Below are 50019 nucleotides of genomic sequence, written 5' to 3'. Positions count from 1 at the left end.
CAGACTGCTGACAAACCTCTGGCGTCAGCCGGAGGTTTTTGATTCAATGGGACATGCTGAAGAAACCTGCTCCCGAACAGACGGCTCTCGAGATGGTGACGCTCGACAGTCTTGTGCCGAAGGATCACCTTCTGCGCCGAATAGACGCGGTGATCGACTTCTCGTTCATCCACGATCGCGTTGCCGGCTTGTACTGCGCCGACAATGGCCGCCCGCCGCTTGATCCGACGCTGATGTTCAAGGCGCTGTTCATCGGCTACCTCTACGGCATTCGCTCCGAGCGGCAGCTGGTGCGCGAGATCGAGGTCAATGTCGCCTATCGCTGGTTTCTCAGGATGAAGCTGACGGATGGCGTGTTCGATGCGTCGACCCTGTCGCAGAACCGCCGCCGACGCTTCAACGATACGTCGGTGGCCCAGGATATCTTCGACCACATCGTTGAACAGGCGGTTTCCCACGGGCTGGTGGACGGCACGGTACTCTATACGGACAGTACCCATCTGAAGGCCAATGCCAACAAGGGCAAATACGATCTGGCCATGATCGAGAAATCGCGTGCCGACTACTGGGCCGACCTCGACCGGGCGATCGACGCGGAGCGCAAGCTGCATGGCCAGAAGCCGCTGAAGGACGGGGAGCGCCAGGCCGAGATCAAGGAGACCAAGGTGTCGCGCACCGATCCCCAGAGCGGCTACATGGTGCGTGACGGCAAGCCGAAGGGCTTCTTCTATCTCGATCATCGCACGGTGGACGGCCGACATGCGATCATCACCGATACCCATGTGACGCCGGCCAACGTGCATGACAGCATCGTCTATCTCGGCAGGCTCGACCGGCAGTGCCAACGCTTCGGCTTCGATGTGAAGGCTGTCGGGCTGGATGCCGGCTATGCCACCTCAGGCATCGCCCAAGGCCTGGAGGACCGCGCCATCCTCGGTGTCACCGGCTATCGCAATCCGACCCCGCCCAAAGCCGGCATGATGCGCAAGAACAGCTTCGTCTACGATCAGCGAGCCGATGGCTATCGCTGTCCGCAAGGCCAGCTTCTCACCTACGCCACCACCGACCGCAACGGCTACAAGCATTACACATCCGATCCTGCCATCTGCGGCACCTGCCCGCTTCTGGCGTCGTGCACGTCCAACGGCAAGGCCATCCGCACCATCACCCGGCACGTTTGGGCCGATGCCCGCGAGCGCACCGACGGTCACCGTCTCACATCCTGGGGCAAGGCGATCTACAAAAGACGCAAGGAGACGGTCGAGCGTTCCTTTGCCGATGCCAAGCAGCTGCACGGCCATCGCTACGCCCGCTTCCGAAGTCTCATCAAAGTCCGATGCCAGTGCCTGATGGCCGCCGCAGCCCAGAACATCAAGAAGATCGCGATGGCGCTCACAAAGACACCCAAACCGAGCCTCGCATGAATCACAGGAGCAGGACCGATCTCCCTTCAATGCCGCAACCCAGGAAACAAACACACCAGAAATACAAAACCCCGCCAAAATTTGACGGGGTTTGTCAGCAGTCTGAGCGCCGCTCGGAAGCGGCGCTTTGGTTTTTCGTCATATGAGGTCAGTGGCCGATCGCCAGTCAGTCGGCGGTGCAGAAGTGACGCATGCCGTCATAGCCGACATAGGTGCCGGAGCGGCCGTCAAAGCTTCTATAGCGGTCGTAGCAATAGCGCATCCAGGCGGAGGACCAAGGGCGCAGGCCGGAAACCGGCGGCGCGTAGTAGCTCACATCCCGCTCGACATAAACGCGGCGCGGAGGAGGACGATAATAGTAAGCCGGGGGAGGCGCGTCGTAACCGGGCTCGACATAGGCCGGTGCAGGCTCGACATAGCGTGGCTGGCTGGCGATGGCGGAGCCGACGATCAGGCCGGTGGCTAGCCCGGCAGCGCCGAGCGCCCAACCGTCGCGGTTGTGATGACGCCAGTATTCATCAGCGGACGCGGCGCTCATGGACGTTACCGTCAGTGCCGCGGCGACGGCGGACATGACAAGCGTTTTGCCGAGTATGGTCATTGGCCTATCCTCTAAGGAAGCGGGAGGACTTTCATTCCCGCTCTTTCATGGCAGGCAGACTATACGCGGCAAACTGAATGCAGACTGAATGACAAAACCCGGCATCGCTGCCGGGCCTCAACTCGAATTGATAGCCGTAAAGGCGTCTCAGCCGGCAATCTGCAGATTGACGGCCTTCGGTCCCTTGCCGCGGCGATCCGGTTCCGTGTCGAAGCTTACCTTCTGGTTTTCCGACAATCCAGCCAGACCAGAAGCCTGAACTGCAGAAATGTGTACAAAGATGTCCGCGCCACCCTTGTCAGGTTTGATGAAACCGAAGCCCTTATCGGTATTGAAAAATTTTACAGTGCCAGTCTCGGCCATGCCTCAGGTCCTTTTCTCTCTGCCCACCATCCACACGGGCAGCATTACTTCTTTGCCCTTGCGGGCGCTTGCAGGCAGTTCTCGAATTGTGAAGGAAAAGGTCCCCGTAACTCGGCATGATCTCGATGCGATGTTTGCCACCCCGCTTCTCGATCAAGCTGACCGGAATATTAGCGTTTCCGGCGCGCAATTCTATTAGGACTTCCCATGCTCTAAAAATGCCCGAACACCGTTGAGAGTGCTGTGTTTATGGCAAATTGGCAAGCAAAAGTTTTTTAACGTGTCGCAAGAGGCACACTAGCGTAATGCGATTGTGTTATTGCGATTCGCAAATTTTCCCTCTTTGAAACAAGTTTCCAAGGTTTTTCCATCGCTCGCGATATAGTTTTGATGAAATTTTCCCAAATCGACGGGTGTGAGCGCTCATTTTCGATTGTTCCGAAAAATTTCAGCAAAGTCTGCTGAAAGCCGACGGAAGCACGCATTCCAGGGCTTTTTTACGCCGTAGCATGGCGACGACGGGTTAATTCCGGCACGAGTTCGACTGCAAGCATCGCGGTAAACATGAGGGCACAGCCGACATAGCCGAGCGGACCCATGGTTTCGCCCAGCAGCAAGGCGCCGAGCGAAGCACCGAACAATGCCTCCGAAGACAGGAAGATCGCAGCCTGGGGGGCGGTGGTGTAACGCTGGCCGATGATCTGCAACGCAAAGGCCAGGCCGGATGAAAAGATGCCGACATACAGGATCTCGCCAAGCGCTGCCCTTATATCGGCGATGCTGATCGGTTCGACGGCGACCGCGACGGCCAGGGCGAGAACGGCGGTGACGGCAAACTGCGTTGCGGAAATACCAAGTGGCCGGCCGGTTTCATTGACGGCCGAGCCGGCAAGGGTAATTTGCGCCGCCCAGAAGAGCGCGCAGATGACGGTCAGGAAATCGCCTGTTGTCAGGCGTGAGAAGGAGCCGCCCGACAGCAGATAGATGCCGCAGAGCGCCATCAAAGCCGCCGGCCAGATGATCCAATGCGGCGGCCGGCGCAGGAAAATAACGGCAATCAGCGGTACGAAGACCACGTAAAGACCGGTTATGAAGCTCGAATTCGTCACTGTCGTCGTCAGAAGCCCGATCTGCTGGGTCGCGGCACCTCCGAAAAGCGTGACGCCGATCAGCAAAAAGGAGAGCCAGTTGCGAGGCGTCAGCGGCTTTGCGGCCTTCCTTTTTTCCATCCAAACGAAAGGCAGGACGACCATGGTGGCAACGGCGAATCTGAGGCCGATGAACCAGAACGGACCAATCGCCTTCATGGCTGTCGATTGCGCAACGAAACCGCCGCCCCAGATTGCGGCGGCAAGCAACAACAACAAATTCGCCTGTATGCGAGACATCTGCATCCTGCGTGAAGGGGAGGAAGGGAGAAAGGAGTAAGGCGACCGTTAGCAGCTGCTTTTGCGCCGGACAAGGGCGAATGGTGTTAAATGCGGAGCGCTTGGAATTACCCTGCAGCCCTCGAAACCCTCAGGAGCGCACCATCCTCTTCATCGGTGGTGATCAACAGGGCGCCATCGGGTGCGACCGTGATATCGCGCAGGCGGCCGAATTTGCCATCGAACATGCGTTCTCGCTCGCCAATCCTGCCCTTGCCGTCCTGGCTCAGCCGTGAGAGCAGCTCGAACTTCAGGGCCGTGACGAGGAAATCGCCGTTCCATTCGGGAAACATCTTGCCGCGATAGACGGCGATGGCGCCGGGCGCGATCGAAGGATCCCAATAGAAGCGGGGTTGCTCCATGCCGGCCTTTGCGGTGCCGACGCCGATTTTTGTGCCGGAATAATTGACACCGTAGGAGATGACTGGCCAGCCGTAGTTCTTGCCGGCTTCGGGCGTGTTGATCTCATCGCCGCCCCTTGCGCCGTGCTCTGCCGTATAGAGCCTGTTCGTCTGGCTGTCGAACGCGATGCCCTGCGGATTGCGATGGCCTTTGGACCAGATTTCCGGCAAGGCACGCCTGCCGTCCTTGAACGGATTGTCGGCGGGGATGCTGCCGTCGGCCTCGATATGGATGATGGAGCCGGCGTCGTCCTGAAAATCCTGGGCGCGGTCCTGTTGGCCACGGTCGCCGAGGCTGACGAAGAGGCTGCCGTCGCGGGCAATCGCGATACGCGAGCCATACTGGATATTGCCGCGCGAGAGCTTGTTCATCAGGAAAATACGCTTCACATCGGTCACCTGTTTTTCGTCCTGCGACAGCCGGGCACGAAAGACGGCCGTGCCGCTCCCGCCGTCGCCCGCCACCGAGGCGGTAAAATAGAGGGTGCGGTTGCTGGCGAATTTCGGGTCGAGCGCGACATCAAGCAGGCCGCCTTGACCGCGCGCATAGACCTCGGGCAGGCCTGATAGGGGAGTGGAGATCTTGCCATCGCGGATAAGGCGCATGCGGCCAGGGCGTTCGGTGACCAGATAGGCGCCATCCGGCAGCACTTCGACCGCCCAGGGGTGTTCGAGCCCTGTGGCGATTGCTTCGACCTTCACGTCTATCTTTTGCGTCTTGATGGTCTCCGCAGGTTCGGCATGCGCCGACGTTGCCGTCAGCAGGGCGCAGGCCATCAAGGTGATCGAAAATCCCGTTCCGGCAGTGCGCATGTGTTTGACCTCCCCATAGGCTCGCTTTTGCAAGGTGGGACCGTTCGACTGCCATTCAAGCCTGACCGCGGAACCGATAACGTCTTTGTGTTCCTGCTTCCGGCGAAAGGACGCTTTTTGGATCTGCCGATCCTGTCTGCAGGCGGAGGTATTTCCCGTGCAAGAGGCGCCGGACGAGCGGCGGGAGAAGCCAATGTCGAAGAAGTAGCTGATCTATATTGGAAATTTCCGCCGTCTTCAGAGTTTGATTCGGGTGCTTCGCGTGATGATTCAAGGTCGGACAGTTTGGCGATGCCTGGCTGCGGTCGATGCTACCCGAGCAAAAGTGAGGCGTGCTCTCTCGACCATGCCTCTAGCTGGGTAAGAAAAGGGTGCGCGGACGGCCCTGGACGCCATGAAATAAAGCCACTGTGACGCCTTTGTGCTTGAAACGGCGGTCCATATTCGACATAGAGCTTAGCGCAGAAAACTGGTCCGCAGGCTTTCTGCCATTTTCAACCGAATAGGACCGATCACCATGGCCTTTCTTGCCGACGCTCTTTCCCGTGTAAAGCCTTCTGCCACCATCGCCGTTTCCCAGAAAGCGCGCGAGCTGAAAGCAAAAGGACGCGACGTGATCGGCCTCGGCGCCGGTGAGCCGGATTTCGATACGCCAGATAATATCAAGCAGGCCGCCATCGACGCGATCAACCGCGGCGAGACGAAGTACACGCCGATCTCCGGCATCCCGGAACTGCGCAAGGCGATCGCCGCCAAGTTCAAGCGCGAGAACAATCTCGATTACACCTGGGAGCAGACCATCGTCGGCACGGGTGGCAAGCAGATCCTGTTCAACGCCTTCATGGCGACGCTGAACCCGGGCGACGAAGTCATCATCCCGACGCCTTATTGGGTTTCCTACCCGGAAATGGTGTCGCTGTGCGGCGGTACGCCGGTTTTCGTCGCCACGACGCAGGCCAACAACTTCAAGCTTCAGCCGGCCGACCTCGAAAAGGCGATCACGCCGAAGACCAAGTGGTTCATGTTCAACTCGCCGTCCAACCCGTCGGGCGCTGCCTATTCGTATGCCGAGTTGAAGGCGCTGACGGACGTGCTGGTCAAGCATCCGCATGTCTGGATCCTGACCGACGATATGTACGAGCACCTGACCTATGGCGATTTCAAATTCGCCACGCCGGTCGAAGTCGAGCCGAGCCTCTATGACCGCACGCTGACGATGAACGGCGTCTCGAAGGCCTATGCCATGACCGGCTGGCGTATTGGCTATGCCGCCGGCCCGCTGCAGCTCATCAAGGCGATGGACATGATCCAGGGTCAGCAGACCTCGGGGGCCACCTCGATTGCCCAGTGGGCAGCTGTCGAGGCATTGAACGGCACGCAGGACTTCATTCCGCGCAACAAGAAGATCTTCGAAGGTCGCCGTGATCTCGTCGTATCGATGCTGAACCAGGCGAAAGGTATTTCGTGCCCGGTTCCGGAAGGCGCCTTTTACGTCTATCCGTCCTGCGCCGGCCTGATCGGCAAGACGGCTCCGAGCGGCAAAGTCATCGAGACGGACGAGGACTTCGTGTCCGAGCTGCTGGAATCGGAAGGTGTGGCCGTCGTGCACGGTTCGGCTTTCGGCCTGGGTCCGAACTTCCGCATCTCCTATGCGACCTCGGAAGAGCTGCTCGAGGAAGCCTGCCGCCGCATCCAGCGCTTCTGCGGCGCCTGCAAGTAAGCGGTCCAAAATCGTTCAATTGAAAAGCCCGCCAGAGATGGCGGGCTTTTTGCATTCAGCTTGTCGGTTTCGTCTTCATCAACTGATTCAAGGGCTTCGCAAATTGAATCCCGCTACCGACGTAAGTCGTTGAAATCCGAATCAAAGTCCGAGCGCTGTCAGCATGATAAAAGTGGCGAAGAGAATGAAATGGGTCATGCCCTCGATGGCGTTGGTTTCGCCATCGTTGAGGTTGATGGCGGCGGCGATCAGCGTGATCATCACCATGACCGTCTGCACCGGCGCCATGGCCATGATAAAGGGCTGGCCGGTATAAAGCGCAATCGCCTCCATGACGGGCACCGTCAGGATGACCGTCGATAGCGAGGCGCCCATCGCGATATTGACCGTTGCCTGCATGCGATTGCGCAGGGCTGCCCGCAATGCCGTCAGGATTTCTGGAGCTGCCGAAATCGCCGCGACGACGATGGCCGCGATGGCGGGCGGTGCTCCCGTGCCCTTGAGGCCGGTATCCATGAAGGCCGACATGAATTCCGCCAGCAAGCCGATCAGCACGACGCCGATCAGGATGGTGGCGATCGAGGTGGCGGTGGATTCCTCGTCGTGATCTTCTTCGGCTGCCGCATGCTTCTTCTCGGTGCGTGGATAGCTGTAGCTGAAGAAATAGCTGTGCTTGCCGACCTGCATGCGCAGGAACAGCGCATAGAGTGCAATCATCGCGACGATGGTGAAGGCGGAATAATAATGCCATTTCGCATCGGGAATGAATTCCGGCACGATCATCGAAATGCCCATGGCTGTCAGGATCATCACGCCATAGGTCTTGCTGGAATCGTCATTGTAGGGCTGTTCGCCATGTTTCAGGCCGCCAAGAAGAGCGGCGAGGCCGAGGATGCCATTGATATCGAGCATGACGGCAGCGTAGATCGTGTCGCGCACCAGAGTCGGCGAGCTTTCCCCGCTCATCATGATGGCGAGGATGATGACTTCGACGGCGACAGCCGACAGGGTGAGGATCATCGTGCCATAGGGGTCGCCGACCTTGACGGCAAGGGTTTCGGCATGATGAGCGACGCGCATGGAAGCCAGCACAATCGTTGCGATCAATGCCGCCGCCGCGATCATCGATGCAGCTTGTCCCATTTCGAGCACGGAATGCTCGCCGACATAGGCAATGACGGCAATTGCCAATGCGACCAACAGGGCTTTTTCCTGCCTAAGCCATTTTGCTGCGACCACTTTCCCGACCTTTGTCCCAACCTTTGCGCCGATTCACGGTTGCACTCTAAAGCAATGATTTCGCACATCAAGCGCCTAAGCAGGAGCCGAAATTTGCAGTTGGCGCGGTTTAATGGAATACTGCACGAATAGGTCTGCCCAACCAAAATGCCGCGGCATCCTCGAAACCCGTCTCAGATGCACGCGATCCTGCCGGCAACGTCCGGATTCAGAGGTCTTGGCAGATGAGAAGGAGGTTTGAATGGTCAAGGTCGTTTACGAAATCGTGCCGCATGACGGTGGGTGGGCCTATCGCTTCCGCGATGTGTATTCGGAGGCGTTTCCCACGCATTCCGAAGCTGTGGAGGCCGCGCGGATCGTTGCGGCTGAACAGCAAGTCGGCGGCGACTCGGCCGAAATCAGCTGGCAGGACGAAAGCGGCAAATGGCATGAGGAATATGCCGACGGCGGCGACCGTCCGGAAACGGAGGTTCTCGACGGCCAGAGGCATTTTCCGCCGATCGATACGGCGCCTGGTGCCTAGCGCGGTTCAGCGCTTCACGGATTCACCAAACCGTCCTGGCTCTTTGCTCTTCCGCAATTGCGGACGGAAAACCGCTGCGCTGCTATCCTAGGCTTGGCGTTCGGCAACTGCCTTTTCGATGATCGCTTCGACGAAGTGACGCTTCTCGGCAGTATAGCGGTCACCATCGTGCCGGTAGGTTTTGGCGAGTTCCAGCTTCAGTTTCTCATAGGCGGCTGCTTCCGCCGGGTGTCCCCGAAGATAATCCCGAAAGATCATCCTGCGTTCATGCGTCCGGTTGTTTGGCGGACAAAGATAGACGCGCTCCGGCGGCATGCCGTCGCGCCGCATGAACGCCCAGACTTCATCGTCATAGCGGTTACCGCGCGGCTCGTAACCTTGGTTCAGCAGAATCTGCGTCGCGGCGGGAACGTCGGCGGAGCCGCGCAGGATGATGTCGATATCGATAAGCGGTTTTGCCGCGAGGCCGGGAATGGATGTGCTGCCGATATGCGTGATCGTCACGGCATAGGGTGCCAGCAACCGTTGGAGCTGCTCTCGGATGCGCTCGAAATCATCCGGCCAGTTCGGGTCATATGGCACCAGCTCCACCGCCGCTCCAACAGTCAAGACGGTTCCTCCGCGTTGTTACCTTTGATGTAAGTAAGCAAACCCGCGACCAGCGCGTCAAATGTCACGCGGCAGCGCGGCGATGTCTTCAGGTTTTCGTGCATGACGACCCAGGTGTCGAGCGACAATTCGATTTCGGGCAGCAGGTGCACCAGGCTTGCGTCGCGTCTTGCCAAGGGCATCTGATAGAAGCCGATGCCGATACCGGCGCGCAAAGCATTATGCAATGCGATGCTATGGTCGGATCGAAAGCTGAAAGAGACACCGTCGAGCATCGAATAGCGTTTCCGCATCATCCGTATGTAGGCAGTCTGGCGATCGAAGCCGATCAGCTTGTGCCGGCGCAGAGCCTCACGGGTTTCAGGTTTGCCATGTCGCTCAATATAGCTGCGATGAGCGAAAAGGCCGAGGGTGATGGTGCCGATATGGCGCGAGAGCAACGCCTCCTGCGCCGGCGCGACCATGCGCACGGCAATATCGGCTTCACGCTGCAGCAGGTCTTCCACCGTGTCGGAAGCGGACAGCTCGACAATGAGGTCGGGATATTTTGCCTGCAGTTCGGCAAGGATCGCTGGCAACACTTCCGTTCCGATGACCTCGCTGGCGCTGATGCGCACCGTGCCGCTGACCTTGTCTTTCGAACCGGAGGCGGCTCGCAGCAAGGCGGCAGCCGTATTGGCCAGCGTCTCGGCATAAGGTTTCAGGGCAAGAGCGGCATCGGTCGGCAACAAGCCCTGCTGTGAACGCGTGAACAGTTCGGCGCCGACCGCCTTTTCCAATGCATCGATATGACGGCCGACCGTCGGCTGTGTCAGGCCGAGATCGCGAGCAGCCGCCGAAAGCGAACCGTGCTGCAGCACGGCAAGGAAGGTGCGATAGAAATCCCAGCTTGGTTCAGAGGGTGATTCCATACATTTACGTATATCATCTGCATATTTTTCCGCAATTTCGTTTATCGTCGATACCAAGCATAGTCAGTCCATCGAAACAGATGGAGATGACGATGAGCAACCATAAGGAAAGCACGAAGACGGCCCTGATACTCGGCGCGACCGGCGGTATTGGCGGTGCAGTCGCGGAAGGGCTTGCCCTTCGCGGCTGGCGCATTCGGGCGCTGAACCGCAATGCAGCCGAGGCGGCCCGCCGCCAGCCGGAGTTCGACTGGTTTCAGGGCGATGCCATGCAGGCGGATGATGTTCTGAAGGCGGCGCAGGGTGCTGACGTCATCGTGCATGCCGTCAACCCACCGGGTTATCGCAATTGGGGCAAAGTCGTCCTGCCGATGCTCGATAACACTATTGCCGCCGCCAAGGCTATCGGTGCGCGGATCGTGCTGCCCGGTACGGTTTACAATTTCGGTCCCGATGTGTTCCCCCATGTTACGGAGGACAGCGCGCAGCGGCCGAAGACCCGCAAAGGCGCCATTCGCGTTGAAATGGAGCGGCGCCTGGAGGCGGCGGCAGAGCGGGGCGATACGCCTGTCATCATTGTTCGCGCCGGCGATTTCTTTGGCGGATCTCGTGCCAATAGCTGGTTCTCGCAGGCCATGGTGACACCGGGCAAGCCGGTCAGCTCCATCACCTATCCGGGCAGGGCCGGTCTCGGGCATCAATGGGCCTATCTGCCCGATGTCGCCGAGACGATGATCCGGCTGATCGAAAAGGGGGGTGAACTGCCTGCTTTCGCGGTTTACCACATGCGGGGCCATTGGGATGGCGATGGCAGACAGATGATCGATGCCGTGCGGCGTGTGCTCGGGCATGCGGTGAAGGTCAAGGCATTTCCCTGGATAATAGTGCCGCTGGCCGCACCCTTCGTGCCCTTCATGCGGGAGCTGCGTGAAATGAGCTACCTGTGGAAGGTGCCGCTGCAGATGAGGAATGACAAGCTGCTGGCCGTGCTCGGCGAAGAGCCGCATACACCGATCGACGAGGCGGTGAAGGCAACACTTGCAGCGATCGGCTGCCTGCCTGCGGCATGAGCCGGCCGTCAGGCGTTGAGTTCGGAGAAGGCGATGCTAGCGACGGTTAAATCCGAATCCGCATTCTTGGTATCGCCATCGCTCAAGAACCACGTCGCCGAAAGCCCCGCATAGGCGATGATCCATTGCAGAAGGCGTTTCGGTTCGAGGCCCGCCTCGGCACAGACGATCGGCAATTGCCGTTGCAGGCGGCCCGGCTTCGTAACAATAGGCAGTTCGGGATTGCAGAAGATATTGGCGAAATCGAAACCGCGCTCGCCATGGACCCGCTTGGGGTCGATAGCGAGCCAGCCGCGGGGGCCGAAATCGAGAATGTTTTCGTGGTGAATGTCGCCGTGCAATATGGTCTGGTCGCGTTGATCCGCCAGAAGTCGTGCGGCCACATCGGCACAGGCGGCGAGCATGCCGCCATGGATGCGTGCCGCCGGTTCAAGCTCCCGAAACCAGCGATCCAGCGGCACCAGATCCGACGGTAGCGGCTTTGCCTTGCCTGCATGCAGCCTCGCCGCTGTGCGACACATGATCCGGCTCGCCTCGTCATCTTCTTCCTGCATTGCCATGGTGAGCAGCGAGCCTGCGCCGGTTGCTCGTTCAATGAGGGCGGCGTCATCGTCATGTTCGTAGACAAAGGCGGCGCCTTCGCCATCCCACCAGCGCAGCACGCGATTGCCGAACTTCTCGTCGACATTTTGCGCAACCTTGATCATGGCGGGCTTATCCCGCCAGATGACCGGAAGAAGGTGGCTCGAATGGGTGATGATGGGATCGCCGTCCGGCGTCAGCGACCAACGGTCTATGTAGCGTTCAAACATATATCGGCTTTGCTAGGTGGGTATCATGATCTTGCGATCGGCACGCCTGCTTAGCTCGGTTGTGCAACGCCTGTTTTCAAGCGCCGAAATAGAAAAGCCCTCGCAACGGTTCGTCGCGAGGGCACTTTTTGGGCGTTAAGCACAGTTCGTCAGGCTGGCCACGGGCGAAGGCGCTGCCTGCGAGATGGATCGCTACTTAAGCCGCTTCGTCCAGGGCCGGATAGTCGTCGTAGCCCTTGGCGCCGCCGCCGTAGAGCGTTGCCTGGTCCCATTGGGCGAGCGGTGCGTTTTCCTTCAGGCGGCGGACGAGATCCGGATTGGAGATGAACGGCTTGCCGAAGGCAACGACATCGGCCTTGCCGTTGTCGACGGCTTCGATCGCCATCTCGCGCGTATAGGCATTGTTGACCATCCAGCCGGCCTTGCCGCCTGCGGCCTGATAGGCTGCATGCAGGGCATCGTAATCGAAGGGGAGGGAGTCGCGCTTACCGCCGGTCTGGCCTTCGATGACATGGATATAGGCGAGGCCGTACTTCGCCAGGCCTTCGACGACATAGGTGAAGAGCTGCTGCGGGGCCGGGTCGCTGGCATCGCCGGATGAGGTGACGGGCGAAATGCGGACCGCGGTGCGGCCCGCACCGACTTCCTTGGTGACGGCATCGACCACTTCGAACAGGAAGCGGGCACGGTTTTCGATCGAGCCGCCATATTGGTCGGTGCGGTCATTGACGTTGCCGCGCAGGAACTGGTCGATCAGGTAGCCGTTGGCGCCATGGATCTCGACGCCGTCGAAACCGGCATCGATCGCAGCGCGGGCAGCCTTGCGATAGTCTTCGACAATGCCCGGGATTTCCGAGGTTTCGAGCGCACGCGGTTCGGAAACGTCGGTAAAGCCGCCGGTGCCGTCGCTGTTGACCAGATAGGTCTTCGAATTTTCAGCACGCCTGGAAGTGGAGGAGACCGGCTTGCCGCCATTCGGCTGCAGGGTCGTATGGGAGATACGACCGACATGCCACATCTGCACGACGATCTTGCCGCCATTGGCATGCACGGCATCCGTTACCTTCTTCCAGCCGTCGAGCGCTTCCTTGCTGTAGAGGCCGGGAACGTTGGCGTAGCCCTGACCCTGATGGGTGATCGCCGTTGCTTCGGTGATGATCAGGCCGGCGGTCGCGCGCTGGGCATAATATTTGACGTTCAGCTCGTTCGGCACGGCATTCGGCGAGCGATTGCGCGTGAGCGGCGCCATGACGATGCGGTTGGCGATGGAGATGTCGCCGAGCTTGGTTGGTTCGAACAGTTTGGTCATTGAGTAGGTCCTTTTTACTGGGGGAGGATGAAGGGGAAGGGAAAATATCAGGACGAAGCGAGGGCTTCGCCCTTGGGACGCAAGGCGGCAAAGGTCAGCAGGACTGTCACAAAGCCGAGAATTGCCATGGCCGAGCCGGCGAGCGGCACCTGAGCCAGGGAAAAGCCCTCGTCGATGACAACACCGCCGATCCAGGCGCCGAGCGCGTTACCGGTGTTGAAGGCGCCGATATTGATGGTCGATACGAGGTTCGGGGCATCCTTGCCGAAGTTGACGACATTGATCTGCAATGCCGGCACGGCAGCGAAAGCGGCCGCAGCCCACAGGAAGAGGGTGATTTCGGCGCCGACGAGGGAGTGGATGGTGACGCTGAAGATCGTCGATGTCACCGCGATCGCCAGGAAGACACCGGCAAGCGTGGTGCCGAGGCGCCAGTCCGCGAGCTTGCCGCCGATGAGGTTGCCGATGGTCAGACCGACACCGATCGAGAGCAGAGTCCAGGTCACCGTTTCGGGCGAAACGCCCGTGACATCGCGCAGCATCGGGGCGATGTAGGTGAAAAGCGCGAACATGGCGGCCGAGAAGAAAACGGTCGTCAGCAGCGCCAGCCAGAGGCCGAGACCACGCAAGGCTGCTATTTCGCGGCCAAGGCTGCCCTGGCGTGCTTTTTCGTTCTTCGGCAGCACGGCAACAAGTCCAGCGATCGAGGCGACGCCGAGCAGCGTGACGATCCAGAACGGCGCGCGCCAGCCGAAAGCCTGGCCAAATGCCGTGCCGAGAGGAACGCCAAGCACGTTGGCAAGCGTCAGGCCGGTAAACATCAAAGCGACGGCGCGGGCCTTGCGGTCTTCCGGCACCAGGCTGGCCGCGACGACCGAACCGATGCCGAAGAAGGCGCCGTGGCAAAGGGCGGTGACGATACGGGCGATCATCAAAATCCAATAGTTCGGGGCGATGGCGCAGAGAAGATTGCCGAGGATGAAGAAGCCCATCAGCATGATCAGCGCCGACCGCCGGCGCAGATGGGCGGTCGAGACAGCCATGATCGGCGCACCGATGGCGACGGCCAGCGCATAGCCGGTGACCAACCAACCGGCCTGTGGAATGGTGACCGCGAGATCCGAGGCAACCTCCGGCAGCAGTCCCATGATGACGAATTCCGTCGTGCCGATGGCAAAGGAGCTGAGCGCGAGAACGAGGAGTGCAAGAGGCATGATCAGAGTTCCTTCTGCATGGCTTCAAGGAATTCGGCGATGGTTTCTTCGTTGCGCTTATAGAAAATCCACTGGCCAAGGCGCCGTGTCGTCACCAGGCCGGCGCGGTGGAGCGTGCCGAGATGGGCCGAGACGGTGGATTGCGAGAGACCGCAGCGCTCGAACTGGCTAGCGCAGACACCAAGTTCCAGCGGGTGTTCCTGGGTCGGGAAATGGGTCTCCGGATCTTTGAGGTGGTTGAGGATTTCGAGCCTTGCCGGATTGGCCAAAGCCTTCAATATCTCGTTCTTGTCCATGGTGTTCACCAAGCCATATCGAATAATCCCGATTTATGTATCGACGGATTTCGATATATCAAGGGCGACATTGAACATTATTTTCGGCAGGGCTGCAGGCGCGGCTGCTTAGAAATTGGGCAAAAAAAGAGGGCCACCGGAGTAAACCAGGGCCCTTATAGGTGTGAAGGTCAAAACCTCCAGAGGGGAACAGCCAATGCGGTGGAACTGGGAGGAAAAGCCACCGTGTGCATCAGCTGTGTGCGTTATGATGCTAATTTGTGCAGCGCGCAATGCTTTTTTGTGCATGGCAGTTATGCGTTTGCAACGGCAGGGCCAAAAAAGGCAAAAAAAAGGGCCGCCGGAGTGAACCAGGGCCCTATAGGTATGAAGGTCAAAAACCTCCAGAGGGGAACAGCCAATGCGGTGGAACTGGGAGGAAAAGCCACCGTGTGCATCAGCTATGTGCGATATGGTAGTTAAATGGGCAGCCTTCAACTCTATTTTGTGCATATCAGCTATGCATCATGCGCGTGGCTGATATATTAGTCATAAAAAGAGTTCGTTATCAGTGACTTACCTTCACTAGAAATTCCAGTTACGAGCTTTCGACACGATAAAATCACGAAAAACTTTAAGTTTGGCCGCGTTTTTCATCTCGTCCGGGTAGCAGAAATACGTATCGAAGGAGGGCACGTCCGCATTGATTGCGAGCTGGATGAGGCCTGGATCGCGACCGACGATATAATCAGGCAGAACGGCGATGCCGATGCCGAGAAGGCACGCGCGCTTGATCGATGTCTGGCTGTTGATCTGCAGGTGCGGCACACGCTTGTTGTCGGACGACCGGCCGGCGATCTCCAGCCAGTTGACATCGAGCAGGTAGTTCGGTGCCGGTTCGCCGAAGCTGATGATGCGATGCTCGTCCAGATCTTCCACCGACTGCGGCTCGCCGTAGCGGTTGATATAAGAGGGAGCTGCATAGACGTGCATATGCACGGTGAACAGCTTGCGCTGGATGAGATCCGACTGCTGCGGCTGACGCAGACGGATGGCGCAATCTGCATGGCGCATGTTCACGTCCAGCTCCTCGTTATCGAGGATGAGCTGGATCTGCATATCCGGATAGAGCTGCAGGAATTCCTGAATCTTGTCGGTCAGCCAGCCCTGGCCGAGGCCGACGGTCGTTGTCACGCGCAGCTTGCCGCTCGGCTTGTCGGTTGTCTCGGTCAATTGCATCTTGACCGTCTCGAGCTTCAAGAGAACGTCGTGAGCAGTGCGATAAAGCAACTCGCCCTGTTCGGTCAGGATCAGGCCGCGGGCATGGCGGTGGAAAAGCTTGATGCCGACGTCCTGCTCGAGCGCGCTGACCTGCCGGCTGATGGCGGATTGGGACAAATGCAACTTATCGGCCGCATGCGTGAACGAACCCGCTTCGGCAGCCGCGTGAAAGATACGCAGCTTGTCCCAATCCAATGGCATGCCGTTTCCCCTCATCGGCTGCATCACTCCGCAGCCACGGCGACGGGCATGTGCCCAGTCAAGTAGCGTTCCGCCTCAAGCGCCGCCATGCAGCCCATCCCGGCTGCCGTGATCGCCTGCCGGAATGTATCGTCGGTCACGTCACCGGCGGCATAGATGCCTTCGACGCTGGTAGCGGTCGAATCCGGCGCGGTCCAGAGATAGCCATTGTCCTTGAGCTTCAATTTGCCCTTGAAAAGTTCGGTCGCCGGCGCATGGCCGATGGCGACGAAGACGCCGTCGATCGGCGTTTCGGTGATAGCGGCGGTGCGCACATCGCGCAGGCGAGCGCCCGTGACGGACGGGGGCATAGGCGGCTTGGCCGGCGTGCCGGTGATCTCGGCAATCTCGGTATTCCAGAGAACCTTGACATTTGCCTTGGCGAAAAGGCGCTCCTGCAGGATCTTCTCCGCACGGAAGGAATCGCGGCGATGCACGACCGTTACCGACTTGGCGATATTGGAAAGATAGAGTGCTTCCTCGACGGCGCTGTTACCGCCGCCGACCACGATCACGTCCTTATTGCGATAGAAGAAGCCGTCGCAGGTAGCGCAAGCGGAAACGCCGAAGCCCTGGAAATGCTGCTCACTCTCGATTCCCAGCCACTTTGCCTTGGCGCCGGTGGCGATGATGAGGGTATCGGCGGTCCAGACCTGGCCGCTATCGGTGCGGGCGACGAAAGGACGTTGGCTGGTATCGACTTCGGTCACGAGGTCGTTGACGATTTCTGCGCCGACATGCTGGGCCTGCTGCAGCATTTGCTCCATCAGCCACGGGCCCTGGATCGGATCGGCAAAGCCCGGATAGTTCTCGACATCGGTCGTGATCATCAATTGACCGCCCTGTTCGAGACCGGCGATCAGAACGGGCTGCAGCATCGCGCGCGCGGCATAGACCGCGGCGGTGTAACCGGCTGGGCCGGAACCGATGATGAGCACCTTCGTGTGGCGGGCAGGCATAGTCAGTCCTTTCAATTCGGCGATCGGGAAACCGCAGCTTCAAACGTCCAAAAGCAGGCGATTTCACGGTTCGCCGCTTCATTTATGATTGCCTTATGCATTTATTCAAGGGCAGCCTTGCATTACACACAGAGCAAATCGGCTTAGTGTAAGAATCGGTTACGCAAGAGAAACTTTCTTGCGTATTTTCCCGCCTTATATAGAAGCTGGCGAAGGGGAATTAAAGAAAGGCAATAAAAGTGCTTCGCGCTGAACTCGATGCCATTGATATCAAGATTCTGCGGGAACTGCAGCGAGACGGACGGATGACCAATGTCGAGTTGGCAGATCGTGTCGGCATTTCCGCACCGCCATGCCTGCGCCGGGTGCGCAAGCTGGAAGAAGCCGGCGTCATCGAAGGCTATCATGCCATGTTGAACAGCCCGAAACTGGGCTTCGATCTCGTGGCCTTCTGCATGGTCGGCCTCAAGCATCAGTCGGAGGCCAATCTCAAGGCTTTCGCCAATGCCACGGCGGCCTGGCCGCTGGTGCGGCAGGCATGGATGGTTTCCGGCGACAGCGATTTCCTTCTTCACTGTGTTGCAGAAAATCTCACCCGCTTCCAGGACTTCGTCATCGAAGTTCTGACCGCGAACGAACATGTCGATACCGTGCGCACCATGCTGACGATCCGGCAGGTCAAGAAGCTCGGTCTGGTGGAGCTCTAGGCGGATGGCGGATCGCCCCTGGCACCGGTCGCTGATCAAGTCCGGCGTGCGCCTTTTCCTGGGCGGTTCGCTGGCGCATGTACAGGACTGGTTTCCAGGGCTTTCCATCGTGCGCAGCCAGAGCATCAGTGAGGTGCATTACCGCGGAGCGAAGGTCGCGAGCCTTGCCGGCATGGATCGGCTGCGCGAACGCTGTGGCGATGCAATCTATATTGTCGGCTCCGGCCCATCCATTCGTGGTTGCGACCTGAGCGGCCTCGAAGTCAGAAGCGCCATCCTTCTGAACGGCGCTATCGGGTTGACCGGCGAGCCGATCGCCGAGCCTCTGGCGATTGCGGTCGAGGATGAGCGCTTTGTCTGGCGACACATCGATCTGTTGCGCAAGAAGGTCGCTCCAGGTTCGCTCTGCCTGTTTTCCGTCGCGGTGCTGCGCGCGCTTTGCGAGATCGACAAGAGCTGGCTCGCGGACAAGACCATCATTCTGATCGACGATATCCGCAAGCCCTATGGCGCCCGCAGGCGTTCGCTCGAGGACCTCAAGACGCTGCAATATGTACGACTGGATGCCGGGGGTTCTGCAGGCTTTTCACTCTCGCCGGATCGCGGCGTTTTCCTGGGTGGGTCGGTCGCGGTATCCGCCCTGCAATTCGCTCTTTACTGCGCACAGCATCAGGTCGGCTTTCTGGGGATCGATATTTCCAATGCCGGCGAACCGCGCTTTTATGAGACCGTCGGCGATATGGCTTTTTCGGGAATTGCGCGGGCAGAAGGCCGCATCATCGAGCATCTCGTGCTCGCGCGGCAGGTTGCCACCGAGCGCGGCGTCTCTTTCGTCAACTATTCTCCCATTTCCGCATTGCTGAAATATGATTTCGGTTACGACGACCGGTTCGCCATGAAATCGACGGCGTGACGCTCGCCGAAGATGACGACGCCCGTGCGGGGTTTGAAAATAAGGGTGCTGGAATGAAGCTCATGCGTTGGCTGAAACCCAAGGCGTCCGATGCCAAGAAGCTGACCATCGATCCGCCCGAGGCGAAGGTGGGACGCCATGGCATCGCCATCGTCGCCTGCGTCAAGAACGAGGCGCGCTATATCGAGGAATGGGTGCGCTTCCACCGGGCGGTCGGTATTCGTCATTTCTATATCTATGACAACGGCTCCACGGACGAGACCTGTGTCATTCTTCGCAATCTCCTGAATGAGGATATGCTGACGATCATTACCTGGGCGGGGCGGATGCGCGATGCAGCGACCTCGGCCGTGCTGAATGGCCAGGTCATTACCTTTGCGCACGCCATCCTGAATTTTGGTGGCGGTTACCGCTGGATGGCATTCATCGATGTCGACGAATTCCTTCTGCCGAAGGAAGCGGCGACCGTCGAGCAGGCGCTGGAGGTCGTCGGCGATTTTCCGAATGTCTCGTTGCCATGGCACATGTTCGCCACCAGCGGCCATGAGACGCCGCCGGATGGGCCTTTGACACTGAACTATACCATGCGCGGCGCCGATCCGATGACGACAAAAGAAAATGTCAGCAATTTCAAATGCATTGTCGATCCGTGCGAGGTGACCGAGGTCAGCGTGCATCAATTCCAGACGCGGCGGTACGGGGATCTGACGGCCAATGACGCCGGCAAGCGATTTACGCGGCGTGCACGGAAGTCTCCCGAGTTCTATTCAAACCGGTTCCTGCAGCTCAACCACTATTATACGAAATCCCGGCAGGAGCTGACGGAAAAGCTCGCCCGAGGATGGACCTATGACAGCAGTGCGGCGAAATATCGGGACAAGGTCCTGTCGATCGTCAAGAGCATCGAAGAGGATATGGTGGAGGATCGTTCGATGATCGATTTCATCGAGCGGCATCATATCGATCTTGGCCGCTGATCGAGCGCTTACTTGTTGGCGATAAGCAGTCGCTTGTAGACGTCGCCGATGGCGGTCGCTTCCTTTTCTAGTGCGAATTCGCTGCGTACGTGGCGCACGGCATTCTCACCCTGGCGAAGCGTTTCCTCCGGATTGTCCAGATAGAAGGCGATCGCTCTTGTCAGAGCCTCGCCATCGCCAGCCGGCACGACGGCACCCGTTTCGCCCGGGACGATCATCTCGGCATAGGCGCCGGCATCGGATGCGACGACGGCAGTGCGGGAGGCCATGGCTTCCAGCGGCGTCAAGCCGAAGCCTTCATTGCGGGAAGGGGCGACATAGAGAGTGGCGCGGCGATACCAGGGTTTGATGTCGTCGACCTCGCCCATGAAGCGGATGCGGTCGGAAAGGCCGGCATCAGCCACCATCTTCTCCAGCTCATCGCCGAAACTCCGATGCTCTGATGTCACGCGGCCGCAGACCACGGCCGTCCAGTCCAGATGGTGCGGCAGCAGCTCGATCATCGCCTTGACGAAAAGATCGGTGCCCTTCTGATGGCGGACACGGCCGAAACAGCCGATCAGATAGGTACCGGGCAGGCCGGCTGCGGCCATGCGGTCGCTTGAGGTTTCCGGTGGATGAAAACGGTTGAGATCGACGCCGTGCTGGATGACGGTGTGCGGTACCTCGAGAAAACTGCCGGAGCGGGTGCTGGTGGCGATCACGGCATCCATACGGCGGATGAGCCAGCGCGTATAGCCGGTATGGCGGCGCTGGGCGGCCGAGGTGAAGACCAGCTTCAGAGGCATGCGCAGCACCGAGCGCAGCAGCAGGCCCACCAGCATCTCGTTGTTGCGGCGGGCATGCCAGACGCGCACGCGGAAACGGCGTGGTCTGCTCCATAGGCCCGGAAGCCGGTGCCAGCCGAGCTTGGGCAGGTCTTCCGGCAGGCCGGGACCAAGAGTCGCTATGTGATAGCCAAGCTCGACCTGCTTGGGGATCAGCTGCACGATCGTCGAGGTCACGCCGGAAAGCCGGCGTTTGAAATTCGTTGCGATGATTTCGATCTCGCTGAGATCGCTGGCATGCGCTGACTCGCGATCGCGCACGGGCAATCAGCCCCAGGTGACGGAGAGGATTTCGTAGCCCTTGGCGCCGCCGGGCGCATTGACCTCAATTGAGTCGCCGACTTCCTTGCCGATCAGTGCGCGGGCGATCGGGGAGGAGATGGAGATGCGGCCAGCCTTCACGTCGGCTTCCTGATCGCCGACGATCTGATAGATTTTTTCTTCCTCGGTGTCCTCGTCGATGAGCTTCACCTTTGCGCCGAACTTGATCTTCGAGCCGGACATCTTGGTAAGATCGATGACTTCGGCGCGAGCCGTCAGGTCTTCGAGTTCGGTGATGCGGCCTTCGTTGTGGCTCTGGGCTTCCTTAGCCGCATGGTACTCGGCATTTTCGGAGAGATCGCCATGGGCGCGCGCTTCCGCAATTGCCTCGATGATCCGCGGGCGCTCTTCCTGCTGACGCCAGCGCAGCTCTTCCTGCAGCTTGACGAACCCGTTCTGTGTCATCGGTACCTTTTCAACCATTTTTCTTGTCCTTCACTCCCTGTGTTGCTCTGCTGCAGACACAAAAGAAAACAGGTCCCGAAGCGGTACTTCGGAACCATTCAGAGCCGTTATTCTGTCATCTATAGCAGATTGCGACAGACGATTGCCAGAAAATTCGAAGACTTAAGGAAAGGCTCCTGTTGAGGCTCCTTGCCCGTTCGGCCATCTGGCGTAGGTGCGACGAATGTGAGCCGGCTATCCTGCTTCACGCCCGTCGCAGCCGAATCATACCGTCAGAAATAGCTCTGTAGCGGTTGGACTTCGAGGTTTCCGGCCTTCAGCGCCTTGATCGCCATGGCAGCGGCTTCGGCGCCGGCCATGGTGGTGTAATAGGGCACCTTCTGCATCAGCGTTGCGCGGCGGAGCGATTTCGAATCCGAGATCGCCTTGTTGCTGTCGGTCGTGTTGATGACGAGCTGGACCTGGCGGTTACGGATCGCGTCCTCGATATGCGGACGGCCTTCCAGTACCTTGTTGATCTTCGTGGCTTCTATGCCGTTTTCAGCGAGATAACGCTGGGTGCCGCCGGTTGCGAGCACCTTGAAGCCCTGTTCCGTCAGCATGCGGATGGCCGGCAGCACGCGCGGCTTGTCGTCGTCGCGGACCGAGACGAAAACCGTTCCGTCACGCGGCAGTTCGACGCCGGCACCGAGCTGCGACTTGGCGAAGGCGAGTGCGAAATCCGTGTCGAGGCCGATGACTTCGCCCGTCGAGCGCATTTCCGGTCCGAGCAGGGTGTCGACGCCGGGGAAGCGGGCGAAGGGGAAGACGGCTTCCTTGACGGCGATGTGCTTCAGCTTGCGCGGATCGGGCTTTTCGCCATAGGCGGCAAAAGTCGCATCCAGCTTCTCGCCGGCCATGACGCGCGCGGCGATCTTGGCGATCGGCGCACCGATGGTCTTGGCGACGAAGGGCACCGTACGCGAGGCGCGCGGATTGACTTCGAGCACATAGACCGTGTCGTCCTTGATGGCGAACTGGACGTTCATCAGGCCGCCGACGTTCAAGGCCTTGGCCATGGCCTTTGCCTGGCGTTCCAGCTCGTCGATCATGGCAGGTGACAGCGTGCGCGGCGGCAGCGAGCAGGCCGAATCGCCGGAATGGATGCCGGCTTCCTCGATATGCTCCATGATGCCGGCAACGTAGACCTCGGTGCCGTCGGACAGGCAATCGACGTCGACTTCGATGGCGTTCGTCAGATAGCTGTCGAAGAGCAACGGGTTCTTGCCGAGCAGCGTGTTGATCTGGCCGGTCTTGTCGTTGGGATAGCGCTGCTTGATATCTTCCGGCACCAGTTCCGGAACAGTATCGAGGAGGTAGCCCTGCAGCTGGCCTTCCGAATGGATGATCTGCATGGCGCGGCCGCCCAAGACATAGGACGGGCGCACGACCAGCGGGAAGCCGATTTCGGAAGCGACGAGGCGAGCCTGCTCGACCGAGTAGGCGATGCCGTTGTTCGGCTGGTTGAGATCGAGCTTCATCAAGAGCTTCTGGAAACGGTCGCGGTCTTCGGCAAGGTCGATCGCGTCCGGAGCCGTGCCGAGGATCGGGATGCCGTTCTTTTCGAGCGCTTCGGCGAGCTTCAGAGGCGTCTGGCCGCCGAACTGGACGATGACGCCGACCACTTCGCCCTTTTCCTGCTCCGCCTTGAGGATTTCGATCACGTCTTCCGCCGTCAGCGGCTCGAAATAGAGGCGATCCGACGTGTCGTAGTCGGTCGAAACCGTCTCGGGGTTGCAGTTGATCATGATCGCTTCGTAGCCTGCATCCTTCAGGGCGAAGGCGGCATGACAGCAGCAATAGTCGAATTCGATGCCCTGGCCGATACGGTTCGGACCGCCGCCGAGGATGACGACCTTCTTGCGATCGGAAACCTCAGCTTCGGAACGGGCTGCGCCGACGAAGGGCATTTCGTAGGTCGAGTACATGTAGGCGGTCGGCGAGGCGAATTCCGCCGCACAGGTGTCGATGCGCTTGAAGACCGGGCGCACATTCAACCGGTTGCGCAGTTCCGCCACTTCCTTCGGGCGCTTGTCGGTCAAGGTTGCAAGACGCGCATCGGAGAAGCCCATGGCCTTCAGCATGCGCAGATTGGCAGCATCCTCGGGCAGACCATGCTCGCGGATGCGGGCCTCCATATCGACGATGTTCTTCAGCTGCTCGAGGAACCACGGGTCGATCTTGCAGCCTTCATGCACTTCCTCGACGCTCAGCCCCGAGCGCAGCGCCTGGGCGACCATGCGCAGGCGGTCCGGCGTCGGCGTGCCGATGGCGGCGCGGATGGCGTTGCGGCTGCCTTCGCCTTCCTCGATACCGGGGATTTCGATCTCGTCCAGACCAGTCAGCCCGGTTTCGAGGCCCCGCAGCGCCTTCTGCAGCGATTCCGCGAAGGTGCGGCCGATCGCCATGACCTCGCCGACCGACTTCATAGCCGTGGTCAGAACCGGAGAGGCGCCGGGGAACTTCTCGAATGCGAAACGCGGGATCTTGGTGACGACATAATCGATCGACGGTTCGAAGGAGGCAGGCGTCGCGCCGCCGGTGATGTCGTTTTCGAGTTCGTCCAGCGTATAGCCGATGGCGAGTTTTGCCGCGATCTTGGCAATCGGGAATCCCGTAGCCTTCGACGCAAGCGCGGACGAGCGCGACACGCGCGGGTTCATTTCAATGACGACCAGGCGGCCGTCCTTCGGATTGACCGCGAACTGCACGTTCGAGCCGCCAGTCTCGACGCCGATCTCGCGCAGGACTGCGATCGAGGCGTTGCGCATGATCTGGTATTCTTTGTCCGTCAGCGTCAGCGCCGGAGCGACGGTGATCGAGTCACCGGTGTGAACGCCCATGGGGTCGATGTTCTCGATCGAGCAGATGATGATGCAGTTGTCCGCCTTGTCGCGGACGACTTCCATCTCGAATTCCTTCCAGCCGAGCACCGATTCTTCGATCAGCACTTCCGTGGTCGGGGAGGCGTCGAGGCCGCCGCCGACGATCTCGAAGAATTCCGAGCGGTTATAGGCGATGCCGCCACCGGTGCCGCCGAGCGTAAAGGACGGACGGATGATGGCGGGCAGGCCGACATGGTCAAGCGCCTGCGCGGCAATGGCCATGGCATGGCTCATGTAGCGCTGTTTGCGGTCACTCTCGCCGAGGTTCCACTGGTTTTCCAGTTCGTCCAGCGCCTTGTCGAGCGCGGGGCCTGAGAGCGATGCCTTCAGCTTGCTCCGCTCGGCCTCATGCGTCTTGCGATCGGCGTCCTTGATGTCGGTGGCGTTTGCCAGCATGGAGCGCGGCGTTTCGAGGCCGATGCGGGCCATGGCTTCGCGGAAGAGGGCGCGGTCCTCGGCCATGTCGATCGCGGCGGGTTTCGCACCGATCATCTCGACATTGTAGCGGTCGAGCACGCCCATGCGCTTCAGCGACAGCGCGGTGTTCAGCGCGGTCTGGCCGCCCATGGTCGGCAGCAGCGCGTCCGGGCGCTCCTTGGCAATGATCTTGGCGACAACTTCAGGCGTGATCGGCTCGACATAGGTCGCATCCGCCAGACCCGGATCGGTCATGATCGTTGCCGGGTTGGAGTTGACGAGAATGACGCGGTAGCCTTCCTCCTTCAGCGCCTTACAAGCTTGCGTGCCCGAATAGTCGAATTCGCAAGCCTGTCCGATAACAATCGGTCCTGCACCGATAATGAGGATCGATTTGATATCTTGACGCTTCGGCATGGGCTCTCATCCGTTTTTTCGTTGCGCGAAAAACCGGCCAGGGTGGGAGGTCACCGGCCGGGGCGCATGGGCAAATATTTTCAGGCTAGAAGCGGCTTATAGGCAAATGTATTTGCAAACGGAACCCCATAAATCGCGGAATCGACATGAATTCTGCCGAGATTTTCATTGGGCGGTCAAATGTCGAGCTTTGCGGGCAATAGCAGCTAATGATCGACTAACCCTCAATATAATGAGGGACGAAGCGTGAGGTATCACGGGTGATGGGAGTGTCGTCCTCACGAATGCCGATACCCGCCGGCTGGCCGGCCACGATCCAGGACCCGATGACAGTCCAATCGTCGCCGAAGCGGGGAAGCAAATGCATCGCCTGTCTTACATACCCTTCTTCACCGTATGGTCCTTCGACCTCATATATGTCGGCGCCGGGTTCGTGATTGACGAGCGTCACATTCGCACCTTCGCGAGATAGCAACGGTTTGCGGACATAGCGATCGCCGAGATCCCCCACATGCACGTCGTCTTCGAAATAGGCCGGCAATAGATTTTCGTGGCCGGGGAACATTTCCCACAGCACTGGCAGCAATCCTTTGTTGGACAGCGTCAGTTTCCACAGTGGCTCGATTACCCGCGTGGGGGTTAGCGGCAGATGACGGCCGAAAGGCTCGCGCACCATGTCTTCGAGCGGATAAAGCTTGAACAGGCAGTCGATGGGTTCATCCTGAAGATCGATCAGCCGATGGCTGTCGTCAACGCCGATATCGGGCATGGCGATGAGCTTCGCATCGCAGCCCGCTTGCGCGGCGCAATCGACGAAGTAGTTCAAGGTCACGAGGTCCTCTTCCGATTCCAGCATGCCGGCGAAATGCATGCGGCCCGAAGGTGCGGCCAGGACGCGGATAGCATCGATCAAGCGTTCATGCAGTGAGTTGAACTGGTCTGCCGAGGAAGGAATTTCGCCACGCCGCTTCATGTCTTCAAGCCATTGCCATTGGAAAACCGCGCTTTCAAACAGGCTGGTCGGCGTGTCGGCGTTGAATTCGAGAAGCTTTGCCGGACCTTTTCCATCGTAGGAGAGGTCGAAACGGCCATAGAGGTCATGTTCCCGATTGCGCCAGGATCGCAATATCGCATCGTGATAGGCGGGCGGAATGGCCATGCGATGCATCAGTTCGCCATCGCAAGCGATCCTTTCGGCTGCCGCATAGCACATTTCCAGCAGCTTGGCTGAGGGCTCCTCGAGCTTCGTCTCAATTTCCTGGAGGGAAAATGCATAGGCGTGCCGTTCATCCCAATAGCGTTGGCCATACATGGAATGGATGGTGAAGCCACAAGCCCCTGCCTGAGCTTTCCAATCCGGCCGCTCGTTCACGACAATACGTTTCATTCTCTCACCCGTTAGGCCGAAAGATGGAAGCCGCGAAAGCCCCAGCCGCCACGCTCTACCGTACCGCTCGAGCGCCCGGCACGGTCGGAAGATCTCCCCCAAAGGCTACCACCGCCGCCGCCATCGGAAGACGAAGACGCCTGCCCGTTGTCGTCCTTTCTTTCCACATTGGCCGCTTTCCCAAGCAGCATGCCGTTGGCGAGGCTCCGCCCGGTTGCCGTGCGAAAGTCGCTGCTCCCGCGCGGCTGATAAAGGGCTTTGGTGTCAAACGTTCTGGCGGCTTTGCCGACGAGATAACCGGCCAGCAGGGGAATGAAGTGGCCCGTACCCGATTGATGGGCAGTGGTCGTGGGCTGGCAATTGTTGACGCCGTAATCCTTTTCGCAGTTCGCCGCCGTTTCATAGGCAGGAGCATTCTGCTGACGTTCCGTTTCCGCCGCGGCAAACTGAGATCGACATTCGTCAGCGGAAAAAACTCTCCCCGCGATGCATGTGTCGATGTCTTTGTATATTTGAACCGTATCTTCCTTTTGGCCGCAGGCCGTCAATGCCGCTGTTCCCATGAGCAGCAGGGACACACTCATCGATCGTTTCATAAAACCCTCGGTGCATTGCGCGTTCACAGGACCAACTATTCTGGAACGTTGCCAGCACAGACCAGCCGCAAGACACGCAGACGCGGAATTGCGGTTGTCCACATATGTCAGGATTGCAACGCAGAGAATATGGGCGCGAAAACAGAGTTAGATATTAATCGGCCGCGTTTAAAGTATGTAGGCGTGCATTCGATCGAATTTTTTTAGAGCAATGGTTGCGACCGTAAACAATGTCTTGCCATTTTTCGTAAGTTACGGCGACGCGATGCATCTGAAAAGAAACGAGCCAAATGGCGCGCTAGGGAATGGAGGAGGCGCCGGCCGCTGCGCAGTTGTCAACCGAAGTGTTGCCGGACCGCTTCGGCATAAGAGCGGCTGACGGGCATCTCCGCGCCATCGCGGGCGATGACGAAAAGCTTGCCATTGTCGCGTTTCAGCCGGTCGACATGATCCGTCGCGACCCAGTGAGATCGGTGCACACGTATTCCTGCTGTATTGCCGATTTCCGTCAGCGCGTCGCCGAAACGCAGCAGGATGAGCTCGCGACCGCGTGTCGTCACGACTTCGGTATAATGGTCGCGCACGGTGAGCCTGAGCAGCGCTCCACGATTTTCCGGTTTCAGGCGCGAGAGAATCGGCACTTGCGGGGCTGTGGCCATCGGGGCGGATGGGGCTGTCGTTTCCGCAACGTTAGAGCCTGCGGCTGCGATCGCTATCTGCCGATGCATGGTCATGTAGGAGAGAATGCAGAAGAGGATGCAAAGCGGTATGGAGCCAAGGGATTTGCCGAGGCTGCCGATCACGCTGGGCGTATCTCCGAAGAAGGCGAGGTCGACAAGCGTGATGCCGAAGCCTATCGGCATTGACGCGACGATCGATCCAATCAGCATCCGCGCGAACATGTTCGAGATCTGCTTGCGCAGGAGAATTTCGGCAGCAACGGAGAAGACGATCGCGAAGGACCAGGCCATGGCATGCAAGGCGAGCCAGTAGCCGAGCCGAACTCCCGGCATCAGCCTTTCAAGGGTGCCGTACGGTCCGGTCAAGGCAAAGATCAGGACGATCGTGACGAAGGTCGCCCAGAAGCGCGGTGAACGCTGGATGACCTGCAATTCGCGAAGCGTGGATTGCAGAAAGAGGTGATCCACGAAGATTTTCCGTTTCTCGCGCGATTTCGATTGAGAGAACAACACTATCGCGGAAAGGATCGGCAAACTCAACCGGATACAGATGATGACTCTCGAGCCGCTTCTCGATGCCCCGATCGCGATCCAAGTCCATGTCGCGGCCGTCATTCCCGCCGCCGTGCTCGGCGCCTATCTTCTGGCCAAGCCGAAGGGGACGCCGAGGCACCGTCTGCTTGGCAAGATATGGCTGGCCTTGATGGTGATCACGGCGCTATCGAGCTTCTTCATCCACCAGATCAACATGTTCTACGGCTTCAGCCCGATCCATCTGCTTTCGATACTCGTTCTCATCGGCTGCTGGAGAGCGATCGTCAACGCCCGCAAGCACAATATAGAGATGCATAAACGCGTCGTCGGAAGCCTGTATTTCGGCGGTGTTGTCGGGGCGGGCGCGTTCACGTTCATTCCCGGCCGCATCATGAACAGGATGACCTTCGACGGCGATGAAATTGCCCCACTCCTGATCGCGGCGGGTATAGGCCTCGCGCTTTTATGGCTGACGTCTAATGAAATATGGCGCCGTCGCCGTTTAAGCTGATGTTCTGTCGATAGCCAACTGGCTTTGTTACACTTCCTGGATATATAAATGCCTCAAGGGACTTTGATTTTAGGCATCGCCAGGAGGTGCACTATGGATTGGAAGGGGCGTCGGCAATCCGACAATATCGAGGACGAACGCGGCTCGTCGCCCATGAGCGGCGGCGGTGGCGGAGGCTTCCGGTTCCCGGGCGGCGGTATCGGCGGTGGCGGCCTGAGCTTCCGCACCATTATCGTGCTGATCGTGATCTTCCTGATCCTGAGAGCAATGGGCGTCGACGTCATCGGCCTGCTGCAGCAAAGCGGCATGCTGGAGGGTGGAGGTTCCGGATATCAGCAGAGCACCTCCAACAGCGGCGGCGGGGCTCAGCCGGCCAATGACGAGATGAAACAGTTCGTTGCGACCGTTCTTGCCGATACGGAGGACACCTGGAACGGCATCTTCAAATCGATGGGCCAGACCTATACCGATCCGAAGCTTGTGCTGTTTTCCGGCAGCTTCCCCTCGGCTTGCGGCCAGGCTTCGGCGGCCACCGGCCCCTTCTATTGCCCGAGCGACCAGAAGGTCTATCTCGACATGGCCTTCTTCAAACAGATGAAGGACCAGTTCGGCGCATCGGGCGATTTCGCGCAAGCCTATGTGGTCGCGCATGAAGTCGGCCACCATGTTCAGGATCTGCTCGGCATCCTGCCGAGGTTCAATCAGGCCCGCCGCACCATGAGCGAGGTGGATGCCAACAGGATGTCGGTGCGGATCGAGCTGCAGGCCGATTGCTTTGCCGGCATATGGGGCAAGTTCACGCAGCAGAAGGGCATATTGCAGGCTGGCGATCTCGAAGAGGCCTTGAACGCCGCGCAGCAGATCGGTGACGATACGCTGCAAAAGCGCACCCAGGGTTATGTCGTTCCTGACAGCTTCAATCACGGCACCTCGGCGCAGCGTATGAAGTGGTTCAAGCAGGGCTTTGATTCCGGCAAGCTCAGCGATTGCGACACGTTGAACAATCCGGTCTGATCTTGCTTGCCCGCTCCCGCGGGGTCGGCGAGCGGGCAAGCCTTTGGCGTGTTATCTCTCGCTGTCGAGATGCGTCAGCTGCGCTTCGGGGTAACGGCCCCCGGCGGCGGCATCTTTGGGAATCGCACGCTCGATCTCAGCCATATCGCTATCCGACAGGTCGACTGACAGCGCTCCCAAGGATTCCGTAAGGCGGTCGCGGCGGCGGGCGCCGATGACCGGCACAATCTCCTTGCCCTGGGCTGCGACCCAGGCGATCGCGATCTGAGCGACGCTGACGCCCTTCGCCTCGGCGATCTCTCGTAAAGCGTCCACGAGCTCCAGGTTCTTTTCGACGTTGCCGGCCTGGAAGCGCGGGCTTATCGTGCGGAAATCGCCTTTTTGGACATTATCCGTCTGCCAATGGCCGCTGATGAGGCCGCGCGCAAGCACGCCGTAGGCGGTAATGCCGATGCCGAGTTCGCGGCAGGTCGGCAGGATCTTGTCTTCGATGCCGCGCGATATCAGCGAGTATTCAATCTGGAGGTCAACGATCGGATTGATGGCAGCGGCGCGGCGGATCGTGTCGGCGCCGACTTCCGACAGGCCGATATGCCTGATGTAGCCAGCCTTAATGAGATCCGCCATCGCGCCGATCTGGTCTTCGATCGGTACATTCGGGTCGAGGCGGGCAGGGCGGTAGATGTCGATGTGATCGACGCCGAGACGCTGCAGCGAATAGGCGAGGAAATTCCTGATTGCCGCCGGCCGGGCATCGTAGCCGAGCCAGGCGCCGGCGGGATCACGCAAAGCGCCGAACTTGACGCTCAGCAGGAAATCATCCCGCCTCCGCCCTTTGATAGCTTCGCCGATCAGCATCTCATTGTGGCCCATGCCGTAGAAATCACCCGTATCGAGCAGGTTGATCCCGGCATCGAGCGCAGCATGGATGGTGGCGATGCTCTCAGCCCTGTCCGCTGGGCCATACATGCCCGACATTCCCATGCAGCCGAGGCCGAGCGCCGATACCTGCGGTCCGGTTTTTCCCAATTGATGTTTTTCCATCGTTGTTCTCCTGGTCGAAGGCGCGCCTCATTTCCGGAGGCCACTGTGATGGCGTTTTACTCTGCTGTGTTCTGTGCGATAATCCGAGTAAATCGAAACGGGCTGTTTGGAATTTCGCACAATGGATGACTTGCCGCTGGCCGATCTGGTTGCCTTCACCGCCGTTGCCCGCGAGCGCAGCTTTCGCGAAGCAGCGCGCAAACGCAGCGTCTCCGCATCGTCGCTGAGCGAAGCGGTGCGACGGCTGGAGGAGAAGCTGGCGGTGCGCCTGCTCAACCGTACCACTCGAAGCGTGACGCCGACGGAAGCCGGGGAGCGATTGATGGAGCGCCTGACGCCCGCCATGAGCGAGATCGCCGTCGCGCTCGATGATATCAACAGCTTTCGCGACAGCATAGGCGGGACCCTGCGACTGAATGTGCCGATCGTCGCCGCCATGGTCGTCATGCCCGACATCATCAGCCGTTTCCTGAAGGAGTATCCGGCAATATCAGTCGAAATCGTCGCGGAAGACAATTTCATCGATGTAGTCGCGGCCGGTTACGACGCCGGCATCCGTTACGACGAAAGGCTGGAAAAAGACATGATCGCCGTACCGATCGGCCCGCGACAGCAACGTTACGTGACTGCGGCGGCACCCGCCTACCTGGCCGCAAACGGCACGCCGCAACATCCGCGCGATATACTCGAACATCGCTGTATCCGTCATCGCTTCCAGAGTGGCTCGGTCGCGCCCTGGGAGTTCGAAAGGAGCGGGGAGACGATCATCATCGCGCCGCCGATGGTCATCGCGACGAATTCGATCGACATCGAGTGCCGCGCGGCTGCGGCCGGGCTCGGCATCATCAGAACCTTTCGGGAGTTTGTTGCGCCACAGATTACCAGCGGAGACCTCGTGGCTATCCTGGAGGAATGGGATACGGTCTTTTCCGGTCCGTTTCTTTATTATGCGAGCCGCCGGCACATGCCTGCACCACTGCGGGCCTTCGTCGACTTTCTGAATCACGAGCAGCGTCGCAGTCGCGGCAGTTAGTCGCTTTTGCTCTCAGGATCAAAAAAAGCGGTCGATAAATCAATAAGATTGAAGCGTTCACGGATTGTTTCTGCCAAAATCTTTATGTATTGGGGACGCTCCAGTTTTTCGTTCACGTTCTGTCTCTTTCATGGAGGCGGGGCCGCCAGAAGGCATCTCCATGATCGATCAAAAATTCGCTCGTCGAGGTCTGTTCCTCGTCTTCCTTATCCTCTTCCTCGACGTGATCGGCATTGCGATCATCATGCCGGTCATGCCGAAATATCTGGAAGAGTTGACGGGTGCGTCGGTCAGTGCGGCGGCGACGGAAGGCGGCTGGCTGCTGCTCGCCTATGCCGCCATGCAGTTCCTGTTTTCGCCCTTGATCGGCAATCTGAGCGATCGTTTCGGCCGTCGGCCACTGCTGCTGGCCTCCGTGCTGACATTCGCGATCGATAATTTCATCTGTGCGATTGCTGGTTCCTACTGGATGCTGTTCGTCGGCCGCATCCTCGCCGGCATCAGCGGCGCGAGCTTCTCCACCTGTTCGGCCTATATTGCTGACATCAGCAATGACGAGAACCGCGCGAAGAATTTCGGCCTGATCGGTATGGCTTTCGGTGTCGGCTTTGTTCTAGGCCCGGTCATCGGCGGCTTCCTTGGCGAGTTCGGGCCGCGTGTACCCTTCTATGGGGCAGCGGCGCTGGCGTTCCTGAATTTCGTCGGTGCCTATTTTCTGCTGCCGGAAACGCTGGATGCGAAGCACCGCCGGCCCTTCGAGATCGCGCGCGCCAATCCGTTCGGGGCGCTCAGGCAGATGCGGCGCTATCACGGCATCGGCTGGGTCTGTGTCGTCATGTTCCTGAATTGGCTGGCGCATGGCGTCTATCCGGCCGTCTGGTCCTTCGTGACGTCCTATCGCTATGATTGGAGCGAGGGCCAGATCGGCTTCTCACTCGCTGTCTACGGGATCGGTGCCGCCATTGCCATGGGTCTGGTACTGCCACGGCTGGTGCCTGTGCTCGGCGAGTGGAAGACCGCAGTGCTCGGAATGGTGTTTTCCTGTCTCGGCCTGATCGGCTACGCCGTTTCATGGCAAGGCTGGATGGTGTACGCAGTTATCGTCCTGACTGTCATTGAAAACGTCGCGGATGCGCCGCTTCGCTCCATCGCAGCCAGCAAGGTTCCGCCTTCCGCACAAGGCGAATTGCAAGGCGCACTCGGCAGCCTGACAAGCATTACCGCCATCGTCGGACCCGTGCTGTTCCCCTATCTGTTCCAATACTATACCGCGCCGACAGCGCCGGTGGTCTTTGCAGGGGCGCCCTTCATCATGGGTGCAATTCTCGTCGCGACGGGTCTGATCGTGCTTTTGACCAAGGTGCGCAAGACTGAGCCGAAAGTGGTTACCCAGTCGCAGGCGGGCGAGGCGGCCTAAAAATTCATCAGATATTTTGATGCTACGATGAATTCTTTAGCATTGTAGATTTGTCGGCTGGCTTTTTAGCGCCACACGCGATAAACCGACGAGCTTGCGCACCCTTGGGTAGGGCGGTTTGCGCGAACCCTAGCAATCGAGTTTTCGTGATGGATATGCCGGTAACTGCGCGCCCGTCCGCGCATGACAATGATAATTCGTGGTCTGCACATGTTCGCGCTACGCTTGCGCTGGGCATCCCTTTGATCGGCGCGCAGTTGGCGCAGCTCGGCATCAACACCACGGACGTCATGATTGTCGGCCGGCTCGGCGCCGAGCAACTGGCGGCAATGGTGCTCTCCGCGCAGTTTCTCTTCACGATTCTGATTTTCGGTTCGGGCTTTTCCATCGCCGTCGTGCCGCTGGTGGCGCAGGCCTATGGCAAGGGCGATGTTGCTTCCGTGCGCCGGGCTTTGCGCATGGGGCTTTGGGTCGTTACGGCTTACTGGATAGTGGCGCAACCCGCCTTTTTCTATTCCGAGCAAATCCTTCTGGCGGCGGGACAGAAGCCCGATGTCGCGAAACTGGCCAGCGGCTATATCGACATCGGCCACTTCGCCGTTTTGCCGGGGCTGCTCTACAATGTCATCCGGGCGCTGGTGAGCGCCATCGGGCGTGCCGGCATCATCCTCAAGGTTACCATCGCCATGTTGGTGATGAACGCCGTGCTTGCTTATATTCTGGTGCTCGGCCATTTCGGCTTGCCGGCCATGGGGCTGCATGGTGCGGCTATCGTTTCCGTTGTCGTACAGACGGCTGGTTTCCTTTTCATCGTCGGTTACGTTCAGAGCCACGAGGAAACGAGACGTTACGGGATTTTCGTCCGGTTCTGGCGGCCTGACTGGCACGCTTTGTGGGATGTCATCCGGCTCGGCTTTCCGATCAGCGTCACGGTTCTGGCTGAAGTCAGCCTGTTCACCGTTGCATCGCTGCTGATGGGCCAGATCGGCACGATCGAGCTCGCCGCCCACGGTATCGCTTTGCAGTGGGCCTCGATCGCCTTCATGATCCCGCTCGGACTCAGCCAGGCGGCGACCGTGCGCGTCGGTGTTGCGCACGGTCAGGGCGATCATCTCGGCCTGAAGCGCGCGGCAATCGTGGTGCTTATCGTTTCGAGCTGCATTGCGCTCTGCGGCAGCATCCTGTTTGCGACCGTGCCATCCTGGCTGGGAAGCTGGTTTCTTGACGTCACGTCGGCCGACGCGCCGAAGGTCCTTGCCTATGCGGCACCGCTGATCGTCGTGGCGGGCCTGTTCCAGCTTGTCGACGGGCTGCAGGCAATTGCCAGCGGTCTGTTGCGCGGGCTGAAGGACGCGCGCGTGCCGATGATTCTGGCACTGATCGCCTATTGGCCGATCGGCTTCTTCCTCGCCTGGCTATTGGCTTTTCCGCTCGGTTTCGGCGGTATCGGCATATGGTTCGGTTTCCTGCTTGGCCTTGCCTCGGCGGCGACGATGCTGTGCGCGCGTTTCTACGTGCTCGTGCGCTCCGAGAAGACTGCCAACTGATAACGGAATCTTGAATCGAGAGACTGCTGACAAAAATTGACAGCATGATCGTCTATAGTCGTCTCATACCAATGACGGGAGATGATCATGACATTCAATGCAAGCGATCGTATCGATGCCGCCTCTTTCCCGCGGGAAGATTCCTTTGATCAGGGCAAGATGGTTCGTCTTTTCCCATCTGCCAACGAGTCCCGCCAACGACCGGAGCCGGAGCGGAAATCCTATTGGCTGGCGGTCGCCAGCGCTGAGCACGTACGCATTGGTCGCAAGCATGGTTTCATGCAGGTGAACCACGGCAAGCGCGCTCCCTTGATGCGCATCAAGCCAGGGGACGGCATCGTCTATTATTCGCCATCCGTGAAAATGGGTGAGAAAGACGGCTTTCAGAGCTTTACCGCCATCGGCTTTGTCCGTGAGGGTGAGCCTTATCTTGGCGAAATGGGCTGCGGAAAGGCCTATCGCAAGGATGTGGACTGGCTGGATGCGCCCGAACAGCCGCTTCGCCCGCTTTTGGGCTGGCTTGATTTTACCCAGGACAAGAATTGGGGCTATAAACTGAGATTCGGCCTTGTCGAGTTCGGACAATCCGACTTCGAATTCCTCGAGGAAATCCTGATGAGCGAGCTTGAAGTGGTCAAGCAGCGCCGTCTGCAGGCCTGAGTTTCAGGAAGCCGATGTGACGAAAAGACCTCCCAATTTGACGCACGAAGAGAAAAGCCCCGGATTGATTATCAATCCGGGGCTTTTCGCATGTGATGAGGTGGTCGGCGCTATCAGGCGCGCTCAGCCAGGGCCGCTTCGCCCTTCTTTTCGCGCACCAGATTGATGAAGCGGCGGAAGAGGTAGTGGCTGTCCTGCGGACCGGGAGAGGCTTCCGGATGATGCTGCACGGAGAAGACCGGTTTGCCTGATACGCGCAGGCCGCAATTGCTGCCATCGAAGAGTGAAACGTGAGTCTCCTCAACGCCTTCCGGGAGCGAGTTGGAGTCGACCGCGAAGCCGTGGTTCATCGAGACGATCTCGACCTTGCCTGTGGTATGGTCCTTGACCGGATGATTGGCGCCGTGGTGGCCCTGATGCATCTTCGCGGTCTTGGCACCAAGCGCCAAACCGAGCATCTGATGGCCGAGGCAGATGCCGAAGAGCGGGATTTCGGTCTTCAGCAGATCCTGGATGACCGGAACGGCATATTCGCCGGTCGCGGCCGGATCGCCGGGGCCGTTGGAGAGGAAGACGCCGTCGGGCTTGAGGCCGAGGACTTCATCTGTCGAAGCTGTCGCCGGCAGAACGGTAACCTTGCAATCGAGGCCGGCAAACAGGCGCAGAATGTTGCGCTTGACGCCGTAATCGAGGCAGACGACGTGATATTTGGCGTCGTCGGCGCCGAGTTCGCCATAGCCTTCGTTCCAGACCCAAGGAGTCTGCGACCATTGCGAGGACTGACCGGAGGAGGCGACCTTGGCGAGGTCGAGACCTTCAAGGCCGCTCCAGGCCTTGGCGTCCGCCTTCAGCTGCTCGATATCGAAGACGCCGTTCGGATCATGAGCAATCACGCCATTCGGCATGCCGTTCTCGCGGATCCAGGCGGTCAGCGCGCGCGTGTCGATACCGCAGAGACCGATGATGCCGCGCGCCTTCAGCCACTGATCGAGGTGCTTGGCGGCGCGATAGTTTGAGGGGTCGGTGATATCGGCCTTGAAGATGACGCCGACGGCACCGTGGCGCGCAGCGGGTGTCAGATCTTCGATATCTTCATCGTTGGTGCCTACATTGCCGATATGCGGGAAGGTGAAGGTGACGATCTGGCCGAGATAGGAGGGGTCGGTCAGGATCTCCTCATAACCCGTCAGCGCCGTGTTGAAGCAGACTTCGGCCTGGACCTTGCCGGTCGCGCCGATACCCTTGCCTTCGATCACGGTGCCATCGGCAAGAACGAGGAGGGCGGTCGGCTTTTCAGTGGTCCATGGGGCTGTGGCGGTCATAGTCATCCCGTTTCCGGCGTCGAGCGCGGCCTTGAAGAGACCGGCGGTTCCGCCATGTTTGTAGCAAGGTGCAGCCGTCGACCGAGGTCGCGGCTTGAGATCTTCCTATCGATCTTATGTGCAGGTGATGGACATAGCTAAACAAGGCGAGCCGGTCAATGCGCGCTTTTGCTTTCCTGATAGGGAATTCGGGCTCTCGGGCGCAATTGCATTGATCGACACTGTTGGTCTAAGAGACAACAACATGACATGAGTGGCCGGGACGATCGTCGCCGGCCTGCTTCAAGGAGTTAAAGACATGATCCGCGAAACCCTTTCCAACGCCCAGAAGGACGCCATGAAGGCCAAGGACACGGCGAGGCTTTCGACCGTCCGTCTCATCCTTGCAGCCATCAAGGACAAGGATATCGCCAATCGCGGTCTCGGCAAGGAACAGGCGAGCGAAGACGAGATTCTGCAGCTGCTTGCCAAGATGATCAAGCAGCGCGAGGAATCGGTGAAGATCTATATCGATGGCGGGCGCCCCGAGCTGGCCGACAAGGAGCGCGAGGAAATCGCCGTCATTCAGGGTTTCATGCCGGAGCAGCTTTCCGAAGAGAAGGTGCGCGAGATTTGCGTCGCGATCGTTGCGGAACTCGGCGCGCACGGTCTCAAGGACATGGGCAAGTGCGTGGCCGCCCTGCGCGAGCGCTACGCCGGTCAAATGGATTTCGCGAAGGCTTCGGCTATCTTGAAGGAACTGCTGAAGTAAAATTCTGCTTCACCCTCGGCATGCCGGCCCGCCGCAGGCCGAGGGTGTTTTGCCATGCGGCGTCTATGATGGCGAATTTTCCCGCCTGATAATCGCAATATTCCTGGATGAAGCAGTTGGACAGCCAGAGCTGGCTCCGTCCCGAAGGTCCCATCCATCCGACGCTTTGCATCTTTATGGCCTTGTTCATGAGCCGTTTTGCATTGGTTCGGGAGATGAGGAAGCGGCTGCAGAGGTCGGTAAAGGCAACCCGCCCGATGATCGCTTTCTGCGTCGTCGGGTTGATCATCCCGACGCGGGAGATCAGATAGTCCATGATGATACCGCCCGAATTTGCCCAGGTGAACAGATCAAAGGTTTCTCCGGGACGGCGCAGGTCGTCACTTTCGATGATGCTGACGGAGATTTGGGGCTGCAGCAGGCCGATGAGTTCCGGTTGTTTGACAAACAGGGCGTTGCGTTTGCCGTCATCCAATCGATCCAGCACGGAAAGATGAATGCTGACCCATTTCGCAAGCTGATTCGCTGCGGCTTCCGTCGGCTGCATCGGCCGCGCCCGCCGATCGGCAGCATGCGGCAGATAGCGTAGGAAGCCGAGTGCCAGCATCTCCTGAATGAAGCTGAGCGCCGTATTGTGGCTGGCGATCTCATGCTCGACGATATAGTGGGCAAAACGGCTGGCATGTATGCCGGGCGGCCCGCCGTCGATGCCGCCGCAATAGAGGCCAAACCCGGCGAGCGCCATCAGCCAGCGCTGCTGCGAAGCAAAAACAGAGCATACACGCTGATTTTCATCATAAGTGGATATAATTTCTCTAGTATAACTGAGGATTTCCGCGAAAAAATCAGGGTCTTTGGCAAGTTCCTTTGCGGATAAAGACATGTATCCGTCTCCGTTGAACTGAGCAAATTCCAAAATGTCTGAGTAGATAATCATTAAGATCGCATATGCGCGGACAATAAAAGATATTCATCGCGATTGTCGCGTCAAGATACTCACGCATGCGGAACCAGAATGTTTCCGCAACGCATGTTCGTTGCTCTTGTTTCGTGAAATTGGAGAAGGCCGGAAATTAGAGAAGGCAGGAGCTGGGGGAGCTCCTGCCTTCTTGCGCTTTGCAGGCGTTTGATGACGCAGGGTGGGGCCCAAAAATCAAACGTCTTTTGCAAAGGCACTCAGGTGGGGCGGCGCCGGGGGTAGGGATGGTGCCCCACCTGAGTATCTGGTGAACTTATCTGAGGATCCTGACTTCCTGGGGCAAGGCTAATGCCTGCGATGGTAGTCCGGACATTTGAATCTTTACGCCTGCCGTGAGAGCAGGAACTTTCATATCTGCCGGCAACTGATATCCTGCGCCTGCGTAGAGCACATTCTTGTCGTGAGCGCCGCCGGTCATCGTGGCCGAGCTATAGGTCGCTGTGGCGAAGACGGCTGCGGCTGCCAAGGGTACGATCAGAATGCGCATTTTCCTCTCCTAAACTGAAAGCCCGTACCTGTTGGCTTCCCGTTCGTCAGAGCGTCTCGGCATGTCGCGTCACGAAGCAGTTTCTTCGCCGGCTTGTCTCGCCCTGTGAGAAGAACGCTATTGCGCCGCACATCAACAATCAAATTACAAAAAAATAATGTTTGGCTTACGAACAATGCCCAAAATGCGGCGCCGGAGAGTGTCGCCCATGCGCAGCTCCTTTGCATCTATTGATTGTCGATCATGTGGATTTTGCTTGCGCTTATCGACTTCAAACTGTCCAAGCCTTTGCTTTTTCGCGTATTTTCGTGCACAAAGCGGTTACCAAGTTGGTCACAGAGAGGTCGACTCGCTCCTTGCGAAGAAAGCAATTGCATTATCGTCCGCACGCCGAAGGAGACATTTGAAGCGGCCAAAGACAAGGTAAAACCGCGCATTACTTCACGGAGTTGTGATTGCGAGCGGGTAAGGCGATCATCGGTAAGGGCCTGTGAATACCGTGGGTGGATATCCAGGTAGCGTGGCAATGCCTTTCATTCCTGTTTATATGGGTCAAGCCAGAGGTAGCCATGCGATTTTCAAATACGTTTCTCGATGAGATTCGCGACCGCGTTTTGATCTCGGACGTGATCGGCCGTCGTGTGACCTGGGATCGGCGCAAGACCAATGTGCCGCGCGGCGATTACTGGGCCTGCTGCCCCTTCCATGGTGAGAAATCACCGAGCTTTCACTGCGAGGATCGCAAGGGACGCTATCATTGCTTCGGCTGCGGCGTGACGGGCGATCACTTCCGCTTTCTCACCGAGCTGGAGGGCTTGAGCTTTCCGGAAGCGGTGCAGCAGATTGCCGATATGGCCGGCGTTCCGATGCCGGTTGCCGATCCGATGGAGGCGAAGCGTGAGAAGGAACGCACGTCGCTGCTCGACGTCATGGAGATGGCGACCCAGTTTTTCCAGGATCAGCTGCAGACAGCCAATGGAGCGCGGGCGAGGGCTTATTTGCGCGATCGCGGCCTCAGCGGCCGGACCATCGAGACCTTCCGCCTCGGATATTCGCCCGATAGCCGCAACGCCCTGAAGGAGCATCTCGCCGGCAAGGGCGTACTGAAGGAGCAGATGGAGGCCTGTGGCCTTGTCGTGCACGAGAACGTGCCGGTCTCCTATGACCGGTTCCGCGACCGCATCATGTTTCCGATTCTCTCTTCCAGAGAAAAGGTGATCGCCTTCGGCGGCCGCGCCATGTCGCCGGATGCGCCGGCAAAATACTTGAATTCCAACGAGACCGAGCTCTTTCACAAGGGCAACGTACTCTATAATTTCACGCGCGCGCGCCGTGCTGCCCAAGGCAATGATGGTGCCGGCACCATCATTGCCGTCGAAGGCTATATGGATGTCATCGCGCTGTATCAGGCGGGTGTCGAGAATGCGGTTGCGCCGCTCGGCACGGCACTGACCGAGAACCAGCTCGATCTCCTTTGGAAGATGACGCCGGAGCCGGTTCTTTGTTTCGATGGCGATGGTGCCGGCATCCGTGCCGCCAATCGTGCCGCCGATCTGGCGCTGCCGCATATCAAGCCGAACCGCACCGTGCGTTTTGCGCTGCTGCCCGATGGCAAGGATCCCGACGATCTCGTCCGGCATGACGGGCGCGCGCCGTTCGACAAGGTGCTGGCGCAGGCAAAGCCGCTTGCTGAGCTCATCTGGACGAGGGAAGCCGGCAGCGGCACGTTCGAGACGCCTGAGGCGCGGGCGGAGCTGGAAGCGCGGTTGCGGCGCATCGTCTCCGTCATCACGGATGAGGATGTCCGCCGCCACTACCAGCAAAACATGCGGGAGCGGCTGAATGGGTTGTTTCAGCCGCAATTCCAACGAAACAGCGGCCAGCAGGTGCGCGGCTTTTCGCGTGATGGTAACGGCCGCTCTTTCGGCGGTCGCGGTGGGCAGGCGCGCGGCGCTCCCCCAATGCCGACGACGGCATCCGATCGTCTGGCCCGCTCGGCCATGATCACGGGGCATCAGGATATTCCGAGCCTTCGCGAAAGCGTGCTCGCCTTGACCATCGTCAATCATCCGCCGCTGTTGCAGGACGAGTACGACGAGATTGCTGCGATCGACTACGAGAGCCGCGAATTGCAGCGCCTGTGGTCGGCGGTTCTCGGCATCGCTGCCACCATGGTCGGCCCGCAATTCGTCCGCGAACGATTGGTCGAGCAATTGGAGGAGCAGGGCTTCGGCGCCTTGCTGAAGAGCCTCGACCAGCAGGTCCGCAATGCCCGGCTGTGGACGGCAACCGAGGAGGCGGCCATGGAAGATGCGCGCGAAGGCTACCGCCAGGCGCTCGCGCTTCACAAGCGTTCCAAGGCGCTCCGTTGGCACAAGATCGAATTGCAGGGCGCGATTGCCGAAGCAACGGAAGACGGCGACGGCGAGCTGATCGAGCAGCTGATGCGCGCCTTGCAGGAGGTTCAACTCGAAGCGATAAGGCTGGAAAACCAGGAAGCGATCATCGATGGCTTCGGCGTGCTCTCCGGTCGCGTCAAAGGTGCCGCTGGAAAATAGGGAATAGATGCCTCAGCCTGAAAGACAAGAGCCGCGATTTTCCGTAGACGACGCATTGTTCGCCGAGCATACCGCTGTGCCGGCGCCGCTCGATGTCCTGAAGCGCGTTTATGGCTATTCCGCCTTTCGCGGCAAGCAGCAGCAGGTGGTCGAGCATGTCGTCTCCGGCGGCGATGCGGTCGTGCTGTTTCCGACCGGTGCCGGCAAGTCGCTGTGCTTCCAGATTCCCGCGCTTTGCCGCGATGGTATCGGCATCGTCGTCTCGCCGCTGATTGCGCTGATGCGGGATCAGGTGGAGGCGATGAAGCAGCTCGGCATCCGGGCGGCCGCCTTGAATTCATCCCTGTCGCGCGAGGAGGCGAGCGAAGTCTATCGGGCCATTTCCGCCGGCAAGCTCGATCTGCTTTACGTGACGCCGGAACGCATCGCGACGGAAGGTTTCTGCCAGATGCTCGGCCGGGCCAGGATCGCGCTTTTTGCGATCGATGAGGCGCATTGCGTCTCGCAATGGGGGCATGATTTCAGGCCGGAATATCGCGATCTCGGTAGGCTTGCCGAGCTTTTTCCCGGCGTGCCGCGCATCGCGCTGACGGCAACGGCCGATCCGCATACCCGCGACGACATCATAGAGCGGCTGGCGCTCGGCGATGCCAAGGTCTTCACCACCAGCTTCGACCGCCCGAACATAACCTACGAGATTGTCGAGCGCGATCAGCCGCGCCAGCAATTGCTGCGTTTTCTCGACGGCCACCGCGGCGATAGCGGCATCGTCTATTGCCTCTCGCGCGCCAAGGTCGAGGATACCGCCGAGTGGCTGAACGGACAGGGCGTCCGCGCGCTTCCCTATCATGCCGGCATGGATCGAGCGCTTCGCGACGCCAATCAGGATGCCTTCTTGAAAGAGGAAGACCTGTGCCTCGTGGCGACGGTCGCCTTCGGCATGGGCATCGACAAGCCGAATGTGCGCTATGTCGCCCATCTCGATCTGCCAGGGTCGGTGGAGGCGTATTATCAGGAGACGGGCCGCGCCGGGCGCGATGGGCTGCCCTCCAACGTCTGGATGGCCTATGGCATGGCCGATGTCATTCAGCGCCGGCGGATGATCGACGAGGGTGGCGCATCAGAGGAGATCAAGCGTGTCGAGCGGGCGAAGCTCAATGCGCTGCTTGCCATTTGCGAAACGGCCGGCTGCCGGCGGCAGTCCATCCTTGCGCATTTTGGCGAGGCCCACGGTGGCGCTTGCGGTAATTGCGATACCTGCCTCAAGCCTGTCGAGACCTGGGACGGGACGGAAGCGGCGATCAAGGCGCTCGCCGCCGTCTATCGCACCGGCGAACGTTTCGGTACCGGCCATGTCATCGATGTGTTGATGGGAACGGTCAACGAAAAGACCGAGCGCTTCGGCCATGTCGACATGCCGGTTTTCGGCGCAGGCAAGGATATTCCAGGCCGTACCTGGCAATCGATCTTCCGCCAATTGCTGGCGAACGGGTTCATCAGCATCGACCACACGGCCTTCGGTGCCATGAAGCTCGAGGAGCAGGCGAGGGCCGTCTTCAAGCGCGAGCGGCAGGTCTTCTTCCGCAAGGATCGGCCCGAAACGGGCCGTCGCGGCAAGAAGGCGGGACGACCGGAGAAGCAGGCACACGGGCTTTCCGGCGAGGCACAGGCGCTGTTCGATGCGCTGCGGGCCGAGCGTACCCGGATCGCCAAGGAATTGGGCGTCCCGCCTTACGTTGTTTTTCCGGATACGACACTGATCGCCTTTGCGACGGAGCGACCGAAAAACCATAAGGCGCTTCTCGGGATTTCCGGTGTCGGTCAGTCAAAACTCGAGCGCTACGGCGATGCGTTCCTTGCCGTGCTCTCGGATTTCATCAGTCGTTGATCTCTTGCGGCGGAGCGTGCCGGCCAGACGGTTTGGCAACTACATGCGCACCGTCATGCCGCCATCGACGGTCAGGACATGGCCGTTGACGAAGGATGCGGCGTCGCTGGCGAGGAACAGCGCAGCACCCGCAATCTCGTCCGGACGTCCCCAGCGCTGAACGGGGATGCGTTGGCGTACGATGGGCATCAGATCTTCGTTCGCGACCATGGCCGCATTGGTTTCCGTTGCGAACCAGCCTGGCGCGATGGCATTGCTGGTGATGCCGTGAGGGCCAAATTCCACAGCCATGCTGCGCACAAGGCCTGTCAGTCCCTGCTTGGCGGCGGGATAGACACAGTCGCCAGGCATGACGACCTGCCCGCTGATCGAGGTAACCGAGATAAGCCGCCCATGATTGTTTCGCTTCATCAGGCGGGCGGCATCGCGTGAGAGCATGATCGAGGCGGCGAGATCCGTGTTGAGCAAGGCGAAGATCGCCTCGTCGTCGAAGTCGGCCAGTGGGCGCCTGTCGCGCGCACCGACGTTGTTGATCAATATGTCGAGCCGGCCGTGATTTTTCTCGATGGTGTTGATCGCCGCGCGCCGTGCTTCGCGATCGGCAATATCGAAGGCGGCGGCTTCCGCCGAGCCGTCTCTCGCTCGGATCGTCTCCACGGCTACATTGAGTGTGGCTGCGGTTCGTCCGTTGATGATGACGTGAGCGCCGGCATCGGCGAGCGCCTGCGCCATCTCAAACCCCAGGCCACGTCCGCCTCCGGTGATGAGGGCAACCCGTCCTGCGAGGGAGAATCTTTGGAATATGCTCATGGCTCTCCCTTATTTTCAGACCAACGCCAATCTGCTGTAAAATATTGGACTGAGTCAAGTAATTTTTGCGATGAGTACCAACGAGGCCTGGCTGTAAAGTTGCGTGTATTCGGTCTGCTTTGATAGATAATATCGAAACTGTGTCCTATCGCGCGGACGTCACGGCCCTGCGCATTTTTGCCGCTGCCGGATGCAGCAACAAGCCGGATCCTATGTTATTCCTTGATTAATTAGGCCCTTTGACCAGCACCGGAATGCGACCATGACTTCAGCGTTCATATCCCATTTGCGCAACGAACTTCTCGGCCTGAAAGAAGCCGGCCTCTATAAGGCCGAGCGGGTCATCACCTCCAAGCAGGCCGGCGAAATCGCCGTGCTTGGTGGCGCGCGCGTCCTCAATTTCTGCGCCAATAACTATCTTGGCCTCGCCGATAATGAGGAACTTGCCGAGGCCGCGAAGAAGGCGCTCGACCGCTACGGATACGGCATGGCCTCGGTGCGCTTCATTTGCGGCACACAGGAAGAGCACAAGCAGCTCGAGGCACGGATTTCAGCTTTCCTCGGTATGGAGGCGACGATCCTCTATTCCTCTTGCTTCGACGCCAATGGCGGGCTGTTCGAAACGCTGCTTTCGGAAGAAGATGCCATTATCTCGGATGCCCTTAATCATGCCTCGATCATCGATGGCGTGCGGCTCTCCAAGGCAAAGCGTTTCCGCTATGCCAACAACGATATGGCGGCTTTGGAAGAAGAACTGAAGAAGGCCGAGGGCAGCCGCTTCAAGCTGATCGCGACCGACGGCGTCTTTTCCATGGACGGCATCATTGCCAATCTCGGCGGCGTCTGCGATCTGGCGGAAAAATACGGCGCGATGGTCATGGTCGATGACAGCCATGCAGTTGGCTTCGTCGGCGCGCATGGCCGGGGATCGGCCGAATATTGCGGTGTCGAAGGCCGGGTGGATATCATCACCGGCACGCTCGGCAAGGCGCTCGGCGGGGCGTCCGGGGGCTATACGTCTGCGAGAGGCGAGATTGTCGAATGGCTTCGGCAGCGTTCGCGTCCCTATCTGTTCTCGAACACCTTGGCGCCTGTCATCGCAGCTGCCTCGCTGAAGGTCTTCGATCTGATTGAAAACGGCGCTGACTTGCGTGCGCGTCTTCAAGACAATGCCGAACTCTTTCGCCGTGAGATGAGCAAGCTCGGTTTCACGCTTGCCGGTGCCGATCACCCGATCATCCCGGTCATGCTCGGCGATGCGAAGCTCGCGCAGGACATGGCGGCTCTCATGCTGCAGAAGGGCGTATACGTCATCGGCTTTTCCTTTCCCGTGGTGCCGAAGGGGCAGGCGCGCATCCGCACGCAGATGTCAGCCGCCCACTCGAAGGCCGATGTCGAAAAGGCGATCGCAGCCTTTGCGGAAGCCGGAAAAGAACTCGGAATCATTTGAATTGGTTGGAGAGAACCGATCATGTCGAACATGATGAAAGCATTGGTCAAATCCAAGCCGGAAGTCGGATTGTGGATGGAGCATGTTCCGGTTCCGGAAGTCGGGCCGAACGATGTCCTGATTCGGGTCAGGAAATCGGCGATCTGCGGCACGGATGTCCATATTTGGAACTGGGACCAATGGGCGCAGAAGACTATCCCTGTGCCGATGGTCGTCGGCCACGAATTCTGCGGCGAGATCGCCGAGATCGGTTCGGCCGTGACGAAATATCATGTCGGCGAGCGCGTCTCGGGTGAAGGTCATATCGTTTGCGGCAAATGCCGCAACTGCCGGGCGGGCAGGGGCCATCTCTGCCGCAACACGCTCGGCGTGGGCGTCAATCGCCCCGGCTCTTTCGGCGAGTTCGTCTGCATTCCCGAATCCAACGTCGTGCCGATTCCCGACGATATCCCGGATGAGATCGCCGCGATCTTCGATCCGTTCGGCAATGCGGTCCACACCGCGCTCTCCTTCGATCTGGTAGGCGAAGATGTGCTCGTCACCGGCGCGGGGCCGATCGGCATCATGGGGGCGATGGTCGCCAAGCGCTCCGGCGCGCGCAAGGTCGTCATCACCGACATCAATCCGAACCGGCTGGCGCTCGCCCGCAAGGTCGGCATCGATCACGTCGTCGACGCCTCCAAGGAGAATCTCGCCGATGTCATGAAATCCATCGGCATGACCGAGGGTTTTGACGTCGGTCTGGAAATGTCGGGCGCCGCTCCCGCCTTTCGCGACATGATCGACAAGATGAACAACGGCGGCAAGATCGCCATTCTTGGCATTGCACCAGCCGGTTTCGAGATCGACTGGAACAAGGTCATCTTCAAAATGTTGAATCTGAAGGGCATCTATGGTCGCGAGATGTTCGAGACCTGGTACAAGATGATCGCCTTCGTGCAGGGCGGTCTCGATGTATCGCCGGTCATCACCCATCGTATAGGCATCGATGATTTTCGCGATGGCTTCGAAGCCATGCGTTCAGGCAATTCCGGCAAGGTTGTAATGGACTGGAATTGATGCCATTTGAACCCATTTCCGGCGGCGGCAATACCTGCCGATGCCGGAAATGTGAGGCTTTGTTCAGTATGCTCTTGTCATCGCGCGGGGACTTCCTAAATACGGGAAGCAATTGATTATGGCGCGTCAGGGCCTGTGGATAAGGCTTTTTCGCGCATTTAACGGGCTTTTTTGCTGGAAAAGCTTGACGAGAACTAAAATTCTGGGAATCACCGTTTAACTTCGGAAAGAACGGTAAACTGGAGCAAGCGGATCACCTAATATCATGGCCGGAAATCCAAACGCAATCCAGCTTTGCACTCCGGTGGCGGTGATCGTGGTTAATCGGGCATTAAAGGTCATTCCGTTAGGTGTTCGTCGGTGAATCGCGGCTGGTGCAGGGCGCGCCAGTCAGAGTGAATGTTTCACCGCGTGTAAGTTTGCAGCGTCAGGGAAAGCGACGATATAGAGATGGCAACCAAGGTCAAAGAGAACGAAGAAGCTGAAGTCGAACGCGACGGCACCTCCGACGGCCCGCTTCTCGATCTTTCCGATGACGCGGTCAAGAAGATGATCAAGGCCGCGAAGAAGCGCGGCTACGTGACGATGGACGAGCTCAATGCCGTCCTGCCGTCCGAAGAGGTGACGTCCGAACAGATCGAAGATACGATGGCTATGCTCTCCGATATGGGCATCAACGTCATCGAAGATGAGGATGTCGAAGAGGCAGGCGCCGCAGCAAGCGACGACGACGATGCCGGCGGCGATGACGACAGCGAGGGCGGCGAACTCGCTCCCTCCACGGGTTCTGCGCTGGCCACTGCCAAGAAGAAAGAGCCGACCGACCGAACGGACGACCCGGTGCGCATGTATCTGCGCGAAATGGGCTCCGTGGAGCTTCTGTCGCGCGAAGGCGAAATCGCGATTGCCAAGCGCATCGAGGCCGGCCGCGAAACCATGATCGGCGGCCTCTGTGAGAGCCCGTTGACGTTCCAGGCGCTGATTATCTGGCGCGACGAACTCAACGAGGGCACGACGCTGCTGCGCGAGATCATCGATCTCGAAACCACCTATTCCGGTCCCGAGGCCAAGGCTGCGCCGCAGTTCCAGAGCCCCGAGAAGATCGAGGCTGACCGCAAGGCAGCCGAGGAGAAGGAAAAGGCACGCCGCGGCCGCGCTCCTTCCGGCGACGACGACATCACCAATGTCGGCGGTGAAGGTCTACCGATCGAGGAGGAGGAAGAGGACGAGGACGAATCCAACCTCTCCCTCGCTGCGATGGAAGCCGAGCTTCGTCCGCAGGTGATGACGACGCTCGACATCATCGCCGAAACCTACAAGAAGCTGCGCAAGCTGCAGGACCAGCAGGTCGAGCAGCGCCTGTCGGCCTCCGGCACTCTGTCGTCCGCACAGGAACGTCGCTACAAGGAACTGAAGGATGAGCTGGTCAAGTCGGTCAAGTCTCTGTCGCTGAACCAGAACCGGATCGATGCCCTCGTCGAGCAGCTCTACGACATCAACAAGCGCCTCGTTCAGAACGAAGGCCGCCTGTTGCGTCTTGCTGAATCCTATGGCGTCAAGCGCGACAGCTTCCTGGAACAGTATCAGGGTGCCGAGCTCGATCCGAACTGGATGAAGTCGATCGGCAATCTGGCTGCGCGCGGCTGGAAGGAATTCGCCAAGGCCGAGAACACCACCATTCGGGATATCCGCCAGGAAATCCAGAACCTTGCGACCGAAACCGGCATTTCGATCTCGGAATTCCGCCGCATCGTTCACATGGTGCAGAAGGGTGAGCGCGAAGCGCGCATCGCCAAGAAGGAAATGGTCGAGGCCAATCTGCGCCTCGTCATCTCCATCGCCAAGAAGTACACGAACCGCGGCCTGCAGTTCCTCGACCTCATTCAGGAAGGCAATATCGGCCTGATGAAGGCGGTCGACAAGTTCGAATATCGCCGCGGCTACAAGTTCTCGACCTACGCCACCTGGTGGATTCGCCAGGCGATCACCCGCTCGATCGCCGACCAGGCCCGCACCATCCGCATTCCGGTGCACATGATCGAAACGATCAACAAGATCGTTCGCACGTCGCGCCAGATGCTGCACGAAATCGGCCGCGAGCCGACGCCGGAAGAACTGGCCGAAAAGCTCGCCATGCCGCTCGAAAAGGTGCGCAAGGTGCTGAAGATCGCCAAGGAGCCGATCTCGCTCGAAACGCCTGTCGGTGATGAAGAGGATTCGCATCTCGGCGATTTCATCGAGGACAAGAATGCGCTTCTGCCGATCGACGCCGCCATTCAGGCGAACCTGCGCGAAACGACGACCCGCGTTCTGGCATCGCTGACGCCGCGCGAAGAGCGCGTTCTGCGCATGCGCTTCGGCATCGGCATGAACACCGACCACACGCTTGAAGAAGTCGGCCAGCAATTCTCGGTCACCCGCGAACGTATCCGCCAGATCGAGGCCAAGGCTCTGCGCAAGCTCAAGCATCCGAGCCGCAGCCGCAAGCTCAGGAGCTTCCTCGACAGCTGAGTTGCGTCGACAGCTTGTGAAATCAGGCCCGGTTCGCGAAAGCGAGCCGGGCTTTTCTTATATCGATAAATAAACCTCCACCTACGGTGGAGGACTGGACGAGTTCTACACGGTAGTTGAGAGACCTCCTGCTTGAACCGCTGGGGTGGCCCAGACTTCGAACAAGGAGGTTTTATGGATGAGCAAACGCTCTCGCATGCGACGTGGGACTGCAAGTATCACATTGTTTTTGGCAGCAAATACCGCACGAAAAGACTTTACGGGGACGTGCGGCGTGAGTTGGGAGAACTCTTGCGTCGGCTGGCACAGCAGAAAGGCTGCCAGATCGAGGAGGGTCATCTGATGCCCGACCATGTGCATATGTTGATCTCGATCCCGCCGAAATACTCGGTTTCGCATATTGTCGGCTTCTTGAAGGGCAAGACGGCCCTTTACGTAGCGAACAAATATGCGCGCAAGCGCCGCTACAAAGGGTATCACTTTTGGGCACGCGGGTATTTCGTATCGACGACGGGCTATAACGAGCAGGTCGTCAGACAATATATCCGTAATCAGGAAAAGGCCGACAAAGCTTCCGACTTTGCCGACCTCTTCAATCGTAGCTACTAAGCGCTAACAATACCGCTTCTAGCGGTTCAAGCGCAGCGTTTCAAACCTCCACCTCTGGTGGAGGTCATGACTT

General features: G+C 59.2%; 44 protein-coding genes. 20 read left to right on the top strand and 24 right to left on the bottom strand.

The features are described from left to right. Positions 1–53: 53 nt before the first annotated feature. Entirely contained in the window at positions 54–1424 is a 1371-nt protein-coding gene (locus tag DQ393_RS23410) for an IS1182 family transposase (protein ID WP_112340028.1), read from the top strand. 166 nt (positions 1425–1590) lie between these two features. On the opposite strand, the gene DQ393_RS23405 is transcribed toward DQ393_RS23410, so the two are convergent. The 4 genes from DQ393_RS23405 to DQ393_RS23385 all read right to left on the bottom strand — a co-directional run bounded on the left by DQ393_RS23405 (position 1591) and on the right by DQ393_RS23385 (position 5029). Next, positions 1591–2025 (bottom strand): BA14K family protein, encoded by a 435-nt coding sequence (locus tag DQ393_RS23405; RefSeq protein ID WP_112344107.1) that lies wholly within the window; start codon positions 2023–2025, stop codon positions 1591–1593. A 147-nt stretch (positions 2026–2172) separates the two neighbouring features. After that, on the bottom strand, positions 2173–2388 hold the full coding sequence (locus tag DQ393_RS23400; protein WP_004116423.1) for a cold-shock protein: 216 nt from the start codon (positions 2386–2388) through the stop codon (positions 2173–2175). A 497-nt stretch (positions 2389–2885) separates the two neighbouring features. Next, positions 2886–3776 (bottom strand): DMT family transporter, encoded by an 891-nt coding sequence (locus tag DQ393_RS23390; protein ID WP_112344105.1) that lies wholly within the window; start codon positions 3774–3776, stop codon positions 2886–2888. Between the two features lie 107 nt (positions 3777–3883). After that, positions 3884–5029 carry a PQQ-dependent sugar dehydrogenase gene (locus DQ393_RS23385; RefSeq protein ID WP_112344104.1) on the bottom strand — a complete coding sequence of 382 codons (1146 nt, stop codon included), beginning with the start codon at positions 5027–5029 and terminating at the stop codon, positions 3884–3886. Between the two features lie 517 nt (positions 5030–5546). Between DQ393_RS23385 and DQ393_RS23380 the strand changes: the two genes are divergently transcribed. Then, positions 5547–6749 (top strand): pyridoxal phosphate-dependent aminotransferase, encoded by a 1203-nt coding sequence (locus tag DQ393_RS23380; RefSeq protein ID WP_112344103.1) that lies wholly within the window; start codon positions 5547–5549, stop codon positions 6747–6749. A gap of 141 nt (positions 6750–6890) precedes the next feature. Here DQ393_RS23380 and DQ393_RS23375 read toward each other — a convergent pair whose 3' ends face one another. Continuing rightward, a complete protein-coding gene (locus DQ393_RS23375) occupies positions 6891–7892 on the bottom strand; it encodes a calcium:proton antiporter (RefSeq protein WP_432422024.1) in 1002 nt (333 codons plus the stop codon). 337 nt (positions 7893–8229) lie between these two features. On the opposite strand from DQ393_RS23375, the gene DQ393_RS23370 reads away from it, so the two are divergent. Next, complete coding sequence (locus DQ393_RS23370; protein WP_112344101.1) at positions 8230–8511, top strand: DUF2188 domain-containing protein; 282 nt, start codon at positions 8230–8232, stop codon at positions 8509–8511. Between the two features lie 87 nt (positions 8512–8598). Here DQ393_RS23370 and DQ393_RS23365 read toward each other — a convergent pair whose 3' ends face one another. Both DQ393_RS23365 and DQ393_RS23360 read right to left on the bottom strand, forming a co-directional pair. Further along, positions 8599–9120, bottom strand: a complete 522-nt coding sequence (locus DQ393_RS23365) for a GrpB family protein (RefSeq protein WP_181592409.1) — start codon at positions 9118–9120, stop codon at positions 8599–8601. After that, entirely contained in the window at positions 9117–10031 is a 915-nt protein-coding gene (locus DQ393_RS23360) for a LysR family transcriptional regulator (protein WP_112344099.1), read from the bottom strand. Before DQ393_RS23360 ends, DQ393_RS23365 begins: the two co-directional genes overlap by 4 nt. A gap of 92 nt (positions 10032–10123) precedes the next feature. On the opposite strand from DQ393_RS23360, the gene DQ393_RS23355 reads away from it, so the two are divergent. Then, positions 10124–11101, top strand: coding sequence for an NAD-dependent epimerase/dehydratase family protein (locus DQ393_RS23355; protein WP_181592408.1), 978 nt, complete (start codon positions 10124–10126; stop codon positions 11099–11101). 8 nt (positions 11102–11109) lie between these two features. Here the strand turns inward: DQ393_RS23355 and DQ393_RS23350 are convergent, their stop codons facing one another. The 6 genes from DQ393_RS23350 to trxB all read right to left on the bottom strand — a co-directional run bounded on the left by DQ393_RS23350 (position 11110) and on the right by trxB (position 17191). Continuing rightward, positions 11110–11913, bottom strand: coding sequence for an aminoglycoside phosphotransferase family protein (locus DQ393_RS23350; protein ID WP_112344097.1), 804 nt, complete (start codon positions 11911–11913; stop codon positions 11110–11112). Positions 11914–12109: 196 nt separating this feature from the next. Beyond that, entirely contained in the window at positions 12110–13222 is a 1113-nt protein-coding gene (locus tag DQ393_RS23345; protein WP_112344096.1) for an alkene reductase, read from the bottom strand. Positions 13223–13269: 47 nt separating this feature from the next. Beyond that, positions 13270–14436 (bottom strand): MFS transporter, encoded by a 1167-nt coding sequence (locus DQ393_RS23340; RefSeq protein ID WP_112344095.1) that lies wholly within the window; start codon positions 14434–14436, stop codon positions 13270–13272. A gap of 2 nt (positions 14437–14438) precedes the next feature. After that, the gene (locus tag DQ393_RS23335) at positions 14439–14732 is read right to left on the bottom strand and encodes an ArsR/SmtB family transcription factor (protein ID WP_112344094.1); all 294 of its coding nucleotides are present in this window, start codon (positions 14730–14732) and stop codon (positions 14439–14441) included. Positions 14733–15296: 564 nt separating this feature from the next. Beyond that, on the bottom strand, positions 15297–16193 hold the full coding sequence (locus DQ393_RS23330; RefSeq protein ID WP_112344093.1) for a LysR family transcriptional regulator VtlR: 897 nt from the start codon (positions 16191–16193) through the stop codon (positions 15297–15299). Positions 16194–16216: 23 nt separating this feature from the next. After that, positions 16217–17191: a thioredoxin-disulfide reductase gene (gene trxB, locus DQ393_RS23325; RefSeq protein ID WP_112344092.1), complete on the bottom strand. Its 975-nt coding sequence runs from the start codon at positions 17189–17191 to the stop codon at positions 16217–16219. A 239-nt stretch (positions 17192–17430) separates the two neighbouring features. Between trxB and DQ393_RS23320 the strand changes: the two genes are divergently transcribed. The 3 genes from DQ393_RS23320 to DQ393_RS23310 all read left to right on the top strand — a co-directional run bounded on the left by DQ393_RS23320 (position 17431) and on the right by DQ393_RS23310 (position 19788). Then, entirely contained in the window at positions 17431–17898 is a 468-nt protein-coding gene (locus DQ393_RS23320) for an Lrp/AsnC family transcriptional regulator (RefSeq protein WP_112344091.1), read from the top strand. Positions 17899–17902: 4 nt separating this feature from the next. Continuing rightward, on the top strand, positions 17903–18811 hold the full coding sequence (locus tag DQ393_RS23315; protein WP_112344090.1) for a glycosyl transferase: 909 nt from the start codon (positions 17903–17905) through the stop codon (positions 18809–18811). A gap of 62 nt (positions 18812–18873) precedes the next feature. Beyond that, complete coding sequence (locus DQ393_RS23310; protein ID WP_112344110.1) at positions 18874–19788, top strand: glycosyltransferase family 92 protein; 915 nt, start codon at positions 18874–18876, stop codon at positions 19786–19788. 8 nt (positions 19789–19796) lie between these two features. Here DQ393_RS23310 and DQ393_RS23305 read toward each other — a convergent pair whose 3' ends face one another. The 6 genes from DQ393_RS23305 to DQ393_RS23280 form a co-directional block, all read right to left on the bottom strand. Then, on the bottom strand, positions 19797–20876 hold the full coding sequence (locus DQ393_RS23305; RefSeq protein ID WP_112344109.1) for a glycosyltransferase family 4 protein: 1080 nt from the start codon (positions 20874–20876) through the stop codon (positions 19797–19799). 6 nt (positions 20877–20882) lie between these two features. Next, the gene (greA, locus tag DQ393_RS23300) at positions 20883–21359 is read right to left on the bottom strand and encodes a transcription elongation factor GreA (protein ID WP_112344089.1); all 477 of its coding nucleotides are present in this window, start codon (positions 21357–21359) and stop codon (positions 20883–20885) included. 254 nt (positions 21360–21613) lie between these two features. After that, positions 21614–25099: a carbamoyl-phosphate synthase large subunit gene (gene carB / locus DQ393_RS23295; protein ID WP_112344088.1), complete on the bottom strand. Its 3486-nt coding sequence runs from the start codon at positions 25097–25099 to the stop codon at positions 21614–21616. A 217-nt stretch (positions 25100–25316) separates the two neighbouring features. Then, positions 25317–26486: a glutathionylspermidine synthase family protein gene (locus DQ393_RS23290; protein WP_112344087.1), complete on the bottom strand. Its 1170-nt coding sequence runs from the start codon at positions 26484–26486 to the stop codon at positions 25317–25319. An 11-nt stretch (positions 26487–26497) separates the two neighbouring features. Further along, entirely contained in the window at positions 26498–27109 is a 612-nt protein-coding gene (locus DQ393_RS23285) for a DUF1190 domain-containing protein (RefSeq protein ID WP_145644389.1), read from the bottom strand. Positions 27110–27417: 308 nt separating this feature from the next. Then, the gene (locus DQ393_RS23280) at positions 27418–28230 is read right to left on the bottom strand and encodes a LytTR family DNA-binding domain-containing protein (protein WP_112344085.1); all 813 of its coding nucleotides are present in this window, start codon (positions 28228–28230) and stop codon (positions 27418–27420) included. Between the two features lie 85 nt (positions 28231–28315). Between DQ393_RS23280 and DQ393_RS23275 the strand changes: the two genes are divergently transcribed. Together DQ393_RS23275 and ypfJ are read left to right on the top strand one after the other, a co-directional pair. Continuing rightward, positions 28316–28807 (top strand): DUF2306 domain-containing protein, encoded by a 492-nt coding sequence (locus tag DQ393_RS23275; RefSeq protein WP_112344108.1) that lies wholly within the window; start codon positions 28316–28318, stop codon positions 28805–28807. Between the two features lie 93 nt (positions 28808–28900). Then, positions 28901–29821, top strand: coding sequence for a KPN_02809 family neutral zinc metallopeptidase (gene ypfJ, locus DQ393_RS23270; RefSeq protein ID WP_112344084.1), 921 nt, complete (start codon positions 28901–28903; stop codon positions 29819–29821). 51 nt (positions 29822–29872) lie between these two features. Here the strand turns inward: ypfJ and DQ393_RS23265 are convergent, their stop codons facing one another. Then, positions 29873–30865 (bottom strand): aldo/keto reductase, encoded by a 993-nt coding sequence (locus tag DQ393_RS23265; RefSeq protein ID WP_112344083.1) that lies wholly within the window; start codon positions 30863–30865, stop codon positions 29873–29875. Between the two features lie 121 nt (positions 30866–30986). Between DQ393_RS23265 and DQ393_RS23260 the strand changes: the two genes are divergently transcribed. The 4 genes from DQ393_RS23260 (at position 30987) to DQ393_RS23245 (ending at position 35522) form a co-directional block, all read left to right on the top strand. Continuing rightward, on the top strand, positions 30987–31898 hold the full coding sequence (locus DQ393_RS23260; RefSeq protein WP_112344082.1) for a LysR family transcriptional regulator: 912 nt from the start codon (positions 30987–30989) through the stop codon (positions 31896–31898). 160 nt (positions 31899–32058) lie between these two features. After that, positions 32059–33315: a TCR/Tet family MFS transporter gene (locus DQ393_RS23255; protein WP_112344081.1), complete on the top strand. Its 1257-nt coding sequence runs from the start codon at positions 32059–32061 to the stop codon at positions 33313–33315. A 149-nt stretch (positions 33316–33464) separates the two neighbouring features. Continuing rightward, complete coding sequence (locus DQ393_RS23250; RefSeq protein ID WP_112344080.1) at positions 33465–34862, top strand: MATE family efflux transporter; 1398 nt, start codon at positions 33465–33467, stop codon at positions 34860–34862. An 87-nt stretch (positions 34863–34949) separates the two neighbouring features. Beyond that, on the top strand, positions 34950–35522 hold the full coding sequence (locus tag DQ393_RS23245; RefSeq protein ID WP_112344079.1) for an EVE domain-containing protein: 573 nt from the start codon (positions 34950–34952) through the stop codon (positions 35520–35522). Between the two features lie 113 nt (positions 35523–35635). On the opposite strand, the gene carA is transcribed toward DQ393_RS23245, so the two are convergent. After that, positions 35636–36844: a glutamine-hydrolyzing carbamoyl-phosphate synthase small subunit gene (carA, locus tag DQ393_RS23240; protein WP_112344078.1), complete on the bottom strand. Its 1209-nt coding sequence runs from the start codon at positions 36842–36844 to the stop codon at positions 35636–35638. 298 nt (positions 36845–37142) lie between these two features. Between carA and DQ393_RS23235 the strand changes: the two genes are divergently transcribed. Beyond that, positions 37143–37595 carry a GatB/YqeY domain-containing protein gene (locus DQ393_RS23235; protein ID WP_112344077.1) on the top strand — a complete coding sequence of 151 codons (453 nt, stop codon included), beginning with the start codon at positions 37143–37145 and terminating at the stop codon, positions 37593–37595. On the opposite strand, the gene DQ393_RS23230 is transcribed toward DQ393_RS23235, so the two are convergent. Further along, positions 37570–38532 carry a hypothetical protein gene (locus tag DQ393_RS23230; protein WP_245430436.1) on the bottom strand — a complete coding sequence of 321 codons (963 nt, stop codon included), beginning with the start codon at positions 38530–38532 and terminating at the stop codon, positions 37570–37572. The genes DQ393_RS23235 and DQ393_RS23230 overlap by 26 nt on opposite strands. Positions 38533–38827: 295 nt before the next feature. Further along, the gene (locus tag DQ393_RS23225) at positions 38828–39061 is read right to left on the bottom strand and encodes a hypothetical protein (protein ID WP_112344075.1); all 234 of its coding nucleotides are present in this window, start codon (positions 39059–39061) and stop codon (positions 38828–38830) included. 569 nt (positions 39062–39630) lie between these two features. On the opposite strand from DQ393_RS23225, the gene dnaG reads away from it, so the two are divergent. Continuing rightward, on the top strand, positions 39631–41619 hold the full coding sequence (gene dnaG, locus DQ393_RS23220) for a DNA primase (RefSeq protein ID WP_112344074.1): 1989 nt from the start codon (positions 39631–39633) through the stop codon (positions 41617–41619). 7 nt (positions 41620–41626) lie between these two features. Beyond that, a complete protein-coding gene (gene recQ / locus DQ393_RS23215) occupies positions 41627–43507 on the top strand; it encodes a DNA helicase RecQ (protein ID WP_112344073.1) in 1881 nt (626 codons plus the stop codon). 39 nt (positions 43508–43546) lie between these two features. Here recQ and DQ393_RS23210 read toward each other — a convergent pair whose 3' ends face one another. Continuing rightward, entirely contained in the window at positions 43547–44317 is a 771-nt protein-coding gene (locus tag DQ393_RS23210) for an SDR family oxidoreductase (RefSeq protein ID WP_112344072.1), read from the bottom strand. Positions 44318–44579: 262 nt separating this feature from the next. On the opposite strand from DQ393_RS23210, the gene DQ393_RS23205 reads away from it, so the two are divergent. The 4 genes from DQ393_RS23205 (at position 44580) to tnpA (ending at position 49946) form a co-directional block, all read left to right on the top strand. Next, positions 44580–45767, top strand: coding sequence for a glycine C-acetyltransferase (locus DQ393_RS23205; RefSeq protein ID WP_112344071.1), 1188 nt, complete (start codon positions 44580–44582; stop codon positions 45765–45767). A gap of 21 nt (positions 45768–45788) precedes the next feature. Next, positions 45789–46826, top strand: a complete 1038-nt coding sequence (gene tdh, locus DQ393_RS23200; protein WP_112344070.1) for an L-threonine 3-dehydrogenase — start codon at positions 45789–45791, stop codon at positions 46824–46826. Positions 46827–47276: 450 nt separating this feature from the next. Beyond that, on the top strand, positions 47277–49337 hold the full coding sequence (gene rpoD, locus DQ393_RS23195; protein ID WP_112344069.1) for an RNA polymerase sigma factor RpoD: 2061 nt from the start codon (positions 47277–47279) through the stop codon (positions 49335–49337). Between the two features lie 174 nt (positions 49338–49511). Continuing rightward, positions 49512–49946 carry an IS200/IS605 family transposase gene (gene tnpA / locus DQ393_RS23190; protein ID WP_112340015.1) on the top strand — a complete coding sequence of 145 codons (435 nt, stop codon included), beginning with the start codon at positions 49512–49514 and terminating at the stop codon, positions 49944–49946. Positions 49947–50019: the final 73 nt, after the last annotated feature.

Origin of the sequence: Martinezella tropici (assembly GCF_003287875.1) — a bacterium.
Taxonomy (GTDB): Bacteria; Pseudomonadota; Alphaproteobacteria; order Rhizobiales; family Rhizobiaceae; genus Rhizobium; species Rhizobium tropici_C.
The sequence above is the reverse complement of the archived record's forward strand: the minus strand, read 5'-3'. Positions and strand labels throughout refer to the sequence as shown.

Bases quoted from the DNA above. Each gene is read 5' to 3' on its own strand.
- DQ393_RS23410 (WP_112340028.1), top strand. From the start codon at position 54: ATGCTGAAGAAACCTGCTCCCGAACAGACGGCTCTCGAGATGGTGACG.
- DQ393_RS23405 (WP_112344107.1), bottom strand. From the start codon at position 2,025: ATGACCATACTCGGCAAAACGCTTGTCATGTCCGCCGTCGCCGCGGCA.
- DQ393_RS23400 (WP_004116423.1), bottom strand. From the start codon at position 2,388: ATGGCCGAGACTGGCACTGTAAAATTTTTCAATACCGATAAGGGCTTC.
- DQ393_RS23390 (WP_112344105.1), bottom strand. From the start codon at position 3,776: ATGTCTCGCATACAGGCGAATTTGTTGTTGTTGCTTGCCGCCGCAATC.
- DQ393_RS23385 (WP_112344104.1), bottom strand. From the start codon at position 5,029: ATGCGCACTGCCGGAACGGGATTTTCGATCACCTTGATGGCCTGCGCC.
- DQ393_RS23380 (WP_112344103.1), top strand. From the start codon at position 5,547: ATGGCCTTTCTTGCCGACGCTCTTTCCCGTGTAAAGCCTTCTGCCACC.
- DQ393_RS23375 (WP_432422024.1), bottom strand. From the start codon at position 7,892: ATGGGACAAGCTGCATCGATGATCGCGGCGGCGGCATTGATCGCAACG.
- DQ393_RS23370 (WP_112344101.1), top strand. From the start codon at position 8,230: ATGGTCAAGGTCGTTTACGAAATCGTGCCGCATGACGGTGGGTGGGCC.
- DQ393_RS23360 (WP_112344099.1), bottom strand. From the start codon at position 10,031: ATGGAATCACCCTCTGAACCAAGCTGGGATTTCTATCGCACCTTCCTT.
- DQ393_RS23355 (WP_181592408.1), top strand. From the start codon at position 10,124: ATGAGCAACCATAAGGAAAGCACGAAGACGGCCCTGATACTCGGCGCG.
- DQ393_RS23350 (WP_112344097.1), bottom strand. From the start codon at position 11,913: ATGTTTGAACGCTACATAGACCGTTGGTCGCTGACGCCGGACGGCGAT.
- DQ393_RS23345 (WP_112344096.1), bottom strand. From the start codon at position 13,222: ATGACCAAACTGTTCGAACCAACCAAGCTCGGCGACATCTCCATCGCC.
- DQ393_RS23340 (WP_112344095.1), bottom strand. From the start codon at position 14,436: ATGCCTCTTGCACTCCTCGTTCTCGCGCTCAGCTCCTTTGCCATCGGC.
- DQ393_RS23335 (WP_112344094.1), bottom strand. From the start codon at position 14,732: ATGGACAAGAACGAGATATTGAAGGCTTTGGCCAATCCGGCAAGGCTC.
- DQ393_RS23330 (WP_112344093.1), bottom strand. From the start codon at position 16,193: ATGCCATTGGATTGGGACAAGCTGCGTATCTTTCACGCGGCTGCCGAA.
- trxB (WP_112344092.1), bottom strand. From the start codon at position 17,191: ATGCCTGCCCGCCACACGAAGGTGCTCATCATCGGTTCCGGCCCAGCC.
- DQ393_RS23315 (WP_112344090.1), top strand. From the start codon at position 17,903: ATGGCGGATCGCCCCTGGCACCGGTCGCTGATCAAGTCCGGCGTGCGC.
- DQ393_RS23310 (WP_112344110.1), top strand. From the start codon at position 18,874: ATGCGTTGGCTGAAACCCAAGGCGTCCGATGCCAAGAAGCTGACCATC.
- greA (WP_112344089.1), bottom strand. From the start codon at position 21,359: ATGGTTGAAAAGGTACCGATGACACAGAACGGGTTCGTCAAGCTGCAG.
- carB (WP_112344088.1), bottom strand. From the start codon at position 25,099: ATGCCGAAGCGTCAAGATATCAAATCGATCCTCATTATCGGTGCAGGA.
- DQ393_RS23290 (WP_112344087.1), bottom strand. From the start codon at position 26,486: ATGAAACGTATTGTCGTGAACGAGCGGCCGGATTGGAAAGCTCAGGCA.
- DQ393_RS23275 (WP_112344108.1), top strand. From the start codon at position 28,316: ATGACTCTCGAGCCGCTTCTCGATGCCCCGATCGCGATCCAAGTCCAT.
- ypfJ (WP_112344084.1), top strand. From the start codon at position 28,901: ATGGATTGGAAGGGGCGTCGGCAATCCGACAATATCGAGGACGAACGC.
- DQ393_RS23265 (WP_112344083.1), bottom strand. From the start codon at position 30,865: ATGGAAAAACATCAATTGGGAAAAACCGGACCGCAGGTATCGGCGCTC.
- DQ393_RS23260 (WP_112344082.1), top strand. From the start codon at position 30,987: ATGGATGACTTGCCGCTGGCCGATCTGGTTGCCTTCACCGCCGTTGCC.
- DQ393_RS23255 (WP_112344081.1), top strand. From the start codon at position 32,059: ATGATCGATCAAAAATTCGCTCGTCGAGGTCTGTTCCTCGTCTTCCTT.
- DQ393_RS23250 (WP_112344080.1), top strand. From the start codon at position 33,465: ATGGATATGCCGGTAACTGCGCGCCCGTCCGCGCATGACAATGATAAT.
- DQ393_RS23245 (WP_112344079.1), top strand. From the start codon at position 34,950: ATGACATTCAATGCAAGCGATCGTATCGATGCCGCCTCTTTCCCGCGG.
- carA (WP_112344078.1), bottom strand. From the start codon at position 36,844: ATGACCGCCACAGCCCCATGGACCACTGAAAAGCCGACCGCCCTCCTC.
- DQ393_RS23235 (WP_112344077.1), top strand. From the start codon at position 37,143: ATGATCCGCGAAACCCTTTCCAACGCCCAGAAGGACGCCATGAAGGCC.
- DQ393_RS23230 (WP_245430436.1), bottom strand. From the start codon at position 38,532: ATGATTATCTACTCAGACATTTTGGAATTTGCTCAGTTCAACGGAGAC.
- DQ393_RS23225 (WP_112344075.1), bottom strand. From the start codon at position 39,061: ATGCGCATTCTGATCGTACCCTTGGCAGCCGCAGCCGTCTTCGCCACA.
- dnaG (WP_112344074.1), top strand. From the start codon at position 39,631: ATGCGATTTTCAAATACGTTTCTCGATGAGATTCGCGACCGCGTTTTG.
- recQ (WP_112344073.1), top strand. From the start codon at position 41,627: ATGCCTCAGCCTGAAAGACAAGAGCCGCGATTTTCCGTAGACGACGCA.
- DQ393_RS23210 (WP_112344072.1), bottom strand. From the start codon at position 44,317: ATGAGCATATTCCAAAGATTCTCCCTCGCAGGACGGGTTGCCCTCATC.
- DQ393_RS23205 (WP_112344071.1), top strand. From the start codon at position 44,580: ATGACTTCAGCGTTCATATCCCATTTGCGCAACGAACTTCTCGGCCTG.
- tdh (WP_112344070.1), top strand. From the start codon at position 45,789: ATGTCGAACATGATGAAAGCATTGGTCAAATCCAAGCCGGAAGTCGGA.
- rpoD (WP_112344069.1), top strand. From the start codon at position 47,277: ATGGCAACCAAGGTCAAAGAGAACGAAGAAGCTGAAGTCGAACGCGAC.
- tnpA (WP_112340015.1), top strand. From the start codon at position 49,512: ATGGATGAGCAAACGCTCTCGCATGCGACGTGGGACTGCAAGTATCAC.